The sequence below is a fragment of the Kitasatospora sp. NPDC052896 genome (genome assembly GCF_044547075.1).
Classification (GTDB): domain Bacteria; phylum Actinomycetota; class Actinomycetes; order Streptomycetales; family Streptomycetaceae; genus Kitasatospora.
This window is the reverse complement of sequence record NZ_JBITZU010000010.1, coordinates 169,446-226,553: the sequence shown is the minus strand read 5'-3', so window position 1 is coordinate 226,553 and position 57,108 is coordinate 169,446. Positions and strand designations below refer to the sequence as shown.

49 protein-coding genes and 2 pseudogenes (2 of these 51 running past the window's edge) are annotated in these 57,108 nt (G+C 71.5%); 25 read left to right on the top strand and 26 right to left on the bottom strand.

The features are described from left to right. Positions 1-923 carry the start of a hypothetical protein gene (locus tag ACIGXM_RS22320; protein WP_396563483.1) on the bottom strand. The gene continues 1,285 nt to the left of window position 1, outside the view, so only the first 923 of its 2,208 coding nucleotides appear in the window; the start codon lies at positions 921-923; the stop codon falls past the left edge of the window. A 7-nt stretch (positions 924-930) separates the two neighbouring features. After that, positions 931-1,260 carry a helix-turn-helix domain-containing protein gene (locus ACIGXM_RS22315; protein WP_396563481.1) on the bottom strand — a complete coding sequence of 110 codons (330 nt, stop codon included), beginning with the start codon at positions 1,258-1,260 and terminating at the stop codon, positions 931-933. A gap of 387 nt (positions 1,261-1,647) precedes the next feature. On the opposite strand from ACIGXM_RS22315, the gene ACIGXM_RS22310 reads away from it, so the two are divergent. Beyond that, on the top strand, positions 1,648-2,643 hold the full coding sequence (locus ACIGXM_RS22310; RefSeq protein ID WP_396563479.1) for an SDR family NAD(P)-dependent oxidoreductase: 996 nt from the start codon (positions 1,648-1,650) through the stop codon (positions 2,641-2,643). Positions 2,644-3,160: 517 nt separating this feature from the next. On the opposite strand, the pseudogene ACIGXM_RS22305 reads toward ACIGXM_RS22310, so the two are convergent. Continuing rightward, positions 3,161-3,589: pseudogene (locus ACIGXM_RS22305) on the bottom strand (helix-turn-helix domain-containing protein); the annotation flags it as partial. Between the two features lie 380 nt (positions 3,590-3,969). Between ACIGXM_RS22305 and ACIGXM_RS22300 the strand changes: the two are divergent. Next, complete coding sequence (locus ACIGXM_RS22300) at positions 3,970-4,473, top strand: hypothetical protein (RefSeq protein ID WP_396563477.1); 504 nt, start codon at positions 3,970-3,972, stop codon at positions 4,471-4,473. Next, entirely contained in the window at positions 4,470-4,868 is a 399-nt protein-coding gene (locus tag ACIGXM_RS22295; protein WP_396563475.1) for a transcriptional regulator, read from the top strand. The genes ACIGXM_RS22300 and ACIGXM_RS22295 overlap by 4 nt, the downstream gene beginning before the upstream one ends. A gap of 268 nt (positions 4,869-5,136) precedes the next feature. On the opposite strand, the gene ACIGXM_RS22290 is transcribed toward ACIGXM_RS22295, so the two are convergent. Further along, a complete protein-coding gene (locus ACIGXM_RS22290) occupies positions 5,137-5,802 on the bottom strand; it encodes an SMI1/KNR4 family protein (protein WP_396563473.1) in 666 nt (221 codons plus the stop codon). Positions 5,803-5,903: 101 nt separating this feature from the next. Further along, a complete protein-coding gene (locus ACIGXM_RS22285; RefSeq protein ID WP_396563471.1) occupies positions 5,904-6,437 on the bottom strand; it encodes a MarR family winged helix-turn-helix transcriptional regulator in 534 nt (177 codons plus the stop codon). 220 nt (positions 6,438-6,657) lie between these two features. Here ACIGXM_RS22285 and ACIGXM_RS22280 point away from each other — a divergent pair, with 220 nt between their 5' ends. From ACIGXM_RS22280 to ACIGXM_RS22265, 4 genes are all read left to right on the top strand, one after another. Then, positions 6,658-7,728 (top strand): alkene reductase, encoded by a 1,071-nt coding sequence (locus ACIGXM_RS22280; protein ID WP_396563469.1) that lies wholly within the window; start codon positions 6,658-6,660, stop codon positions 7,726-7,728. Positions 7,729-8,168: 440 nt separating this feature from the next. After that, positions 8,169-9,311, top strand: coding sequence for a beta-propeller fold lactonase family protein (locus ACIGXM_RS22275; RefSeq protein WP_396563467.1), 1,143 nt, complete (start codon positions 8,169-8,171; stop codon positions 9,309-9,311). Positions 9,312-9,697: 386 nt separating this feature from the next. Continuing rightward, positions 9,698-11,191 carry an alpha/beta fold hydrolase gene (locus tag ACIGXM_RS22270; RefSeq protein ID WP_396563465.1) on the top strand — a complete coding sequence of 498 codons (1,494 nt, stop codon included), beginning with the start codon at positions 9,698-9,700 and terminating at the stop codon, positions 11,189-11,191. Positions 11,192-11,589: 398 nt separating this feature from the next. Further along, positions 11,590-12,159, top strand: coding sequence for a nucleoside deaminase (locus ACIGXM_RS22265; RefSeq protein WP_396563463.1), 570 nt, complete (start codon positions 11,590-11,592; stop codon positions 12,157-12,159). A 466-nt stretch (positions 12,160-12,625) separates the two neighbouring features. On the opposite strand, the gene ACIGXM_RS22260 is transcribed toward ACIGXM_RS22265, so the two are convergent. Both ACIGXM_RS22260 and ACIGXM_RS22255 read right to left on the bottom strand, forming a co-directional pair. Further along, positions 12,626-13,261 carry a choice-of-anchor C family protein gene (locus ACIGXM_RS22260; protein ID WP_396563461.1) on the bottom strand — a complete coding sequence of 212 codons (636 nt, stop codon included), beginning with the start codon at positions 13,259-13,261 and terminating at the stop codon, positions 12,626-12,628. Between the two features lie 132 nt (positions 13,262-13,393). Then, entirely contained in the window at positions 13,394-13,780 is a 387-nt protein-coding gene (locus ACIGXM_RS22255; RefSeq protein ID WP_396563459.1) for a hypothetical protein, read from the bottom strand. Between the two features lie 1,089 nt (positions 13,781-14,869). Here ACIGXM_RS22255 and ACIGXM_RS22250 point away from each other — a divergent pair. Continuing rightward, on the top strand, positions 14,870-15,613 hold the full coding sequence (locus ACIGXM_RS22250; RefSeq protein ID WP_396563457.1) for an IPT/TIG domain-containing protein: 744 nt from the start codon (positions 14,870-14,872) through the stop codon (positions 15,611-15,613). Between the two features lie 499 nt (positions 15,614-16,112). Here the strand turns inward: ACIGXM_RS22250 and ACIGXM_RS22245 are convergent. Both ACIGXM_RS22245 and ACIGXM_RS22240 read right to left on the bottom strand, forming a co-directional pair. Then, positions 16,113-16,310 (bottom strand): annotated as a pseudogene (locus ACIGXM_RS22245) (zinc ribbon domain-containing protein); the annotation flags it as partial. Between the two features lie 1,199 nt (positions 16,311-17,509). Beyond that, positions 17,510-18,010 carry an IPT/TIG domain-containing protein gene (locus ACIGXM_RS22240; RefSeq protein WP_396563455.1) on the bottom strand — a complete coding sequence of 167 codons (501 nt, stop codon included), beginning with the start codon at positions 18,008-18,010 and terminating at the stop codon, positions 17,510-17,512. A 797-nt stretch (positions 18,011-18,807) separates the two neighbouring features. Here ACIGXM_RS22240 and ACIGXM_RS22235 point away from each other — a divergent pair. The 4 genes from ACIGXM_RS22235 to ACIGXM_RS22220 all read left to right on the top strand — a co-directional run bounded on the left by ACIGXM_RS22235 (position 18,808) and on the right by ACIGXM_RS22220 (position 27,662). Next, the gene (locus ACIGXM_RS22235; RefSeq protein ID WP_396563453.1) at positions 18,808-19,017 is read left to right on the top strand and encodes a DUF5988 family protein; all 210 of its coding nucleotides are present in this window, start codon (positions 18,808-18,810) and stop codon (positions 19,015-19,017) included. 121 nt (positions 19,018-19,138) lie between these two features. Further along, entirely contained in the window at positions 19,139-20,473 is a 1,335-nt protein-coding gene (locus ACIGXM_RS22230; RefSeq protein WP_396563451.1) for a beta-ketoacyl synthase N-terminal-like domain-containing protein, read from the top strand. 84 nt (positions 20,474-20,557) lie between these two features. Continuing rightward, positions 20,558-27,007: an SDR family NAD(P)-dependent oxidoreductase gene (locus ACIGXM_RS22225; protein WP_396563449.1), complete on the top strand. Its 6,450-nt coding sequence runs from the start codon at positions 20,558-20,560 to the stop codon at positions 27,005-27,007. A gap of 10 nt (positions 27,008-27,017) precedes the next feature. Continuing rightward, entirely contained in the window at positions 27,018-27,662 is a 645-nt protein-coding gene (locus ACIGXM_RS22220; RefSeq protein WP_396563447.1) for an ATP-binding protein, read from the top strand. Between the two features lie 111 nt (positions 27,663-27,773). Here ACIGXM_RS22220 and ACIGXM_RS22215 read toward each other — a convergent pair whose 3' ends face one another. Continuing rightward, positions 27,774-28,547 (bottom strand): hypothetical protein, encoded by a 774-nt coding sequence (locus ACIGXM_RS22215; RefSeq protein WP_396563446.1) that lies wholly within the window; start codon positions 28,545-28,547, stop codon positions 27,774-27,776. Between the two features lie 559 nt (positions 28,548-29,106). On the opposite strand from ACIGXM_RS22215, the gene ACIGXM_RS22210 reads away from it, so the two are divergent. Then, positions 29,107-30,312 carry a Mu transposase domain-containing protein gene (locus ACIGXM_RS22210; protein WP_396563444.1) on the top strand — a complete coding sequence of 402 codons (1,206 nt, stop codon included), beginning with the start codon at positions 29,107-29,109 and terminating at the stop codon, positions 30,310-30,312. 911 nt (positions 30,313-31,223) lie between these two features. On the opposite strand, the gene ACIGXM_RS22205 is transcribed toward ACIGXM_RS22210, so the two are convergent. Both ACIGXM_RS22205 and ACIGXM_RS22200 read right to left on the bottom strand, forming a co-directional pair. Continuing rightward, the gene (locus ACIGXM_RS22205) at positions 31,224-31,799 is read right to left on the bottom strand and encodes an NAD-dependent epimerase/dehydratase family protein (protein WP_396563442.1); all 576 of its coding nucleotides are present in this window, start codon (positions 31,797-31,799) and stop codon (positions 31,224-31,226) included. 68 nt (positions 31,800-31,867) lie between these two features. Further along, positions 31,868-32,353: a hypothetical protein gene (locus ACIGXM_RS22200; protein WP_396563440.1), complete on the bottom strand. Its 486-nt coding sequence runs from the start codon at positions 32,351-32,353 to the stop codon at positions 31,868-31,870. Positions 32,354-33,230: 877 nt separating this feature from the next. Between ACIGXM_RS22200 and ACIGXM_RS22195 the strand changes: the two genes are divergently transcribed. Beyond that, a complete protein-coding gene (locus ACIGXM_RS22195; protein WP_396563438.1) occupies positions 33,231-35,000 on the top strand; it encodes a beta strand repeat-containing protein in 1,770 nt (589 codons plus the stop codon). Between the two features lie 286 nt (positions 35,001-35,286). Here the strand turns inward: ACIGXM_RS22195 and ACIGXM_RS22190 are convergent, their stop codons facing one another. Continuing rightward, positions 35,287-35,745, bottom strand: a complete 459-nt coding sequence (locus ACIGXM_RS22190; protein ID WP_396563436.1) for a MarR family winged helix-turn-helix transcriptional regulator — start codon at positions 35,743-35,745, stop codon at positions 35,287-35,289. 69 nt (positions 35,746-35,814) lie between these two features. On the opposite strand from ACIGXM_RS22190, the gene ACIGXM_RS22185 reads away from it, so the two are divergent. Together ACIGXM_RS22185 and ACIGXM_RS22180 are read left to right on the top strand one after the other, a co-directional pair. After that, positions 35,815-36,381, top strand: a complete 567-nt coding sequence (locus ACIGXM_RS22185) for a YbhB/YbcL family Raf kinase inhibitor-like protein (RefSeq protein WP_396563435.1) — start codon at positions 35,815-35,817, stop codon at positions 36,379-36,381. Positions 36,382-36,599: 218 nt separating this feature from the next. Then, a complete protein-coding gene (locus tag ACIGXM_RS22180) occupies positions 36,600-36,791 on the top strand; it encodes a hypothetical protein (RefSeq protein ID WP_396563433.1) in 192 nt (63 codons plus the stop codon). 89 nt (positions 36,792-36,880) lie between these two features. Here ACIGXM_RS22180 and ACIGXM_RS22175 read toward each other — a convergent pair whose 3' ends face one another. Then, a complete protein-coding gene (locus tag ACIGXM_RS22175; protein ID WP_396563431.1) occupies positions 36,881-38,353 on the bottom strand; it encodes an FAD-dependent monooxygenase in 1,473 nt (490 codons plus the stop codon). Between the two features lie 118 nt (positions 38,354-38,471). On the opposite strand from ACIGXM_RS22175, the gene ACIGXM_RS22170 reads away from it, so the two are divergent. The 3 genes from ACIGXM_RS22170 to ACIGXM_RS22160 all read left to right on the top strand — a co-directional run bounded on the left by ACIGXM_RS22170 (position 38,472) and on the right by ACIGXM_RS22160 (position 41,863). After that, positions 38,472-39,092, top strand: coding sequence for a TetR/AcrR family transcriptional regulator C-terminal domain-containing protein (locus ACIGXM_RS22170; RefSeq protein ID WP_396563429.1), 621 nt, complete (start codon positions 38,472-38,474; stop codon positions 39,090-39,092). A gap of 355 nt (positions 39,093-39,447) precedes the next feature. Next, positions 39,448-40,776, top strand: coding sequence for a DUF4419 domain-containing protein (locus ACIGXM_RS22165; RefSeq protein ID WP_396563427.1), 1,329 nt, complete (start codon positions 39,448-39,450; stop codon positions 40,774-40,776). Between the two features lie 193 nt (positions 40,777-40,969). Then, positions 40,970-41,863 (top strand): polysaccharide lyase family 7 protein, encoded by an 894-nt coding sequence (locus ACIGXM_RS22160; protein WP_396563425.1) that lies wholly within the window; start codon positions 40,970-40,972, stop codon positions 41,861-41,863. A gap of 240 nt (positions 41,864-42,103) precedes the next feature. On the opposite strand, the gene ACIGXM_RS22155 is transcribed toward ACIGXM_RS22160, so the two are convergent. Beyond that, positions 42,104-42,496, bottom strand: a complete 393-nt coding sequence (locus ACIGXM_RS22155) for a nuclear transport factor 2 family protein (RefSeq protein ID WP_396563423.1) — start codon at positions 42,494-42,496, stop codon at positions 42,104-42,106. A 485-nt stretch (positions 42,497-42,981) separates the two neighbouring features. Between ACIGXM_RS22155 and ACIGXM_RS22150 the strand changes: the two genes are divergently transcribed. Continuing rightward, positions 42,982-44,001 (top strand): YHYH protein, encoded by a 1,020-nt coding sequence (locus tag ACIGXM_RS22150; protein ID WP_396563421.1) that lies wholly within the window; start codon positions 42,982-42,984, stop codon positions 43,999-44,001. Between the two features lie 312 nt (positions 44,002-44,313). Here ACIGXM_RS22150 and ACIGXM_RS22145 read toward each other — a convergent pair whose 3' ends face one another. From ACIGXM_RS22145 to ACIGXM_RS22125, 5 genes are all read right to left on the bottom strand, one after another. Further along, complete coding sequence (locus ACIGXM_RS22145) at positions 44,314-44,580, bottom strand: metal-sensitive transcriptional regulator (RefSeq protein WP_396563419.1); 267 nt, start codon at positions 44,578-44,580, stop codon at positions 44,314-44,316. 62 nt (positions 44,581-44,642) lie between these two features. Then, positions 44,643-45,515 carry a sulfite exporter TauE/SafE family protein gene (locus ACIGXM_RS22140; RefSeq protein ID WP_396563417.1) on the bottom strand — a complete coding sequence of 291 codons (873 nt, stop codon included), beginning with the start codon at positions 45,513-45,515 and terminating at the stop codon, positions 44,643-44,645. Beyond that, positions 45,512-46,096, bottom strand: coding sequence for a rhodanese-like domain-containing protein (locus ACIGXM_RS22135; RefSeq protein ID WP_396563415.1), 585 nt, complete (start codon positions 46,094-46,096; stop codon positions 45,512-45,514). The genes ACIGXM_RS22140 and ACIGXM_RS22135 overlap by 4 nt, the downstream gene beginning before the upstream one ends. A 128-nt stretch (positions 46,097-46,224) precedes the next feature. Beyond that, the gene (locus ACIGXM_RS22130; protein WP_396563413.1) at positions 46,225-47,610 is read right to left on the bottom strand and encodes a rhodanese-like domain-containing protein; all 1,386 of its coding nucleotides are present in this window, start codon (positions 47,608-47,610) and stop codon (positions 46,225-46,227) included. Between the two features lie 103 nt (positions 47,611-47,713). Further along, positions 47,714-47,890: a hypothetical protein gene (locus ACIGXM_RS22125; protein WP_396563411.1), complete on the bottom strand. Its 177-nt coding sequence runs from the start codon at positions 47,888-47,890 to the stop codon at positions 47,714-47,716. Between the two features lie 478 nt (positions 47,891-48,368). Here ACIGXM_RS22125 and ACIGXM_RS22120 point away from each other — a divergent pair, with 478 nt between their 5' ends. Further along, positions 48,369-49,118: a polysaccharide deacetylase family protein gene (locus tag ACIGXM_RS22120; protein WP_396563409.1), complete on the top strand. Its 750-nt coding sequence runs from the start codon at positions 48,369-48,371 to the stop codon at positions 49,116-49,118. 240 nt (positions 49,119-49,358) lie between these two features. Here ACIGXM_RS22120 and ACIGXM_RS22115 read toward each other — a convergent pair whose 3' ends face one another. After that, positions 49,359-49,829 (bottom strand): MarR family winged helix-turn-helix transcriptional regulator, encoded by a 471-nt coding sequence (locus tag ACIGXM_RS22115; RefSeq protein WP_396563407.1) that lies wholly within the window; start codon positions 49,827-49,829, stop codon positions 49,359-49,361. An 82-nt stretch (positions 49,830-49,911) separates the two neighbouring features. Here ACIGXM_RS22115 and ACIGXM_RS22110 point away from each other — a divergent pair, with 82 nt between their 5' ends. Together ACIGXM_RS22110 and ACIGXM_RS22105 are read left to right on the top strand one after the other, a co-directional pair. Then, a complete protein-coding gene (locus tag ACIGXM_RS22110; protein ID WP_396563405.1) occupies positions 49,912-50,475 on the top strand; it encodes a hypothetical protein in 564 nt (187 codons plus the stop codon). Between the two features lie 439 nt (positions 50,476-50,914). Next, the gene (locus ACIGXM_RS22105; RefSeq protein WP_396563403.1) at positions 50,915-51,757 is read left to right on the top strand and encodes an MBL fold metallo-hydrolase; all 843 of its coding nucleotides are present in this window, start codon (positions 50,915-50,917) and stop codon (positions 51,755-51,757) included. A 137-nt stretch (positions 51,758-51,894) separates the two neighbouring features. On the opposite strand, the gene ACIGXM_RS22100 is transcribed toward ACIGXM_RS22105, so the two are convergent. The 5 genes from ACIGXM_RS22100 to ACIGXM_RS22080 all read right to left on the bottom strand — a co-directional run bounded on the left by ACIGXM_RS22100 (position 51,895) and on the right by ACIGXM_RS22080 (position 55,734). After that, on the bottom strand, positions 51,895-53,361 hold the full coding sequence (locus tag ACIGXM_RS22100; RefSeq protein WP_396563401.1) for an MFS transporter: 1,467 nt from the start codon (positions 53,359-53,361) through the stop codon (positions 51,895-51,897). A gap of 122 nt (positions 53,362-53,483) precedes the next feature. Continuing rightward, a complete protein-coding gene (locus ACIGXM_RS22095) occupies positions 53,484-53,891 on the bottom strand; it encodes an NUDIX domain-containing protein (RefSeq protein ID WP_396563399.1) in 408 nt (135 codons plus the stop codon). Between the two features lie 7 nt (positions 53,892-53,898). After that, positions 53,899-54,396 (bottom strand): nucleoside deaminase, encoded by a 498-nt coding sequence (locus tag ACIGXM_RS22090; protein ID WP_396563397.1) that lies wholly within the window; start codon positions 54,394-54,396, stop codon positions 53,899-53,901. Positions 54,397-54,538: 142 nt separating this feature from the next. Continuing rightward, complete coding sequence (gene cynS, locus ACIGXM_RS22085; RefSeq protein WP_396563395.1) at positions 54,539-55,009, bottom strand: cyanase; 471 nt, start codon at positions 55,007-55,009, stop codon at positions 54,539-54,541. 137 nt (positions 55,010-55,146) lie between these two features. Beyond that, complete coding sequence (locus tag ACIGXM_RS22080) at positions 55,147-55,734, bottom strand: carbonic anhydrase (protein WP_396563393.1); 588 nt, start codon at positions 55,732-55,734, stop codon at positions 55,147-55,149. A 125-nt stretch (positions 55,735-55,859) separates the two neighbouring features. On the opposite strand from ACIGXM_RS22080, the gene cynR reads away from it, so the two are divergent. Beyond that, complete coding sequence (gene cynR, locus ACIGXM_RS22075; RefSeq protein WP_396563391.1) at positions 55,860-56,783, top strand: transcriptional regulator CynR; 924 nt, start codon at positions 55,860-55,862, stop codon at positions 56,781-56,783. 246 nt (positions 56,784-57,029) lie between these two features. Beyond that, positions 57,030-57,108, top strand: the 5' end (the start) of a protein-coding gene (locus ACIGXM_RS22070; protein WP_396563389.1) for a zinc-binding dehydrogenase. 1,028 nt of this gene lie beyond the right edge of the window; 79 of the gene's 1,107 nt are visible here — the first part of the coding sequence; it begins with the start codon at positions 57,030-57,032; its stop codon lies off the right edge, out of view.

Here is a 57,108-nt window from a genome sequence, read left to right as displayed (position 1 = left end):
CGACCGACGGGCTGGCGCTGGTGGACGAAGTGCCCGGCCAGCCGGTCCCGGCCCGAGCCGACAGCGGTGGTCCACCGCTCGGACGGGGTGTTCAGCCAGGCCGCCACGGCGTCCTTCAGCGTGGAGTACCGTTCGGCGCCGTCGTGCCACGGGGCACCGGCGGTGATGTAGACCCGCTCCGTGCCCGGCGCGGTCGCCAGGACCGTGTCCAGGATCTCCCCCGGGGTCCGCGCGCCGAGGTCGACCCGGACCACCTGGTCGCGCACCGCCAGGACACCGGCCGCCGCGTCCAGGAACACCGTGCTGCGGGCCTGCTGGACGAAGTTCGGCCGCTTGGACACCAGGCCCGTGGTGACCGTCTCGAACCGGGCACCGGCCGGGCCCTCGAGGAGGGTGGGCAACTCGCGCGGCCCGGCCTCGACCGCCGGACGCTGCGGCGCGGCGACCGAAGAAGCGGAAGCGGCGGCGGGCTGCTCGACGACGGCGGCCTGGTCCTCGACGACCACCGGGGGCTCCTGCGGTGCCGGGGGGACCGGGGCCGGCCGCTCGGCCACGACAGCGGGGCGGGTCAGCGCCGGGGCGACCGGGGGTTCCGGCTGCGGTGCGGGCTCGGCCACGGGAGCCGACACCGGGGCGGGCACGGTGGCCTGCCTCTCCGTCGTGCCGGCGCGGACGGCGGCCGGGGTCGGGTCCAGCAGCGGGGCGATCCGCACGACGTCGCCGACCGACAGGCCCGAGGCCTTCGCGATCGGGGCGGCCTGCGCGCCCTCGTACCCCGCGAGCCCGGCCACCTTGCGCGAGCGCTGGGCGGTGAGCTTGTCCAGTTCCCTCTGCGCGGCCGCGACCGTCTTCTCGGCGGCGGTGATCGCCGAGCGCAGCTCACGCAGCGAGGCGAGCTCCGCGGTGTACGTCTTGCGGTCCATCAGGGAGTCACTCCCCTTCCGTGGCATCAGTGCTGATGTCGAGGGGGCGGGCCCGACGGGCAAGAGTGAGCCAGCCGTCCGGGCCTCGGGTGCCGTGGATGTCGGCCAGACCCGCGAGCAGGTGGGCGTAGGCACCACGCTTGGGGGCCCTCGGCTGGGCAGCGCCGGACTCCCACTTGGCGAACGTCTCCCGCCGGGTGTCCAGGGCCGCAGCGACCTCGACCTGGGTCAGGCCGGCGGCCTTGCGCAGCCGCTCCCGCTCGGCCGGTTCCGGCAGGTCCCCACCATCCCGGGCCTTGGCCAGCAACGCGTCCACCGCCGCGAAGATCTCAGACATCACATACCTCCCACCTAAAAAGGTAGCACAGAACGCCTCTCAATACGCACATATTTCGTCGCACATGAGTCTCATAATGGCCGCACTCGTGGCGGCCCACAGGTCGCCGGCCCCCGCAGCACCCGGCCCCTGACCTCCGCCATGAGATCCTGACCGTTTGCCAAATGACCTTGACGACAGTGGATTTCTGCCACTTGATCTTGATTGGTGAGGGAAACTGCGGCCGTTGCCGCGCTGGGCCCGCGCAATGTCGGTCGGCTGTCAGTGGGAACAGCGGCCTGTCGGTGGGATGTGAGTGGCTCCGGGGACCGTGGGATCCGGGCGTGCCCGACTGTGAAGGTGCGGCCCCGCCCGCCTCCAGATCACACCGAACTCCGGGAGCCCGCCATGCCCTCCGTACCCCAGGCCCCACAGTGGGACGTTCACCGACTGCCTCACGCCGAGGGAAAGAGCTTCCTGGTCACCGGCGGCAACGCGGGCATCGGGTACTTCGTCGCCGAGCAGCTCGCCGGCACCGGGGCCACGGTCGTTCTCGGCAGCCGCGACAGAGCGAAGGCCGAAGCCGCGATCGCTTCCATCAGCTCGTGCGTTCCCGATGCCAAGGTGGAGCACCTTCCCCTGGACCTGGCCGATCTCGCTTCACTCGAGGCATCCGTGGACGCGCTCGGGCTGGACCGCCTCGACGCGGTCGTCTACAACGCCGGCGTGGCACTCGACAATCCACCGCGCCGCGAAACCAAGGACGGCCACGAGCTGATGTTCGCAACCAACCACCTGGGGCACTTCGCGCTGACCCACTGCCTGGCCCCCCTGCTCATGGCAACCCCGGGGAGCCGGATCGTCACCACCGGCAGCTTCGCCGCCAAGTCCGAACGCCTGGACCTCGACGATCTCCAGAGCACGAACGACTACCAGCCCAAACGCGCCTACGCGCGGTCCAAGTTGGCCCAGATGCTCTTCGCCCTCGAACTCGACCGCCGCCTGCGTGCCGCCGGCAGCACGACGCTGAGCGTGGTCGTCCATCCCGGCGGCGCGCTCGACTCCCTCACCCCTTCGCGCCCGCCAGTCCATGTCCGGACCACGGGCGAGCGGCTGCGCCACCTACCGCTCGGCCTTTTCGTCCAGGGCAAGGACGCTGCCGCATGGCCCGCTGTCCGGGCCGTGCTCGACCCGAGCGTCCGCGGCGGCCAGATGTGGAGCCCCCGAGCGTTCGGACTGCGCGGTACGCCCAGGATCGAACCCATCTGGAACAATCTGGCCGACACCACGACCGCGGCGCGTCTATGGGCGGCCAGCTGCGACTTGACCAGCACCGACCTGACGTTCACCCCACCGACCAGGTTCAGCAGGACAGAAGGCCAGGCGACCGAGTTCGGCGAGTAGACGCCTCGGCTGGATGAGACCGGACGAGCGGGCAGAACCGTTTGCCAAACGCTCTCGTGGCACAGGACAGTCCCGGCCACCACGAAGGCGACCGGAGCCGGTGTCACGTCCCGGTCGCCCTGGTCCACGTCTCAAATGATCTGGTCCGATTCACTCGTCGCCCCGGATGATCCGGTCCGTTGGCGAAGTACAGGGTCAGTCTCGTCGTTGTCGGCGAAGTCCCACACGCCCGGCCGATCGGACCTTGATCTCACCGACTCGGGCAGCCTGTGGAGCGACTTCAGTCGAAGTGGACGAGGGCGGGCCAGAGTTGAGCCCAGGTGCCGTACGGCTGGCGGCAGACGTAGATCGCGGCGTGGTGGTTCGTCTCCTCGTCGTGCACCCCGTTCATCCGGATCGGGGCGACTTCGGTGACCCCGGCCCACGCCCGGTGCAGCTGGTCTGGGCCGAACTCGCCCACGCACAGCGCGACGTCCGGGCGTCCGGGTGGCGGACCCCAGAGTGCGTACGTGTTCTGGCCGACGCCCTGGAAGCGCACGCGGGTCACCGGGTCGTGCGGAGTGGAGTCCCAACGGCAGCCGTCACCATCCTTGGGGAAGTCCACCGTGTCGAACCAGTTCACACCCCGAAACCGCGGATAGCCAGGCTTCTCACCGGACTTGACCCGGCGGAAGAACGCCACGAACGCCTTGTCCAGACGGCGCAACGTGGCCTGCTGCGAGGAGAACGACCAGCGGCCCTGACGCTCCGGGTCGAACGCCCGGATCCCCTTGAGCTGCGCCGACTGATCGCCGTAGCGGACGTTGGTCCTGGAGACGTGCCGGTAGGCGTCGCGACGCCCCTGCAACGCCCCGTTGTAGAGCGAGCAGTGATCACGCAACATCTCGGTGAGCGCCTGCTGCTGACCCACAGTGGGCCGGATCAGGAACTTGTACGCCCGGATCACCCGACCCACCCCCCTTCTCGGTTCAGTGACCAACATGCCACACCCCACCGACAACAGGCACGACCGAACCTGATCCCCACCCCGCAACGGAGAGACCACCGCCGCTCCACGGCTCCGAGCCAAAAATGCACTCCCTCCCCGGCTGAAGCTGGGGACACCCTGCAAGACCCGAGATGGACGAACGCCGCTCCCCGAAGTGAACGGAGCCAGCCCACTGAAACCGACCTGCCACGGTGACCGAGGCCGCGCCATGGAGCACTACGCGTGGGGGAAGTAGCACCTTCAGGGCCGGGGGCGTGGTCCTTCGCCACCTACTTGCCTGGCGGGAAAGTAGGCACTACTTTCTCTACAGGAAAGTAATCACCCGAGGGGAGAAGAGCATGAGTACGCCCAGCCCTGCCGAGGCCCGGGATGCGCTGACCCGTGTCCGCGAGGCCCGCCTGAACGCCGCCGAGTCGCTGCGCACGCCCTGGTGGCTGTGGGCGGCGGCCGGCGCTGTCGTTGCCCTGCCCCTCGCTGCCAACGACTTCGGCTCCGCCGTCGAGGCGGTCACCAATCTCGGCTTCGGCGCCCTGGCCGTCGCCTGGGTCGTCGCCGGGCGGCGCAGCCCGCGCGTGGCCGCCGCCTCCGGCGCCCTGCACCGCAGCGCCCTTCCCGGGTACGCCTGGCTGCCCGTGCTGCTGATCGGCATCATCGCCGTCGTCGTCGAGCACTTCGCCCACCCCGCCGTGTACCGCGTGTTGACCGGCTCCGACATGCCCGCCTGGATCCGCGAGCACCCGTACACCACCGCGGCGCTCCCGTACGCCGTCCTCAGCATCGCCGTGGGCCTGCTGTTCAGCGCGGTGCTGCGGCGGATGGCCCGCCGTGCGGCGATCCGATGAGCGCGACCGGACCGGCTGCCGGCGTCGTCCCCGGATTGGAGCAACTCCTCCTGGATCCGACCAGGTTGACCATCGTCTCCCTGGTGTCCGCGACCACCTGGTGCGAGTTCGCCTTCGTCCGCGACCATGCCGGGCTGAGCGACTCGGCGCTGTCCAAGCAGCTCACCACGCTCGGCGGCGCCGATCTCGTCGAGATCCGCAAGGGCCATGTCGGGAAGCGGCGTTGCACCTGGGTGCGGGCCACCGACGTCGGCCGGGAACGGCTGCGCGCACACGTGGCCGGGCTCCAGCAGATAGCCGACCGCGCCGGGCGGGCCGCCGCGAACCGCCCCGACGATGCCGCCGACACGGGCGTCGACCCCGGTGCCGATCCGCAGCGGCCTCACACCGGCTGACCCGCGCCCCGTCCAGCCCAGGGTCGTTCCCGTGATACTCGAAAGGCGGACGATCCTCGCGGCTCGATTGAAGGTCAGAGCCGCCTCGCCCGCTCCGCCACCCGACTGCGCTCCGCCGCCTCGGCGGCCTGGGCAGGGTGCGGTTGAAGCGTTCGACTTTGCCGTTGGTCCGGGGCCGGTAGGCGCGGGTGAGCTTGCTGAGCGCTTCGGTCGGCGGGCCCGAGCGTCGTTGTTGGCGGGGCAGCGATGTGGCGGGAGACCGAGAGGATCAGATCTCCGAGCGTGAGTCCTGGGCGCCTGGGGCGATCGTGGTCGTTGGGGCCGGCGTCAGCGGATCGCCGTTGAGCTCCGATTCTCCCTCGAACGACCACCACAGCTCCCGGTCAACCGTGAGGTACGGCGCCCAGAAGCCAACCTTGCCGCCGAACTCGAGCACGTCCGCGACCTCGCTCAGATAGGCGGCCAGGCTCGGCCAACCACCCTCGAAGGAACCCGTGTTGTCGTGTGCCGTGCTACCGAGTCGCCCTTGCTGGGGTCCATCGCGCATGTCGATGACCTGTGCGTCACCGTCGCTCTGTGCCCAGGGGATCCACTGGCGATGCCACCAGGGTTCGCCTCCCTCTTCGTGCGGCTCGCAGAGATCGGGGTCGTCGCCGGCGATCTCCACGCACATCCGCCAGTGGGCCACGATCTCCGCGACGGGTAGCGGGGGCTGCTCGGGAAAGATGTTGGCCCAGGCCGTGATCCCGTTGTGGCAGCGGAGCGACTCCAACAGATCCGGCGGGAACCGCAAGCCCATCTCGGACTGGGCCGACTCGATCGCGGCCGGGTCGGCAGGCGGGGCCAGGAGCGCATGGGACGCTGGCGCATGGGTGCGTAGCCAGGCGTCTATGCGGGCCCACGATGCCTGAACTCCTGGTTCCGTGATGGACATGGCGTCGATTCTGACGCACGCCGCCGACAGAAGATCGACGAGCCTCAGGGCCGCAGCCCGATTGAGCGCAGTAGCCCCGGCGGCTCGTACCCGGACAGGCCCTAACGCTCCGGGGTTGCACACACGGGGTCGGCGGCGGCCTGGACGAGGTTCTGTTCCAGGCGTTCCAGGGTGTGCAGGGCCGCGGTGCGTTCGTCGGTGGTCAGGCCCGCGGTCACGAGGTCCTCGAGCTGGCTCCAGCTCTGCTCGACCTCGCGGCGCAGGGCGTGGCTGGCCGCGGTGGGTTCGACGAGGGATGCGCGCTTGTCGGTGAGGGAGGGGCGGCGGCGAACGAAGCCGGCTTGCTCCAGGCGCTGGATGGTACGGGTCATGGTGGCGGCGTCGGAGTCCATCAGGCGCACCAGGTCGGTCTGGCGCTGGGGGCCGAGTTCCCACAGGTGCATCATGACCAGTTCCTGGCCCGGGTGGAGGCCGATGCGGCGCAGCAGTTGTCCGGCGAACATGCGGTGCAGGCGGGCGAGGCGGAAGATCGCGTGGCTGATGGGCCCGCCGCCGGCGGCGGCCGGCACCGGAACGCTCGCCTCCTGTGCCGTTCCCGCGGGAGTCTTCCCGGTCTCCGGCGTGGACTGTGTCATCTCTTCCTCGCTTCACTGGCTGAGCAGCTAACTCTACCGCCTGGCCGCAACCCCCCATGGCACCTCTGCCCCCAGCGTCCGATTTTCCCTGCTGAAGGCATGTGTCATGCATCACATGGCGCCGGGGAATGGCTTTCCAATATTTACTTGTTCGAACAGGTACCTGTTACGGTGGACACGCCGAGGCCACCACCCGTCACTCCTTGCGAGGGAAGAGATCATGACCACTGCTTTCGATCCGATCGTCCTGGGCGGCCGCCGCCTGGCCAGCCGTATCGCGATGGCGCCGATGACCCGCAGCCGTGCGTTCGGGCCCGGTGCGGAGCCGACCGAGCTGATGGCGACGTACTACGCGCAGCGCGCCGGCGCCGGGCTGATCGTCACCGAGGGCATCCAGCCCTCGCCGGTCGGGCAGGGCTACCCCGACACTCCCGGTCTGCACACGTCCGGGCAGGTGGCGGCGTGGCGGACGGTGACCGACGCCGTACACCGGGAGGGCGGGGTGATCTTCGCGCAGCTGATGCACACCGGCCGGATCGGCCACCCCAGCCTGCTGCCCGAGGGCCTGGTGCCGGTGGGTCCGTCGGCGGTGCCCGCCAAGGGCCAGGTGTTCACCCACGAGGGCCCGAAGGACTTCGTGACGCCGAAGGAGCTGGGCGAGGCGGAGATCCGGCAGACGATCGACGACTTCGTCGACGCGGCGAAGGGCGCCGTCGAGGCCGGGTTCGACGGTGTGGAGATCCACGGCGCCAACGGCTACCTGATCCACCAGTTCCTCGCGCCGAACACCAACCAGCGCGCCGACGCCTGGGGCGGCGACGTCGAAGGCCGGATCCGCTTCGCCGTCGAGGTCACCACCGCCGTGGCCGAGGCGATCGGCGGCCACCGGGTGGGCCTGCGGATCTCGCCCGGCAACCCGTACAACGACATCGCCGAGGACAACCCCGGCGAGACCTACGGGGCGCTCCTGGAACGGCTCGTCGGCCTGGACCTGGCCTACCTGCACCTGCTGGAGGGCCCGGACCGCGACCTGACCACGCGGCTGCGCAGGGCCTGGCCCGGCACGTTCGTCCTCAACCCCTTCACCCACCCCGAGGCCACCGGCCCCGACGCCCTGGCCCTGATCGAGGACGGAGCCGCCGACATGATCGCCTACGGAGCGCTGTTCCTGGCCAACCCCGACCTGCCGGCCCGCCTGGCCACCGGCGGCCCGTTCAACACCCCTGACCCGGCCACCTTCTACGGCGGCGACCACCGCGGCTACACCGACTACCCCACCCTCACCGCCTGAGCGGCGAGCCCACCCGCGCGGCTTCATGCCGATACACCACCGGCGGCCGCACCTGCTCGCCCGCAGGCGGGGCCACTCGGACGAAATGGTGTCGAACCGCCATATTTCATACTGCGGCGCTTACGCTGACGCGCGGTGGCCTGTGCTCTTTGAGGGCCTGTCAGCACGGCCGGCGCAGCCACCTCGGGCCGGTGAGGCGTCAGGGCACGCGGCTGTGGGCCCAGGTGGTGGCCGCGGTGGCTGCGCCGGCCGTGGCGGTCGCGTGTGCCGTCATCGCACGGCCCGTTCCGACCCGGGTGCCTGCGTCGCCACCCTTTTGGGTTCTTCGAGCGAGAGGTACGGCGATGATCAGTGGTGGGAATCGACGACTGCCCGGCCCGGCCCGGCAGGATACGGACCTGGGCCGGGCCCCGCGGTGGGCGGCGCGGGCACGCGCCCTGATGGCGGGGCTGGTTCTGCTGGGGGCTGGGGCCCTGCCGGTGACCGCGGCCACCCCGGCCCGGGCCGCGACGTCGGGGACCTTCGCGTACGTCGCCAACCAGGCCGGCAACAGCGTGACGGTGATCAACGCGGCCACCAACACCGTCACCACCACCGTCCCCGTCAACGACCCCCAAGCGGTGGCGGTCACCCCGGACGGCACCCGCGCCTACACCGCCAACGGGCCCTTCAACACCGCGTCCGTGATCGACACGACCACGAACACCGTCACCACCACCATCCCCGTCGGCAGTTCCCCGATCGGAGTGGCGATCAGCCCCGACGGCACCACCGCCTACATCACCAACCTCGACGGGAACAGCGTGTCGGTGATCAACACCGCCACCAACACCGTCACCACCACCATCCCCGTCGGCAGCTTTCCGATCGGGGTGACGTTCAGCCCGGACGGCACCACCGCCTACGTCGCCAACAGCAACTCGGGCACCGTGTCGGTGATCAACACCGCCACCAACACCGTCACCGCCACCATCCCCGTCGGCAGCAGCCCCCGGGAACTGGCGGTCAGCCCCGACGGCACCACCGTCTACGTCGCCGACGGCGGCTCGAACAGCGTGTCGGTGATCAACACGGCCACCAACACCGTCACCACCACCATCCCCGTCGGCATCTTCCCCATCGGGGTGGCGGTCAGCCCCGACGGCACCACCGCCTACGTCGGCAACTTCACCTCGAACAGCGTGTCGGTGATCAACACCGCCACCAACACCGTCACCACCACCATCCCCGTCGGCACCAACCCCAACGGGGTGGCGTTCAGCCCGGGCGGCACCCGCGCCTACACCGCCAACGGCGGCTCGAACAACGTGTCGGTGATCGACACCGCCACCGCCACCGTCGTCGCCACCGTCCCCGCCGGCACCAACCCCTTCGGGGTGACCACCGCCAGGGTCCCGGTCGTGGCCGCCGCCAGCTGCCCCACCGGCAGCGTGATCACCGGCGGCGGGTACCAGCAGAGCGGCGGCGCCGCCCCACCCGTCCAGGTCACCAACCGACCCGCCGGCAACACCTGGCAGGTCCTCGCCGACAACCAGAGCAGCAACTACACCAACGTCACCCCCTACGCCCTCTGCGCACCCTGACACCCCCGAGCCCCCCGCAACCAGCGCCTCGACAGCCGGAGCGCGGCCGCGGGGGTTGCGGCGTCTTCGCGCATCCGGCGGCGCGGCTCCTGGCAGGCGCGGTGGTCGGCAGGCGGGGTGGTCGGCAGGCGGGGGCCGGGCTGGCTGCGCGGCGGGTGGAGGGGATCGACTGCGGGGTGCTCGGCCAGGAGCGCCATGATCACTGACACCTGTGGCCGCCTTGTTGTCGAGGCCCCACACCGCCCATGCGTGCGAGCCTTTAACCCGAATGTCTGATTCGGGACCTCCCGAGGGCTGACATGCCCTCAGGTGTTCGCGCCAGAAAATAGATTGGGTACGACCTGTCTGGCTTGTTCGATGATCGAGCGAACACTCGAGGAGTGACCATGACGGAAGACCCGAGCGTACTGCCGCCCGGCGTGACCATGACCCTGGCCGCGATCGCGGCGACCGGGGCGACCCCGCGCCCGTCCGGGGAGACCCTGGCGGTGCAGAGGCAGCGCATCTTCGACGGCATCGTCCAGCAGCTCTCCGACACCACCCTGGCCACGCAGGGCACATGGCAGCTGGCCTGGCTCGGGCTGAGCCCGGACAACGCCAACATGGCGTACATCGCGAAGGGTCCCTCCGGCTCGAGCCAGTTCGCCGTGGTCGTCCGCGGAACGGTCGGCAACGCGATCGACATGCTCGAGGACCTCGACGTCGGCACGGTGGTCCCGTTCACGGTCGGCGGGCCGTCGCCGGTCTCCGTCTCGAAGGGCGCCATGACGGCGTTCACCCAGGTCGTCAACATGACCGACGAGTCCTCGGAGGCCGGCGCCGGCCTCGTGCAGGCGCTCACCTCCCTGCTCAAGCCCGCCCCGGGAGCGACGGTCTACGTGGTCGGTCACAGTCTGGGCGGCTGCATCGCGACCATGCTCGCGCTGTACCTGGAGGCCCAGACCTGGAACGACTCGCCGCAGTTCGCGGTGAGCACCTTCGCCGCCCCCACCGCCGGCCTGAAGGACTTCGCCAACCGCTTCAACTCCGTGAAGTGGGCCGTGTACCAGGGCTACGTCAACAAGTACGACATCGTGCCGCTGGCCTGGGCCAGTCTCGACGCCGCCAAGCAGTGGTACCCCGCCCCCGGTCCGGTCGCGCCCCCGGCCGTCAAGGACATCCTCATCCCGGGGATCAAGGGCCTCAGCGGGCCCAACGAGTACGTCCAGCCGGCCACCACCCTCTCGCCGCTGAACTCGGACTACAAGACCTACGACCCCAAGGTGCTCAGGAGCTCGACCCAGGACTTCCTGGCCCAGGTCGCCTTCCAGCATGCCAACCCCACCTACCTGAAGCTGCTGAATTCCCCCGCGCCGGCCCCCGCGCCGGTGGTGGACAAGATCAGCCCCCGCGTCGGTGTCCCGGGCACGCAGATCACCATCACCGGCAGCGGCTTCGACTGGCAGAGCACGGTCGACTTCGGTACCGTCCCGTCCGTGCCGCCCAACGTCGTCAGTGACACCCAGATCACCGCGATCGCGCCCGACGGCGGGGTCGGTGTCGTCGATGTCCGGGTCACCAACAACCTGGGCACCTCCCCGGCCGTGCCGTTCGGGCAGTTCGCCTACGGCGGCCCGGAACCCGTGGTGGTCACCGGCATCGTCCCGGACAGCGGGAAGCTCGGAACCAGCGTCACCATCAACGGCGTGGGCTTCGCCGGTTCGCCCACCGTGTACTTCGGTGACCGCACCGCGACTGCCACGGTCGTCTCGCCGACCCAGATCAAGGCGACGGTGCCGCTGCCGGATCCCAAGCAGCCCAAGACCGTCGACGTCAGAGTGCGGGTGAACGGCTACCTGTCTCCCGCCGTTCCGGTCGACGAGTTCACCCACACCGGCTGACCCGGAGCCCGATCGGCTGTCCTGCGGACCGGTGCCGCACCGGACCGCGGACGCGGGGACGACGACGGTGGTGGTGCCCGGCTTCGGCGCCACCGCCTTCGTCTCCCCCTCGGCGGGCGAGGCAACAGGCGATGGCCGAACGTGCAAGGCGGAGCCGTCCGAAACCTGGTGGACCCGGGAAGCGAGGCGGGCAGCGACAGGCCGTGCCCGGTAGCGGTCGACGGGACCCGCGACGTCCTCGGCCTGTGGGCCGGAGACGGCTGCGAGGGCACCAGGTACCGGCTTCAGCTGTCGCCCCGCGGCTTGCGGAAGCAGTCAACCGGGCTACGCTGACAAAGGGGATCAATGGGCTGAAGCATGACACTCGCCCACATGGCGGGCCGTTTGGAGGTCGTGTCATGGACAACCACAAGGCTTTCCTGGAGGAAGCCGTCCGGCTGGCCATCGAATCCGCCGAGAACGGCTGGGGCGGCCCCTTCGGCGCCGTCCTCACCCGGGACGGGCAGATCATCGCGCGCGGCCAGAACCGGGTCCTGCTCACCGGCGACCCCACCGCGCACGCCGAGGTGGAGACCATCCACAAGGCCATCCAGATCCTCAATCCGGAGTCGCCCTCCATTCCCGAAGACCACCAGGACGAGTCGACCCTCGAGTACATCCCCCGGCCGGAAGGATCCAGCGACCCGGTGCCGGAACGCGCCCGGATGCTCAAGGGGTGCTCCATCTACATCAGCGGCGCCCCGTGCCCCATGTGCATGAGCGCCATCTACTGGGCACGGATCGACCGCGTCTACTTCTGCCGCGACCTGGAGGACACCCGGAAGATCGGGTTCGACGACGCCTTCCAGTACGAGGACTTCCAGAAGCCCTACGACCAGCGGCGGATCCACATCGAGCAGCTCTACCCCGAGCTCGGCCTGCCCGCCTACCAGGCGTGGACGGACAAGCCGAACCAGCATCCGTACTAGTCGCGGCCGAGTGGCACGGGCGGAGACCGGCGTTGTGCCGGTCTCCGCCCGCCCTTCACGGACGTGTGGGTGGTCTACGGGTGGTAGGCCTGGGTGATCGGGGTGATCACGTTCTGGCTGTTGGCCGTGATGAGGTACTGGTTGCCGAAGCAGGCGCCGGGTGCGGCCACGGCGCTCGGGTTGTGCAGGCAGTCGTCCTGCTGCTTCCGGACAACCCCGCATCGTTGTCGCAGCCGTACCCCTCGATGAACCTGCCGCGAACGCTCCGGCGGATGGCATCCCGATCATCCAGTGCGACTGTGACGGTGCGTCCAACCGGCGGTCCTCGGATGAACGCCTCGCGGCCACCGTCCCGTTCACGGCGGTGATCGTCCCCACCCTCGGAGAGCGGCCCGGACCACCTCCCTCCGCCCCAGCACCAACGCTGGGGCGCTGGCGGCGGGGCGGCGGCGGGTGCCGGCCGCTGTCAGCCGCAGGAGGAGCAGGAGCAGCAGGGTTGGATGCGGACGTCGTCGATGACGGGCCCCGCGTCGCTGTTGGGGGTGGTGCTGGCGAAGGTGACGGTGGTGGAGGCGTTGGTGGCGATGAAGGTGAACTGCCGGTACACGTAGCCCATGTTGGCGAACGTCTTGCCGGTGACGTCGAAGGAGAAGTCCTGGAAGTCCTGTCCGTCGATGAGGGCCTCACCGGTCTTGACGGTCGGTGAGGCGGCGGGGTTCCCGGCGAGTGCGTAGGTGACCGTGTAGCACTTGCCGGAATCGGTGCTGAAGGTCTGGGCGACGGCTCCGGTGTTGGTGCCGTTGAGGTCGACGGACTGGTCGCCCTCGGCGGCCTGCCAGTAGCCGGCGCCGATCAGGTCGACCGTGCCGCTGGTGACCTGCCAGGGGCCGATGGACTGGCCGGTCGTGAAGTCCTGGAAGGTGTTCGCTGCCACCCGGGGCGTTTCGAAGCTGCCGTCGTCGAAGTGACTGGGCGTCACAACGGGTGCGGCGGGCTGGGCCGTGCGGGTGTCGTGGAGCGGTGCGGCAACGGCCGTGGTGCCGGCACCGGCCAGCACGACGGCCGCGGCAACGGTGGCCGTACATTGACGGATGGTGAGCATGGTTCCTCCCGGCAGAGGGCGGTGGGATATGCCTCTGACACGGTAGGTACCGCCCACCCGCAGCCATATCACTCGAACGAGTGAGGACAGCTCGTACACCAAGCACATGCGCGGCAGGCGTACGCCCCGCGCTCAGAGGGCGGGCTGCCAGCCGGGAAGGCTCGACCGCCAGGGTGGCGGCCGACGTCTTCCAGGTCGGTGACGTTGTTGCCGATGTTGGCGACGATCGTGTTGCCCTTGGTTCTCGATGTCGGTCCGCATGTCGGTCTTGAAGTCCTGGACGGGTTCAAACAGATCGCCCAGGTCACGGCCGTAGAGTCCGTCCACCGGGTAGCCCGCCTTGAGCAGGGTGAACAGGGGGATCGTGACAGAGGCGGACAAGTGTGCCCGCAAGGTGGCGGTCACCGGGGTGTCCGGCGCGATGCCGGTCGGTGCGAGGCCGTCCTGGGTGACGGTGGCCGCGGCGCCGGCGCGACCGGGGAACGCGAGAATGAGCGGAACAGCCGCGAAGAGAATCACGATCCGTTTCTTGGCGGGTATCAGCCACACTCTCTTCCGAGCGTGGTTCATGACGGCCGGGAATGCTCTGCCCAGTGAGTTCCCGCCGCGACGATCAAGACGTCACCCGATTCGGACCAGCACCATGCTCGCACGCAACGCGGCCTCCGGTCCCGGGATGCCGCATTTCGAGGTATCTCATATATCCGGGACATTGGCCTTGCTCCGTGGAATTCCTCGGCTATACCGCCACCGTCATTCCCGCGCGACTCTCGCCCCGCGACCGCCACACCGCGCCCGGGCCCATCACGGTCTTCTCCGGGCCGACCTCCCTTGACCAGCTCGTTCCTGCAGGTGTTGGTGATCCGTTCCTCTTCCCGCTCCGGGACCACGCCGCGGTCGGGGCGGGCCGGGGTCCGCAGGCGTTCACGGCGTCGGCGGTCGGCATCGGCTTCGTAATTGACTGGGCGTCGGTCACAATGTGCCTCGAGGGTGACGGCTTGCGGCCGTCGTACGCGGGGCGCGTACGGTTTTCCTGCATTTCTTTCACGCTCGTCCATTCGGGTGACTGGCCGTCAAGGCTATTGCCGGCGTTATCACTCGATGGGTTACTGGTTCTCGTTCGAACCGGTGGGCCGCCCATCCCTCTCGGGGAATTGCGCAAGGCCTGCCTGGTGATCCGTCCCGGAGCGTGGGGACGGCACAGCCCGGTGCCGCAATGGGCGGTCCCCGCGGAGGACATGAAGCACCGCCCCGTGCCCTTGGTGGGCACGGTCCGGGGCAGCGGCTCACGCCACTCCGTCTGGGGGCCGCTGTGCGAACTGTCCGCATCTCGTGCGTGATCCGCGTCCGCGTCCCCCTCCTTCGCCCGGGAAGTGGCCCCGCGAGCCTGTTCCGTGCGGTGACACGGACTGCCCGCGGGGCCGCCGGAATCGCATCGGGCGACCACACCCCGCCTGGCGGTACGGCCTGGTGCGGCAGCTGACGCCACCACCGTCCATCGGGGCGGGGACCCCGGCGGTGACCGCTGCGGACCATCGGTGGCCAGCACGGCTGGTCGGTCCCGGCGGGTCACCCGCCAATCGCAGGAGTCAACGAAGGAGTCCATCCATGCCTATCTCCCCCGACCAGGGATCCACCGGTGGCGGGACGACGGTCACCATCACCGGAACCAACCTCAGCGGCGCCACGGCCGTGCACTTCGGCTCCAACCTGGCCACCATCACCGCCAACACGGCCACCTCCGTCACCGTCACCTCCCCGTCCGGGAGCGGCACGGTCAACGTCACCGTCACCACCCCCGGCGGGACCAGCAACCCGCTGCCGTTCTACTACGTCGGCGCGCCGTTCAAGTCCAGCCTGTCCCCCGTCTCCGGTGTCACCGCGGGCGGCAACACGGTCACCATCACCGGCACCGGCCTGTCCACCGCCACCGCGGTGGACTTCGGCACGGTCTCCGCGACCCCGACCGTGGTCAGCGACAGCCAGCTGACCGTCACGGTGCCGGCCGGGACGGCGGCCGGGCCGGTGGGTGTCACCGTCACCACCGCGGGCGGCACCAACAACGGCCTGTCCTACACCTACGTCAACGCGCCCACCCTCGGCACCCCGGTCCCCGCGAGCGGGCCGACGTCCGGCGGCACGGCCGTGACCCTGCCCGGCACCAACCTCACCACCACCCAGTCGGTGACCTTCGGTGGCGCCACGGCGCCGTTCAGCGTCATCTCCGACACGGAGATCTCCGCCGTCACCCCGCCCGGGACCGCCGGAGCGGCGGACGTCGTGGTCACCACCACCGGAGGCTCCGTCACGCTGACCGGTGGGTTCACCTACACCGCCGGCCCCGGTATCTGACCCGCGATCCGGGTCACCGGCGGCCCGGTCCCCGAAACCGGGCACACCGACCGCCTGTCCGGGCAGGGCGCCCCCCTTCTCCTGCCCGGGCAGGCCCCACCCCCCTTTGACGAGCCCCGGTCCGCCTCCCCTTCCAGGCCGGCCGGGGCTCCCCTCCGAGCAGACACAGCGCGGGCCATCCCGCGAAGGCGCCGATCGCCTCCACCGCGAGGCTGCTGACCGTTCGCCCCTGCGGGGAAGGCCGGGCCTCGGCATGCCCGCGGACGCCCCGTGGGACGAGCCGGCCGGTCACCCCGGCGGGGCACGGAGTCGTCGACGTGACAGCGTCCTCCTGGGGATGTTCGGGTAGCACCCGGAAGCCGGGTTGGACCGCGCAAGTGATTCTCGAATGACGCGCCAGATGCCTTGGGGCGGCTGCACGGACGCTCGCCGATTCGGGTGCTGAAGGTGACTCCTCCCCCCGCGTGGACGCGGGGGCTTCTCGCTGACCCTTCCGGGCGTCGCGGCGGACCAGCCCGGCCCGTAGCACGTTGACGGCTCCCACCGTGTCAGCGTGCGCCTCGTGGCCACGGCCAACGCAGCGGAAGGTGTCCCGTGTGGGCCGGTTCTCCGCCGCGACGTGCCCGCAGGGCGGGCAGGTGCGCGAGGTGTTGCGGGGGTCCACGGCGATCACTTCCCGTCCGGCGCTTTCGGTCTGGGCCTGCGGGCCTGGCGGTACACAGACCCTGACGAACCTCGACGTCGCGGTCACCGACAACGGACCCGGCTCGCCGACGGTCACCTGCCCCACCGGTCCGCTGACGCCGGGCTCCTCCGAGACCTGCACCGCCACCTACGCCACCACCTGCGCCGACGTGGCCGCGGGGAAGGTCACCGACACCGCGACGGCCGGATCCGCACCTCGGAGGGCAGCGGGAACGAAGCGTCGGACGCTCCGCCATATGGGTGACTTGGCGGCCCGAGTCCTTGTCAGCGGTTTCACTCCTCTGGGTTACTGTCTGTGTCCAAACCGGCGGGCCGCCCATCCCTCTCCGGGGGAACGTGGCAGCCAGCTTGCCTGCCGCCCTTCCTCTCTTGGGGAAAGACGGCGGGCGAGCCCTGGTCGCGATGGGCGCCCTCGTAGAGGACTTGGATCCACCAGCCGGTGTCGGTTCCCGACATCGGCTGGTGCGGCGGCTCACATAGGCCCGAGGAGGCGCTATGCGAGCGATCTTTGCGCTGCGGAGCCTGCTGGTTGGCATCGCGACTCGGTGGGTTGCCCCGATTCGATGCCCACGGGCGCCGAGCCGGCCCTGCCCCGCGACGGGCTGGTACTGGTCGCCGGCCCTGACATGGCTCATGCCGCCGCAGGCCGCCGTGTGCGGCCACCGGATCGACCCGGGGTGCTCGGAGGGGACGTCAGCGACGGTGAGCGTGGCAGCGCCACGGCTGTCGGCGGCCCGCGGTCCGGAAGTGACGGCGTACCGCCGAGGGCCCGCGGCTCATGGGCGACGCCGGCGGGCCGGCGGACACCAGGCGGCTCCGGTGGAGGCGGGAGCCGCCGCTCCTGGCGCGGCGCGGGGCGATCGTCCTCATGCTGAAACGCGCCGATCCGCGCCGGCGGGACGAAGTGCCAGGCGTTGTTCGGCGTCATCCGCTCCGAGGAGCGGCACGGCGTCGCGGCGAGGCCGCCTCCCCCGCCACCAGTCCCACGCGGGACCGGCTACGTCCACGCATCATCACGACCCGATGCCCTGAGGGCGTGGGCCGTGATCGGCCCACGCGGGTGGGCTCCGACAGTTCCGTGTCCTGTCGGAGCCCACTCGTCGCCCGAAGGGCGGTCCCGGCGCGTCGTCCGTCGAGGGTCCTTCCTCTCCGGAGAACGCGTCCCCCGGCCCGGGCCTATGCCCCTGCGTCCTACAGGTAGGTGTAGGAGGCGCCGTTACTGGTGCCGGCGCCCGTGGTCACCGTGACCTGGACGGTACCGGTTCCGGGCGGGGAGACGGCCAGGACGGCTCCGTCACCGAGGACGGTGAAGTTGGTGGCCGGGGTGGCCCCGAAGTTCACCGCCGTGGTGCCGGTCAGGCTGGTCCCGGCGATGAGGACCGGGATGCCGCCCTGCGCCAGGCCGATCGGCGGCACCAGCGCGAGGATCACCGGCGCCGACGCCACCTGGTAGGTGTAGGTGGCGGGGTTGCTGGTGCCCGCGGGGGTGGTCACCGTGACCTGGGCCGTGCCCGTTCCGGCCGGGGCGACGGCCGTGATGGCGCCGTCGAACAGGACGGTGAAGCTGGTCGCCGGCGTGGTGCCGAACATCACCGCCGTGGCTCCCGTCAGGCCGGTGCCGACGATGATCACGGAGTTGCCCCCGGTCGTCGGGCCCTGCGGGGGAACGAGCGTGAGGAGAATCGGTGCCATTGCTTTCCTCTTTCCGGTGGAGGACGAGGGACGAGTCGCTCTGGTCGACTTGCCCTGGCGTTTTATTCGACGCTAGGTTCACGGACTTTCAGAAAGCAATGGTCGAACCAGCTCCTGACGGATCGTCAGCTAGTTGGAGGAGGGCGCCTGCCATATTTCGAACACGCCGGGGCGCACTGACTCCAGCTGCATTCCTGGCGACACCTGCCAGCCTTTCGATGCAGTTTGTCGAATTCCGCCCGGCCAGGGATCTGTCGCATGCCCGGCAAGGGAGACCGGACTGCCCGGAAAACATTGATCAGGATAAGATCTTCACGATCCGCATCCGGACGGACGGACTCGCCGGGAGAGCGTCACGCGCAGCGGGATCCGGCACCCGGCACTCGGGGCGCGCAGGCCGATATCGTGGCCGGTCACCCGCCGAGGCCCTCGGCGAACAGGCCGGACACCGGGCCGGCTGATACCAGGAAACCGGCCTTGACCAGGTGATGTGCTGCCGAGAACGGCGGAGATCGACGCGACCGGCAAGTTCGCCCGGCCAGGTCGCGCCAGTGGCCATTTCCCCGGCCGAGCTGCATAGTATGTCTATTTTGAAAGCTCGCCAGGATTCCTTGAGTGAATCCTCTGACCGAGCCGTAGCTCGCATCGGATACGCGCCCCCGATTCACCCCTCCTGCTACCGGGCAAGTTTGGTTGACATCGACTTGTGGCGGGTACGAGCAAACCACGTAAATTCGTACAGGATTTGAATTCTCGACAAGGCCGACATTGCGCCGGCCTGCGCGTTAGGCGGCATCATGTCTCGTTCGTTTCTCGTGCTGCTCAAAGGCGGTCCGAGTGACCTTCCGGCAATCTGGGAGATCCCGGACGGCGAGGTCGAGGATCGACTGAAGATAGCGCACGGGAACGGCTACGAGCATTTCGAGTTCTGCCAGGAGTACGACGACGTCGGGGGCGAGCCGATGCCCGTCTACCGCTGGTCGTATCGAACGGCCATCGCGGAGTAGCTCCGCTCCCGCACGACGGCCCACCGCACCGCTACTGACACAGAGGTGAGCATTGATGAGCGGCTTCTCCCTCGCAGGGACCGGGGCGATGATCAGGCGTCTTGGCCGTACGCGCGGTGTCATGAGCGGGCGGCGGCCCGCCGCGGGCGGCACCAGCGCTCGTGACACCATGGTCACGGGCATGGGGTTCTGCCTGCCCGGTGAGAGTTCGCCCGTGTTCACCGCGGGCGACGTGTGGGACGTGGCGTCCCACGGACGGTCCTGCCTCAAGCACCACGGTGTCTACTACGGCTCGGTCGACCTGCCGGCCACCGCGTTCGAGGAACGTCTGCCCGATCTGCCGGGGATCTTCTCCCAGCACTACACCGACGCGCACCGCTTCGGGCTGGTGTCGCTGGTGGAAGCCTGCGCGGACGCGGGACTGGACATCCGCGCCGGTGACCTGGCCGACGCCGCGGTGCTGGCCGGACGCGGGGGCATCGACGCCAACGTCCCCAGCTACCTCGCCGTCCTGGAGGCCGACGCCCGGACGACGACCCCGCAACAGGCGATGGAGCTGTTCGTCAGGGCCCAGCAGGGGCTCACCCCGTCCGATGTCGCCCTGGTCCAGGGGGCGTTGGCGCGTACCACCGGCCCCTGCTTCACCGTGTCGTGCGGCTGCGCGTCCTCCGCCGTACAGATCGGCAACGCCCGCCGGATGATCGCCGACGGCGACATCGACCTCGCCGTCGTCACCGGTGTCGACGTCTTCGGCGTCAACGTGATCAACAACGTCCAACGGCTGCTGCACGGCGCCCAACGCAGCTACGAGTCGATCCGGGTGGACGGGATGCCCGAGCTGCTCCCGTCGTTCGACCGGGTCATGCGGCCCTACGACCGACGCGCCGACTGCGTGAACCACGGAGAGGGCGCGGTGACGCTGGTGCTGGAGAGCCGCGAGCGCGCCCACCGGCGCGGAGCCCACGCCTACGGCCAGGTCCTCTCGCACGCCATGACCCGGGACGGCCTCGCCAACCCGCTGGCGAGCGACGAGAGCGGCGCCTCACTCGTGGCCGCCGTCCGCGCGTGCCTCGGGGACCGCTGGACGGTCGACCAGGTGCCCTACATCCACGGCGGCAGCGACGGCGACGTGGTGGTGACCGCCTTCGAGTCGAACGCCGCCGCACAGCTCTACGGCCCTGGCGCGGCGGACCTGCTGATGACCTCCCAGGAAGCCTGTTTCGGCCACAACGGCGCCCCGGCGGGCGCCCTCGGCGTCGCGCTGACGCTTCTCATGCTGGAAAACGGAGAGGTGTGCCCCACGGCGAACTGCGAGGAGCCGGCCGACAACCTCAGCTTCGACCCGGTGCCCGGCGTGACCACCCGTCCGCTCGCCTTCGACTACGCGCTGAGCTGCAACTACCAGATCGGAGGCGTCAAGAGCGCGCTCCTGCTCGGCAGCCCGGACGCCGCCTAGGCCCACCGTCGGACGCCCCGCCGACGCGGGGTGCCCTCACCCCTCCCCGTTCGCGTCCGCTCAAGCGAGATGGAGCACCCCGTGATGGACCACACACACGAGCCGGGACCCGCCGGCCCGCACATCGCCGTCATCGGCATGGGATGCCGACTGCCGGGCGACGTCGACTCGCCCGCCGCGCTGTGGCGACTGCTCGTGGACGCGCGCGACGCGATCGGGGACCCCCCGCCGGGCCGTGCCCAGCAACAGGCCCCGGGCGGACCGCTCGACCCGGCCTCGGCAGTGCCCCGGTGGGGCGGCTACCTCCGGGACGTCTCCGGCTTCGACGCGGACTTCTTCGGAGTGTCCGGCAAGGAGGCGGACGTCCTGGACCCCCAGCACCGGCTGCTGCTGGAGGTGGCCTGGGAGGCGCTCGAACACGCCGGACTGCCTCCGGACCAGCTGGCCGGAACCCCGACCGGACTGTTCGCGGGCCTCAGCTACACCGACTACATGGAGTCCCTCGCCGGCCGGCCCAGCGAGTTGGAGGGCTCCATCCTGACCAACGGGCACTGCGTGGCCGCGGGCCGCATCTCCTACCTGTTGGGCCTGCACGGGCCGTGCGTCGCCCTGGACACCGCCTGTTCCTCCTCACTGGTGGCGCTCCACCTGGCCTGTCAGGCCCTGCGCAACGAGGAGTGCGACCTCGCGCTGGCGGGCGGTGTCACGTTGGTGCTCGGTGCCCGCACGACGATGTCCTTCGCCCGGATGGGCATGCTCTCGCCGACCGGGCGCTGTCGCACCTTCGACGCCGCGGCCGACGGATTCGTCCGCGGCGAGGGCTGCGGCGTCGTCGTCCTCAAGCGCCTTCGCGACGCGCTGCGCGACAACGACCGCGTCCTGGCCGTGGTCCGCGGCTCGGCGGTCAACCAGGACGGCCGCTCCGACGGTCTGGCCGCCCCCTCGGGCCTCGCCCAGCAGGCCGTGTTCCGGCAGGCCCTGACACGGGCCCGGACCGACCCGCGCGAAGTGGGGATGGTCGAGACCCACGGCACGGGCACACCGGTCGGGGACCCCGTCGAGTTCGCCAGCCTGGCCGAGGTCTACGGCGTGGGCCAGGGCCGCTGCGCACTCGGATCGGTCAAGACGAACCTGGGGCACCTGGAGCCGGCCGCCGGAGTCGTCGGCCTGATCAAGGCGGTGCTCTGCCTGCGGAACGGGCTCATCCCGCCCAACCTGCACTTCACCCGCTGGAATCCGGCCATCGCCGCCGACGGCACCCGCCTGTTCGTCCCCACCGAGCTGACCGCCTGGCCCACCCGGACGTCCTCACGACTGGCGGCGGTCTCCTCCTTCGGCTTCTCCGGTACCAACGCCCACGTGGTCCTGGAACAGGCACCCGTCACCGTCGCCCGCGCCCTGCCCGCGACCACGTGGTCACTGCCGCGGCAGGTGACCACCGTCAACGGCACGCGCCTGCCGGCCCAGCGCACCGCACCGCCGGAGGTCTTCCTCCTCCCGGCCGGTTCCCGGGACGCGCTGCCCACCGCCGCCGAGCGGTTCGCCCACTGGCTGGAGGACGACGGGGCCGCCGTCCCGCTGCGCGATGTCGCCCACACCCTCGCCCTGCGCCGCTGCCTGGGGCGCGGCCGCCTCGCCGTGGTGGCCGCCTCGCACCGCGAACTGATCCGCGCCCTGAGTTCGTTCGGGGCCGGGAACGCCCACCCGGGCGTGGTCTGGGGCTCGGTCGGGGTGGGGGTCAGTCGGCGTCCGGTGTGGGTGTTCTCCGGCCAGGGTTCGCAGTGGCAGGGCATGGGACACGACCTGCTGCAGCACGAACCCGCCTTCGCCGACGCCCTGGCCGAGGCCGACGCGCTGATCACCGCCGAGGCCGGCTTCTCCGTCCTCGACGCGGTCCGCGACCGCGAACGGATCACCGGCTGCGGGCGGGTGCAGCCGACGTTGTTCGCCCTGCAGGTCGCGCTGGCCGCCACCTGGCGCGCCCACGGAGTCGAGCCGGCCGCCGTCGTCGGCCACTCCATGGGCGAGGTGGCGGCGGCCGTCACGGCCGGAGCGCTCACGCTGGCCGACGGTGTCCGCGTCATCTGCCGGCGATCCGCCCTCCTCACCCGGATCGCCGGGGTCGGCGCCATGGCCACCGTCGCCCTGGACAGCGCCGCCGTCGAGAAGGAACTCACCGCCCACCACGCCGGGGGTTCGGTGTGCGTGGCCGTCCTGGCCGCGCCCGGTTCGACCGTCGTGGCCGGCAGCACCGGTGCGGTGCGGCGGCTGACCGCCGACTGGCAGGCCCGCGGCATCGCCGCGCACCTGATCGACGTCGACATCGCCTCGCACTGCTCCCAGGTCGACCCGCTGCTCGCCGACCTCGCCAGCGCCCTGGCGGATCTGACCCCGTGCCAGCCCACGGTCCCCTTCTACTCCACCGTCCTGGACGATCCCCGCGACGCCCCGCTCTTCGACGCCGCCTACTGGTGCGCCAACCTGCGCCGTCCGGTCCGGTTCGCCGCCGCCATCGCCGCCGCGGCCGGTGACCGCCACCAGGTCTACCTCGAGGTCTCCCCCCAGCCCGTGGTCACCCACACCGTGAAGCAGGGCCTGGACGGCCTGCTCCACGACCCCGTCGTCCTGCCCACGCTGCGCCGCGCGGAGCACGAGCCGACCACCTTCCGCGCCCAGCTCGCCGCCCTGCACTGCGCCGGCGTCACCGTCGACTGGTCCCGCCTGTACGCCGGAGGCAGCCTCGCCGACGTCCCGCCGCTCACCTTCGACCGCCGGCCCCACTGGACGGACACCACCTCACCGCTGAACACCCCCCACAGCCCCGGCGGCTCGCCGACCACCCTCCCGGGGACGCACACCGAGGTACCGGGCACCCAGCTGCGCCATTCCTGGCGGGCCGACACGGGGACCGACGCGCTGCCCTGGTTGGCCGACCACCGCGTCCACGGCACTCCCGTGCTCCCCGGCGCCGCCTACTGCGCCCTGGCCCTGACCGCCGCCTGCGAGGTCTTCCACGCCGAGCCGTACGAAGTCGAAGCGGTCGACATCCACTTCCGCGAACTGATGCACCTGGCCGACCACACCGACGCGACGACGACCGCCACCCGCCTGGGCCCCGACCGCGCCGACTGCGACGTCTTCGGCCGCGACCAGGACCGCGCCTGGATACGACAGGCCAACGCCGTGCTGCGCCGCATCGAACCGCCCCCGCGGGAGCCGGCCGTCTCCGTGCCCGAGCTGGCCGCGCGGCATCCCGTCGCGCTCGACCCGGAGGCCCTCTACGCGAGCCTGCGGGCCCGTGGCCTGGAACACGGACCGGCCTTCCGCGGGTTCACCGAGCTGCGCACCTCGCCCGAGGGCGACAGCTTCTGGGCCCGCGTCACCGTTCCCACCGCCGCGGAAACGGCCCCACACGCGCTGCGGATCCACCCGGTCCTCCTCGACCTGTGCGCGCAACTCGTGGTGGCCGGCCTGGTCCGGGAACCCGGCCAGGGCCTGGTCCTGCCCGTGCACGTGAAGAGCGTGCGGATCCTCGGCGACCCCGGGACCGCCGTGTACGCCCACGCCCGGATCATCCCCGCTCCGGCGGGCAGCACCATCGGCCGCGTCCTGCTCCTGGACGAGGGTGGCCACCCCGTCGTCGACATCGACGCCCTGCGCTTCGTCCACCACGGCGCGAGCCAGGACACCGGCCCGGACCGGTGGTTCCTGGAGACCGGCTGGCACCCCCAACCGCTCGGCGCGACAGCGGGGCCACCGGCGCTGGACAGCTGGCTCGTCGTGGGCGAGGCGGACGGCTCCGCCCAGCTGCTGACCGACGCCCTGCGCGCCACCGGGGCGACGGCCGAGAGCCTGGACGCCGCGGTGGGCGTCGACACGCTCGAACGGCTCAGGAACCTCATCGCCGAGCGGTGGGCACCCCCGCTCAGCCCGCCGAGGGCCGTGGTCCTGCTGTGCGCACCGCCCCCACCGGTGCGGGACGACCCCGCTCCGGTCGCCCTGCGCCGGACCCGGCACCTGCTGGCCATCGCCCAGGCCGCCGCCGCCTGTGCCGAGCCCCCGCGCCTGTACACGGTCACCCGCGCCGCCCACCACCTCGAGCCCGACCGGGCGGCCGATCCGGCCCAGAGCGCGCTGCGCGGCCTGGTACGCGTCCTGACGCATGAGCACCCGGAACTGCGGGCAACCCTCGTCGACGCCGACCCCGCCGACACCGACCTGCTCGGCGTCGCGCGGGAACTGGCCGCCGACGCCCCCGAGGACGAGGTCGCCCTGCGCGGCACCGACCGCCACATCGCCCGCCTGGCCTACGCCCCGCTGTCCGAGGGCGAACGGGCGAGCGCCAGCACGCGCACCGTCCGCTACGGCGTGGACCGCTTCCGCCTGCGGGCCGGCCGGCTCGGCGACCTCGACAGCCTGGAGTTCGCCGTGACCACGCGCCGCGCACCGGGCCCCGGGGAGGTCGAGCTGCGGGTGCGGGCCGCCGGCGTGAACTTCCGCGACGTGCTCACCGCCATGGGCCTGCTGGCCACCGACGAGGACGCCGGCTCCCGCGTCGGATTCGAATGCACCGGCGTGGTCACCGCGGTCGGCCCCGGCGTCGACCACGTGCGTGCCGGTGACACCGTGCTCGCCGCCGACCTGCGCGGTGGGGCCTTCGCCTCCTTCACCACGGTCCCCGCCTTCACCGTGGCGGCCATCCCCGCGGGGATCGACCCCGACGAAGCGGCGGGGCTGCCCACCGCGTTCCTCACGGCCTGGTACGCCCTGCACGACGTGGCCCGGCTCACGCGGGGCGAGCGGGTCCTGATCCACAGCGCCACCGGCGGAACCGGTCTGGCCGCGCTCGCGGTCGCGGGCCGGCTGGGGGCCGAGGTGTTCGCCACCGCCGGCAGCGAGGAGAAGCGCCGGTACCTGCGCGACCTGGGCGTCCGGCACGTGTGGGACTCCCGATCGCTGGACTTCGCCGAGCAGGCCCGCGCCGCCACCGCGGGCGAGGGCGTCGACGTCGTCCTCAACTCACTGTCCGGGCAGGCCATCCGGGCCGGACTGGAGACGCTGGCGCCCTTCGGCCGGTTCGTCGAGCTGGGGGTGCGCGACATCCTCGCCGACACACCGCTCGGTCTGGCTCCCCTGCGGCACAACGTCACCATGAGCGCGGTCGACCTCATCGAACTCCAGCGCTCTCGTCCGGAGGTCTTCGCCCGGGTGATGCGGGAGGTGCTGGCCGAGTTCGAACGGGGCGCCCTGACCGCCCTGCCCTGTCGGACCTATCCGCTCGCCAGGGCCCGCGACGCGTTCCGCCTGATGGCCGGCGCGGGACACATCGGCAAACTCGTCCTGACCGTTCCCACCGAGGGCAGTGGCACCGCCGTCCTGCGGGAGCCGCCCTCCCCGGTCCGGCCGGACAGCGCCTACCTCATCACCGGCGGCCTGCGCGGCGTCGGCCTCGCCACCGCCGGCTGGCTGGCCCACCAGGGCGCCTCCCACCTCGTCCTGAACGGACGCACGCCCCCCTCCCCGGAGACCGAACGGATCCTCGCCGGGCTGCGCGACAGCGGCACCCGGATCAGCGTCGTCCTCGGCGACATCGCCGAGCCCGGCACCGCCAGACGCCTGGTGACCACCGCCACCGCCGACGGCCTGCCACTGCGCGGTCTGGTCCACGCCGCCATGGTCCTCGACGACGCCGCGGTCACCAACATCACCGACGACCAACTGGACCGGGTGTGGCACCCCAAGGCCACCGGCGCGTGGCGCCTGCACGAGGCGACCGCCGGGCTGGCACTCGACTGGTTCGTCCTGTACTCCTCCATGGCCTCCCTGCTCGGCAACCCCGGCCAGGGCGCCTACGCCGCCGCCAACGCCTGGCTCGACGCGTTCGCCATCTGGCGCTCCGCCCACGGCCTGCGCACGCTCGCCGTCAACTGGGGCCCCTGGGGCGAGACCGGGGTCGCCACCGACTTCGCCGCCCGCGGCTACCAGACCATCCCGACCGAGGACGGACTCCGGGCCCTCGCCACACTCCTGACGCACCAGCGGGTACGCACCGGCGTCATCCCCGGGACGCCGGACACCTGGATCCCGGCGGCCGGCCGCCGTTCCTCGCTCTTCGGCCTCCTCACGCACGACGCGGCGGGAACGGGAGGCACCAAAGACCCGAGCCGCGACATCCGGGCCGAGCTGCGCTCCGCCGAGCCCGGCCTCGCCCGCCGCACGGCCCTCGAGGACTACCTGGCCGAGCACATCCGCACCGTGCTCCGGCTCGGGAGCGCCACCCTCGACCCCCAGACCCCGCTGAAGGCACTCGGCTTCGACTCCCTGCTGAGGATCGAACTGCGCACCCGCCTCGAATCCGGTCTCGGCACCAGACTCGCCGGCGACTTCGTCTGGCAGCACCCCACCCTGGCGGCCCTGGCCACCGGCCTGGCCGAGCACATGGGCCTGGACCTGAACGGTGACGACGGCCCGCAGCCCCGGCCCCGTTCCCAGGGCGGCACCAGCGACACCCGACCGACCACGACGGGAACCTGAGGCAAGGACCATGGAGACACCTCAGCCGTCCGCCACCGCCACCGCCACCGCCACCGCCACCGGCGGCCACCTTCCCACCGATCCGCCGCCCACGACCGTCCCCGTACAGGCCCGGAGGACACCGGTGATCCCCCCGGAGCGCCCGGGCACGGCGACAGGCGCCGGTGAGGGGCACCGCGTCATGGCCTTCATGCCGCCCCAGCCCGAGCGGGTTTGCCACACCCGCCACCTGGTCGCCTCGATGCTCCGCCTCTGGCGGTTGGAGCACCTCAGGGACGCCGCCGAGCTCGTGACGAGCGAGCTGGTGACCAACGCGATCCAGCACTCGCCCGACCAGCACCCCATCACGGTGACGATCGAGCACGACGAGCAGTGGCTGTCCATCGCGGTCAGGGACCGCTCCGCCGGCGTGCCCCGGCTCGCCGGCGCGGGCGTCTCCGACGAGCACGGGCGCGGCCTGTTGCTGGTCGGACACGTCGCCGGCGCCTGGCTCTGCGAGGCGCATGCCGATGGGACCAAGACCGTCTCCTGCCGGCTGGCCCTGTGGCCCCCGCAGCCGGCGGACCTCGCGATCCCGGCGCGGCCCACTCACCGACCCCTCCTCACCGACGGCCGTGACACCCACCTCCCGCCGCCCCGCCCGAGCGTCGTGTGAGTGGGCGGGCGCCGCGCGTGGGGCCCACACCCCGCGCGCAGCGCCACCCGTGTCCCTCCCTCCGCACGCGGCCCCACGACGTCCGGGCCGACCGGGCCCTACCCCCGCCGGTCAGTGCCGGAGCCGGTCAGTGCCGGAACCGGACCGCGGATGGCGCAGGCGCGCGAGCGTCCGGCGGTGCGCCGCGCAGCGGGGGCCGCCAGCGCGGCCGACGGTGTCGAGCTGGCGGACGAGCTGGTGCAAGGAGATCATGGCCGTGATCGGGGGCAGGCCCACGACCACGATGTTGAGCACGGTCCAGGGCACGGTGGCCACGCACAGCCCGGCCACCGCACTCGTCGACAGGATCAGGACGGTCCAGGAGTCCCTCGGCCGGCGTCCCTCCACGGCCGCGCGCAGCGCTGACAGGCAGCCGGCGAGCCACGGCCCGTACACGGCGATCGGCCACAGGCGCGACAGCCCGTGCGGCACCCGGGAGAACGCGAGGTCCTGCAACGGACCGTAGGAGAGCACGCAGTCCAGCAGACAGACGATGCCGACCGTCACGGCGGTGAGCCCGCCGACCGCCGGGCCGAGGAACTGGGACCACGGGGTCACCGGCCGACCGGGTCGTCGGCGGCGGGGAAGGGGCGGCGGGGCGGCATCGAGCTCGACCGCGGCGGGTTCGGCGGTGGGCGCCCAAGGAGGCGGCAGGACGAAGGCCCCCTCCTGCTCCCAGCTGCCCAGTGTCTCGACGGTCGGGTACGGCGGCCACGGTGTGCCGGCGACGGGGGGATCGTCGCCCCGGTCCGGCCGGTCGTACGGCGGGTCCTGCGGGTAACCGTCCGAAGTGCCGTAGACGGTGACCCCGTACTGGGGGAAGAGGTCGCCCATCGGGTCATACACGGCGGTCTCCCCGAGCACGCCGGCACGCGGTCGGCAGGGGTATCGACGTCCGGCATCGCGCCACGACCGGATCCCGGGTCCAGGGCGACGCGCCCGCGGATTGGTGCGTTGAACTCATACCCCGTCAACGAGATACCCACGACCCCGCATGTACGGCATACGGGTGTCGTCCAATAGTCAATTACCGGCCGCTAACCGGGATTACTCACGTGCTCCGACGACCCCGAGCCATCTCCTCCGAAAAATGCACTGCGGCCGAGTTCTTATACAATCCACATCGCTCCCCGGAATTACCCAGCGCACAAACCCATGGAGAAACCTTTTCCCTCCCGTGACCTCCGTCACTCCGTGCTATATTTCCGGACCGCCAGGGGGCTTCCCGAATTCGAGACCCCGCGCCGAGATGAGTACGCCGCCAAAAGGGGTTCGGATGCTGAGGAAAGAGGAATACCAGGACGCCTGTGCCTTGCGTCGCCAGGGGTGGTCCCTCTCAGCGGTCGCCCGACATCTGGGGCGGGACCGGAAAACGGTGCGGGCTTACCTGAACGGGGAGCGGACGGTGGGAGTCCGAGTCCCGTCCCAGGACCATTTCCTGCGGTTTCTGCCCTACTGCCGCCAGCGCTTCAGCGATGATCCGCACCTGCGAGCGTCCGTGCTCTTCGGCGAGGTGGTCGAACTGGGGTATCCAGGCGCCTACTCGACCTTCACCCGCGCACTGCGCAAGCGGGTGCCCCGGCCGAACTGCGGACTGTGCCAGCGCGCACCCCAGGGGCTCGGTGCGGCGGCGGACAGCACGCCGGGCGAGGACGTCCAGTTCGACTGGGTGGAACTGTACGACCCGCCGGCCGAGTGGGGCTGCGGGAGCCGGGCACACCTGCTGATGGGTTCACTCACACTCTCCAGTCGCTGGCGCGCGGCACTGACGCAGGGGAGGGAGTTCGCGCACTGCGTCGAGGCCATGGACCAGGTGATGAGACGTCTGGGAGGAACGGGCGAGCGCTGGCTGTTCGACCGCACGGCTCCCATGTGCTCGGCGACCGGCAGGGTGACGGCCGCCTTCACGAGCGTGGCCCGGTACTACGGGGCCTCCGTCGCGATCCGCACCCGGGACGGCCAGCAGGCCCCGGTGGACCGCTCCCGTCACTCCATCACCCAACGCTGGTGGCACTCCATGCCCAAAGGCATCGGCATGCCGGCCGCACAGGCGAGTCTCGACCGGCTCGCCGAGCTTTCGGCCGGCCCCCGCCGACCGGCCTGTGACACCAGGACGCTGCTGCCCCTGCCGGCCAAACCCTTCCCGGCCCGCTTCCGCGCTCGGCGCACCGTCGGCGCCAAGGGCCTCGTGTGCTTCGAGGGAAACTTCTACGCGCTGCCCCCGGACCTGGCCGGCGCCGTGGTGAACGTCCACCGGCGCCTGGACGAGCCGTACGTGTCGATCACCACGGAGCACGGAGCGATCATCGCGCGCTTCGTGCTGGCCCCGCTGGGAGCGGGCCAGACGGTGCTCGGCCGGCGCGATCTCATCACCCTGGAACGTCCCGTGCGCGCGTCACGCTCCGCGGTCGGTCCCTGCCCGGGCAGCAGGGGCAACCGGCCGCCTTCCCCGGAAGCGCTGGCCGAGGCCGAAGCCCTCCTCAGGGGCGCCGGCGGGCCGGACCGGGGCACCGGCTCGGCGGCCTCCCGCTCGCACGTGCCATCGGCGAACCGGCCCGCCCACGGCTGCCAGGCACGGGCGAGGTACCTGTCGGCACGACCGAGGCGGTGAAGCCTCGAAACACGAGCCGCGCGGCACCGGAACCGGTCGATCCTCCTTCACACCCCGTCAGCGCGGCCTCCGGACTTTGCTTACGGCATATTCACTCAGCAGGGTGGTTTAGTCACATTTAGCACCTTTGCCTCCCGAAAGTCCCTGATAGTTGTTCCATGGGCGAGATGCGTGTTCTGCTCGGACGGCGCGGTGTCGCGGACGGTGGATCCACCGGTCGGCACGGTGGCGGTACGAGCGGTGCCCGCCAACGCCGAGGACGACACCGACGGCCGGATTGAGCCGGGACCACCCGGGTCACGCCCACCGGCCGGCGCCGCAGCGTGACCCGCCCGCTCTCTTCCGCCTTCGTCACGGAGAAAACGGAGCCAGCATGCCGCTACCCGCCATCGGAAAGCCTCGAGCCCTGACGCCCGAACAGGCGGCCGCCATGACACCAGGGATGTGGCTGGCTGGTGTCCTCGGCCGGTACCGGCGCGATCAGGCCGTCATCCGATGGGCCGCCCAGCCGCACCACCTGCTGGCGGTTCCCTCCGGTGTGCGGTGGGACACCGTCAGCGTCCCGGCGCACCTGGGCATGCCACTGCTGGAGCGCCTCCTGGGCGGACCGGGAACCGAGCGCGTCGGTCCGGTCCTCTGCGACGGCCGGGACGACCGCACCTACTGGCTGATCCCCGTGGGGTCCTTCGTCGGATGCAAGGCACTCCATCCTGACGTGCACCTCATGCCCTCCGGTCACCTCGTCGAAGTGCCCTCCCCCGGCGTCGAGCACGCGTCAGACCTCGTGGCGGACCTCCTGGCAGAACAACCGTCCGACTGTTCGGAGGACACAGCCTCCGAGCCCGTGACGTGGGCGCACTGGCCGACCGTCAACGGCGTTCTCACTCCGCCGGAAGACTTCATCGGATCACTCACCGGTCCCCACCGCACCCATGCGCCGTCGCGCTGCGTGCCCACTTCGCGCGGGCTCCTCCTCCCGCACCCCCGGCGCGCCCTGCTGCCCCCGCGGCAGCACCGGCTGGCACACCAGTGCCGCCACCGCCGCTGACCGGCGGTTCCGATCGCCCTTCCGCTCCGATCTGGTTGATCGGAGCGGACAGGAAACGAGGGCAGCCGTCGCGCACGATGTGCCCGATGAACCGGATTCCCCTGGTCACGCTCTCGGCGTGTTCGCTCACCGGCCGGATCGCGGACGCCCGTGCCGTCATCAGGGCCGTGCAGTCGAATACCGCGAAGATGTCCGGGTGATCGGCGAGGATTCGCTCCACCAGGCGCACATCGGAAATGTCGCCCACGTAGAAGGTGTGGCCCGCGGCGATCTCGCCCCGAGCTGCCGCGATATTTCCCAGAATGACAGGCTCGATCCCGTGGTCGATGCAGACGGAAGCGATCGTGTCACCGACGAAGCTGGCACCGCCGGCGATGAGAACCTTCATACGAAACCTCTCGTGCTTGCGCCCGAAACGAATGTGCGTGACGAGGGACACCTGCGACAGCGGAACGAGGCCTTCGGCTCCGGGTGATCCTACCCGGCACGAACGGCGCGGATATCTCCTTACTGATCGCCAAAGCACCTGATCGGCATTCTGACCCGCTCTGTCGGCCCGGCCACCGGGGCGGCGGAGCAGGCGGAGTTCTCTTCGACGATGGCCAGGGCCTGCCCGATCGCCTCGCACAACATCATCAGGTCTTCGATATCACCGGTCACGGCGGCGGGGGCGATCCGGGCGAGCGCGCCGATGGCCACCAAGGACAGGCCCTCGACCGTGGTGAGGTCAGGACGATCACCGCTGGCCGGTGGGCTGCTGAGCACCACGTACCCGTCCAGTTCCTCCCTGATCTCGGCGCTCACGCCTCCCCAACCCGCCGTCCAGGTCCCGCGCCCGTTCGGCACGTCCTCATCAGCCGGATCGAGTCCGGTCAGCACGACTTCGACGGCGTCCGCGTACGCGCCCAGCACCACCTGGTGGAGCTCGTGGTCCTGCCGTTCCGCCACGCCGCGGATCCATCCTGCGGCGCGAACACCGACCTCGGCCGCCATGCGCAGCGCCCGGTGCCCCGAGGGGACCTCGCCGGTGCGGGGCGACGGCGGACCGGCATGATCATCGGAAATCGAGAGTGTGTATACGGTCATGCCGGAACAACCAGCGGGATGTCACAGCGGTTACGCCAACTACGCTGGCGCTCAGTGGAATTGGCCACTCCCACATGGCACCGCGGCCCCGGGTGTCGAGAGCGCACGCACCGCACCGGGGCACGCCTGGATCGAACAAAAGAACCGGCCCGGATCTTTCCGGCTGCCGGTCTGCCGGTTGGTTCACGGTGGCAGAGCGTGCCTGACGGGCGGAAGCCCGTACCCTTCGCGGGCGTGAAGGTGGTGGGGGGGGAGCGTGCGTGGCTGTGAGCGCCAGCCGTGAGCGCTCTGCCGTTCGGGTGATGTGATGCCGGAGCCATTGCCAGAGGCCCGGCGGAAATGGATTACTTCACGTATCCGAACCGTAGGCCACCAGCCGTCGGAGGGGGCGGCGGTCGGCCTGTCATCGGCTTCAGGGGCGTCCCGGATCCGGCGCTGCGATGGACGCCCACTGAGGCGACTGGATCCACCAGCCGGTATGACCGAGTCGCCCACCGCCAGCAGTCGGTTGCCACCGGTGTCGCTGCCCGAGTGCCCACGACGGCGACTGTCCGACGTCACCGCACGTGGGACAGCCGGCGCGGTCGACGTCGGGTCACCGCCACGGGCGGCTCCACCTACGCCGGTCCTGGCATCCGAGGCGGCACTGCTGTCGCCCGACACGTCCACCGGGCTCAGGCGGCCGGACATCCCGGATAGAGGCGTCTCCTGGCAGCGCCCGGGCGCTCTCCATCACCTCCTCCGGGCGACGGCTGGCAGCCGCCGTTCCAGACAGAGAGGCCCGATGAACACGTCCCAGACCTCGCTCCCCACGGCGGCCCCAGCGGCATCGCCGACGCTCTCCGCGCTCGCACCGGCCCAGGGGCCGGTGTCGGGAGGATCCACGGTGACACTGACCGGCACCAACCTCACCGGGACGACCGCGGTGAGTTTCGGCAGTACGCCGGCCACGTCGTTCACGGTGGTCTCCGCCACCCAGATCACCGCGACCACGCCGGCCGAGGCCGCGGGCCCCGTCCAAGTGACCGTCACCACCTCCGGCGGCACCAGCAACACCCTCACCTACACCTACGTGGCCGCTCCGACCCTCACCACGCTCGCACCGGCCCAGGGGCCGGTGTCGGGAGGATCCACGGTGACACTGACCGGCACCAACCTCACCGGGACGACCGCGGTGAGTTTCGGCAGTACGCCGGCCACGTCGTTCACGGTGGTCTCCGCCACCCAGATCACCGCGACCACGCCGGCCGAGGCCGCGGGCCCCGTCCAAGTGACCGTCACCACGCCCGGCGGCACCAGCGGCGGCCTCACCTACTTCTTCCTCAACCCGCCGACCCTCGCCGCGCTCGCACCGGCCCTGGGACCAGGCGGAACCGTGACCCTGACCGGTGCCAACCTGACCAACGCCACCGCGGTGAGCTTCGGCGGCTCGGCGGCCGTGTCGTTCACCGTGGTCTCCGCCACCCAGATCACCGCCACCGCCCCCACCGGCAGCGGCACCGTCCAGGTCACCGTCACCACCCCGGGCGGCACCAGCAACGCCCTCCCCTTCACCTACGTACCGTCACCGACCCTCACCGGCCTCACGCCCGTCCAGGGGCCGGCCTCGGGCGGAGGCACGGTGACCCTGACCGGCACCAACCTGACCAACACCACCGCCGTCAAATTCGGTACCACGCTCGCGTCGTTCACCGTGGTCTCCGCCACCCAGATCACCGCGACCGCGCCGGCCGAGGCCGCGGGCCCCGTCCAGGTCACCGTCACCACACCCGGCGGCACGAGTGGCGGCCTCTCCTACTACTCCGTCAACGCTCCGACCCTCACCGCGCTCGCACCGACCCAGGGGCCGGTGTCGGGAGGATCCACGGTGACACTGACCGGCACCAACCTCACCGGGACGACCGCGGTGAGTTTCGGCAGTACGCCGGCCACGTCGTTCACGGTGGTCTCCGCCACCCAGATCACCGCCACCGCGCCGGCCGAGGCCGCGGGCCCCGTCCAGGTCACCGTCACCACACCCGGCGGCACCAGCGGCGGCCTCACCTACTTCTTCCTCAACCCACCGACCCTCGCCACGCTCGCACCGGCCCTGGGACCAGGCGGAACCGTGACCCTGACCGGTGCCAACCTGACCAACGCCACCGCCGTCACCTTTGGCACCACGCTCGCGTCGTTCACCGTGGTCTCCGCCACCCAGATCACCGCCACCGCCCCCACCGGCAGCGGCACCGTCCAGGTCACCGTCACCACACCCGGCGGCACCAGCAACGCCCTCCCCTTCACCTACGTACCGTCACCGACCCTCACCGGCCTCACGCCCGTCCAGGGGCCGGCCTCGGGCGGAGCCACGGTGACCCTGACCGGCACCAACCTGACCAACACCACCGCCGTCACCTTTGGCACCACGCTCGCGTCGTTCACCGTGGTCTCCGCCACCCGGATCACCGCGATCACACCCCCCGGGTCCGCGGGCCCCGTCCAGGTCACCGTCACCACACCCGGCGGCACCAGCAACGCCCTCACCTACACCCAGATTCAGCCGCCCGGCATCTGACGGCTCCGGGGATCGCCCAGGACACGAAGCGCGGTCGTCGGGACCGGCCCGAGTGATGTTCCAGCAGATGGTTCCGCTTCGAAGGCACCCTGCGAGTCGTCCGGGCGGTACGCACGGTTTCGAGAGCCCGCGGTGCGCGTGGCAGCTCGACCGCGGCGGCCCCGGTGTCGTGCCTGGACGGACGTACGAATGGTTCCCTGAGGCACTGTCGCGTCGGCCGGCCGGCGCGGGACGGACCGGGGGTCGGTCGGTCCCGTCGGCGACCGCCTCCCGCATCGCGGCCGGTTCAGGTGTCGGCGATGCGGCTGAACAGCGCGGCGGCCCGGGCGATCACCGCGCGGTCCTCGGCGGAGAGGGCCCCGAGCTGTTCGTCGAGCCAGGCGTTCCGTCGCGTCCGGGTGGCGCCTCCCAAACGGTGGCCCTCCTCGGTGGCACTGAAGAGCACCCTGCGGCCGTCGCGCGGGTCCGGTGAGCGTACGACGTAGCCGGCGGAGGTCAGGCGGTTGACGGTCTGGCTCATGGAGGCCGGGGAGACGCGGCCCCGCTCGCTGAGGTCGGTCAGGGTCCGGGGCCCGTTCTTGTGCAGGTGGGTGAGGACCTCCAGTGCCACGTCGCCGAGGCCGCCTTCGGGGCGTTCACTGCGGAAGCGGCGGTACAACTGCCCGACGGCGGAGCGCACCTGCGCGCCGAGGTCGTCGTCCTCGATCTCGGCCGCGGGCCGTCCGGCGGTTGCGTGGTTCTGCACAGTTTCTTAGTATACCTAAGCATTTCTTTCGTGTACCTAAACACAGCGAGCTCCAGGAAGAGTCGAACCATGCCCGCGAACCCCCTCGGCATCGCGCTGCGCAACCGGCGCGCCGGCCAGCACACCCTCGCCTGGGCCGACAACGCCCTGCAGGCCCCGGAGAACTTCGCCCTGACCAGCCCCGCCTTCGGCCACGGCACGCCCATCCCGAGCGCGTACCGCGGCCGGGTGTTCGGCGCGAACGTCTCCCCGGCCCTTGCCTGGACGCAGCCGCCGCGGGGAACCGTCGAGCTCGTGCTCATCGTGCAGGACCCCGACGTCCCCTTCGGCAAGCCGGCCACCCACGCACTCGCGGTGGGCATCGACCCCGCCCTGGGCGGCATCGCGGACAACGCCCTGGCCAACCCCAGCCCGGTCCCCGGCATCCGGCACGGCAAGGGCCCCCTCGGCCGCCTGGGCTACGCCGGACCCATGCCGATCCGGTCGCACGGCCCCCACGCCTACGTCTTCCAGCTGTTCGCCCTCGACCGGGCCACCGAACTGGCGACCGGCTTCACCCTGGACCAGTTGGTCGCCGCCATCACGGGCCATGTCGTCGGACGGGTCCGGCTGGACGGGACCTACGAGAACCGCTGACGCGTTGGCGTTCACGCGCCGGTCCGACGCTGCCGGACCACGCCCCCGGAACGGTGAAGAACTTCGTGGAGCTGGCGAAGGGCGAACGCCCGAGAAGGTCGTCGACGCCATCGCCGAGACGGCAACCAACCCCCGCACCGACCGCCCGGCAGATCACGCACGGCTCCTGCATCCGCTGGACCGGCCCCGCGGACGGCACCGGGCCGAACATGGACGGCGTGCGTGCCTGGACCTTCGCCAAGGTCCCCGGGGGCGTCCTGGTGAGCACCGAGGAGACCCACACCGGTCCCCAGGTGGACACCGACGTCCCCACCGCGACGGGGATCCTCCGGCAGGGCCTGGACGCCTGGCTGGATGCCCTGAAGGCCACCGCCGAGCAGCGGGCCCAGGAGGCGTCAGGGCGCCGCTGATCCGGCACCGGTGACAGGGCGCCGGCTTGGCTGGCGCTGTGCGCCCGGGTCCGCCACCGCTGGGGTGACGGGCCCGGGCGCGAGCGCGTTCAGCGGCACAGGGTGCGCAGGGCGGTGAGGCAGTCCGCGGCCCGGCGCTGCGGGTCGGTGTCGGTGCTGGCCCAGGCGATCCGGGCGTCCGGTCGGATCAGAACGGCCGTGACGTCCCGCCAGATCGGATCCGCCGCTTCGGTGTTGACGGTGACTGCCCGCTGTTCCAGGCCGCCCGCGGAACACGGCGTCCGCGTCCCGCCGAGGTCCAGCAGCAGTGGCCGGCCGTGGTGCATCAACGGGTGGGCGGTGGGTGCCTCGGCCGCGTCCAGGGCGAGGCCGGCCAGTCGCGTGCCGTCCAGCGGGTGCGCGCCGGGCGCGTTGTCGGCGGGGAGCGGGTCGTCGAAACCGGCGATCCTGCGGGCCCACTGGCGGTTGGTCCGCGGTTCGGCCAGCGCGGCGGACCAGACCTCGCGCAGCGCGATCTGCTCCGGGCTCGCCGCGGCGAACAGGGCGAGCTGCGCGCGGGTGTTGTCGATGACGGCACGGGCGGCCGGCCGGCGCTCCGTGTCGTAGCTGTCGAGCAGTCCTTCGGGCGCCCGGCCCTGGAGGGTGGCGGCCAGCTTCCAGCCCAGGTTGGTGGCGTCCTGGATGCCGAGGTTCATGCCCTGCCCACCGGCTGGGAAGAACATGTGCGCCGCGTCCCCGGCCACCAGCACCCGTCCGGCCCGGTAGCGCGCGGCCTGGCGGGTGGCGTTGCCGTAGCGCGAGAGCCACCGGGGGTTGCGGATGCCGAGGTCCCGTCCCAGTAGCGCGCGGGTCTGCTCGCGCACCTCCTCCAGGGTCAGCGGTTCGCCGGTGCCGCGGTGCATGGTGGCCGTGGAGAGGCCCGCCAACCGGTGGACGCCGTCGCCGATCGGGGCCGCCAGGAACGAACCGGCCGGCCCGGTGGCGGCGAGCGGCGCGGTGGGCGGGTCGTCGAGTTCGACGTCGGCGAGCCACCCGGTCAGCGTGGTGTCCTGACCGGGAAAGTCGATGCCGGCCGCCTGGCGCACCGCGCTGCGGGTGCCGTCGCAGCCCACCACCCAGCGCGCCCGCACGGTCCGGTGGGTGCCGCCGGCCCGGACCACCATCTCGACGGCGTCCGGCCCCTGGACGAGCGAGACGACCTCCTGCCCGCGCAGCACCCGGGCGCCCACGGCGACCGCGTGCTCCTCCAGGAGCTGCTCGGTGACGGACTGACCGAGCGCCAGCATGAACGGGTGCACCGCTCCGAGCGTGGAGAAGTCCAGCCTGGTGGTCGCCGCGCCGAAGTGGCCGGTCGGCACCGGGGTGCCCCGTTCGACGAACCGCTCCGCGAGTCCGCGGGTGGCGAAGGTGTCCAGCGTGCCGGCCTGCATGCCGACCGCACGCGACCGTCCGTCCGGTGCCGCCCGGCGTTCCACGACGGCCACCTCCACCCTGTGCAGGCGCAGCTCCGCGGCCAGCCAGAGTCCCACCGGGCCGGCCCCGGCGATGAGCACGTCGAGCATGACAACCACTTCCTCTCACTCTTGTCCGTTGGACAAGGATGAGCATGCCCTAGAATTATCCATTGGACAACCGGAGTTGGGGCAGCAGGCTCGGAAGCCGACCGGAGAGGCGCATCGGATGGGTACGACACGGGGCGAGATCGTCGCCGCCACGCTGGCGGTCCTCGACGAGCACGGGCTGGACGGCGTGACCATGCGCGCCGTCGCGGCCCGGCTCGGCGTGCAGCACAACACCGTCCGCTGGCACGCCTCCAGCAAGGGCCGCCTGCTCGAACTGGCCTCCGACGAACTCCTCGCGCACTGTCTCGACGAGCCGCTGCCCGAGGCGTTCCCCGACCGGCTCAAGGAACTGAGCCGCCGTTGCCGCACGGCACTGCTCTCCCACCGCGACGCCGCCAGGATGGTCGCGGGTGTCTTCGCGGCCGAGCCCCGCACGCTGCGCTACGCCGACACCGTGGTCGCCACCCTGCTGGCGGCCGGCCACTCGCCGCGCACGGCCGCGTGGACCCACTGGACGATCTTCTACCTGACCCTGGGCCTCACCCAGGAACAGCAGGCCGCCCAGGAGACCGCACCGACCCTCCTCCCGGACCAGGCCCCGGCCGACAGCTACCCGGCCCTGGCCGAGGTCCTGCCGTACGTCGGCCCCGACAGCTTCGACCAGCGATTCGAATTCGCCCTCGACCTGATCATCGCCGGCCTTCCCCGGGCCGAGGTGCCAGTCGGCCAGGGCCGCTAGGAGCTGTTCGAGGTTCGGATCCGGGTAAGGCGCGGTGGCGTGCCGGCCGCGGCCGGGGCGAGCTTGCCGAGCAGGGTTGAGGGCGGGAACGCGGCGGCGAGCGGGGGCGGCCGAACGCGATCCGTTCCCGCTTCCGAAGGTGGATACGTCCTGCCGTCCGTGGCGTGGTCACCAGTAGTCTGGCGTGGGCCGGCGTGATCATCCGTTGGTGGCACGGGCTGGCCGGCTCAAGCCCGCTTCCGCACGACGAGGCCGCGCTCCACGGCCCACCGCCGAGCCGAGGGGCGGAACCCACGGGCCGTCGCCGGGGGCCGCGCCCACCCGCGCCGACCAGCCGCACCGCCAAAGGACCGTCATGACCCTGGAGATAGATCTGCCGCTCGGCGCGAACGCCGACAGCGATGCCCACGCCGAGCGCCTGGCCGCCGACCTCACCGAAGTCGGCAACGAACGCTTCCTACGGGCCGTGCTCCGCGACCGGGCACGCTTCCACCACCGCAGCACCACCGCCCTGTTCGGCCCGCCGAGCAGTCGACCCGAGGTCGCCGAGCCGGACGCCAGTCTGCTGCTGCGCGCGATCCACCTGTGCTTCTCCGCCCACCTGCCGCTGAGCCTGTCCCCCGACGTCCTCTGGTACGCGGTGGTCCACGAGGTCGCCGTCCACGTCCAGCTGAACACCGACGCCTATGCGGGACTCTTCACCGCCACCCCCGGTGAGCGGCAGGCCATCGTCGTGCACGACGACTTCGCCCCCCTCGACTGGGAACGGTCCGTCAACCTGGTCCAGCAGCCGTTGCGGGAGCGAATCGGCGAGGAGATCGCCGACCTGTTCCAGCCCACCTTCTCCACAACCACCCCTGCCACCGCCACCGCCACCCTGATCGCGCTGCTGGACGTGGTCAGCCCGTACTACCGCTTCCGCTGGAGCACCCTGTGCGGCATCCCGCGGATCCGGCTGGAGGGAACCGACCGCGACTGGCGTCTTCTGGTCAGCCAGGTACGGGAGTTGGCGGGATGGTTCGAAGGGCTGGCGCCCTGGTTCGCCGCACTGGAACCAGTACTGGTCACGATCGCCGACACCGCCTCGGGATGGGGCGTGGACGAGGAGTTCTGGCGCTCGCTCTACTCCTGGCGCTCCGAATCCGGCGGCGACCGGGTCACCGGCTGGATCACAGCCTTCTTCGCTCACCGATACACCGAGGACGGGCCGATCCCCAAGGACTCGTTCGGAGCCGACGGCACCGACAACGACGACTTCCCCTCGCACGTCAGCCGCGTCCCCTTCCGCTGGCAGACCCCGGCCGGCACCTCCGACATGGCCTTCCTCGGCGGGGTGCTGGGCATCGAACGCGACGGCGAGTGGATCCGGCCGCACCTGGGCCACGCCGTGGTCGAACTGCTCCACACCGAGCCACGCGACGAGCGCCTGCCCGAGCCGTGGACATTGGCGGCCGTCCAGCGGGTGACCGGCTGTCCCACGGCGCACCTGCTCGACACCATGGGCACCGTCCGGCTCAACGGCGAGGAGCTGGAGGCCGCCGTCGCGATCAACGTCAACGGGCTGTGCGTGGTGCGGGGAGCAGACGGCAACTGGCACCTGGGTGATCTGGTCTCCGAGCAGAGTGACATCCACTGTTGGGGCACCCACGGACCGGACCTCGGTACCGCCCTGCGCTCGCTATGAGCCCCGTCTGACACTTGCCCCCCGTGGCCACCCGCACCGGCCAGGCCGGCACCAACACCCTGGCGGACGCAACACCCAGGGCGCGGTCGGAGCCACCTGCCCAGCGGCGGTATCTTGCATGTCGCGTTGGCACACTTCTGAAGGAAATCGGATGTCGCAGCAGGTCACCGGGCGGTCGCCGAGGCGTCTGCGAATGCGTCGCGGCCGTGTGGCGGGAACCGGGTTGGCGGTGCTCACCTGCCTGGTCGCCACGGCCTGCGGCACGTCCACTCATCGCGCTCAGGAGCGGGCGCCCCTCCCCAGCGCCCTGCCCGCCGGCTCGGGTCAGTCCGGTGGCGCCGGGCCGTCCCTCCCCCTGCCCAGTGGCGCCCCGTCGGCCGAGCCCATCGATCTGAGCCGGTGGCAGCTGATCCTGCCGGTGGACAAGAACGGCGAAGCCTCAGGTGACGACGCGGCGGTCGTGCGCCCGGCCCGGCCCACCGCGCCCTGGCTGACCCAGCAGCCCGACGGCAGCCTGCGGTTCTGGGCCCCTGCGGGCGGCGCCACCACGGGCCACTCCCTGCACTCGCGCACCGAGCTCGACTCCCTCACGGACTTCCCCGTGGGCCAGGGCCAGCACGTGCTCAGCGCCACGCTCATCGTCCAGCAGCTGCCGCAGCAGAGCCAGGACATCACCATCGGCCAGGTCCACGGTTACGGATCCACCTACAGCGCGGCTCCCTTCGTGCTGCTCTCCTTCAACGGGTCGCGGCTCGTCCTGGCGGTGGAGAGCAAGCCGAAGCTCCAGGGCTCGGTCGGGCCGTCCGACGGCGCGACGACCTCGTCGCAGACCGTTCTCGACGGGCTCGCCCCGGGTCAGCCGCTCGCCTACACCATGACGGTGGACGGCGCGCGGCTGACCGTCGACGCGACCCTCTACACCACCACCGGAGCGGTCCAGCACTCCGGTTCCGTCTCGGTGGCCCTGCCGCCGGCCTGGAACGGGATCCCGGTCACCTTCGACGCCGGCGACTACGAACAGGACGACGCCGCCTCCTCGCACTCCGGCGGAGGTCAGGTCACCTTCCTCCGCCTGAACACCACCTGACGGGCCGATCCGAGGCGCCCGTGCGCGAGCTCAGCCACTCGCTGGGTAGTGGGGGGAGTCAGGATTCTGACCGCCATTCCGTTCGGCGTGGGCGGAGGGCCTGCCGCCCACGCCGTGGAGCACCCGCAGCCTCGGTCACTCACCTCGGTTCGTGATCCTTCACGGAACTGCGGTCGGAACCTTTCGTGGCTGCGGCCGGATCTGCGTGAATCCCAGGGCAGGGCGTGAACGCAAGAACGTTCAGCGGGCGCTGCCGAGGTCCCGGTCGGCCTCGGAGCCCTGGAGCATCAGCGTGGTCTCCTCGACGCGGCTGAAGCGGCCGTCGGGCGCCAGGTCGGCGAAGACGTAGACCTCCAGGCGCACGGACGAGCCGTCCTTCTTCGTGGCGTGGACCGTGTGGCGGTCGGCGTACTTCGTGCCGTCGCGCAGTTCGTCGTGGACCTCGACGAACCCTTCGGCGACGACGGTGCGCAGGTGGGAGATGTGCTCGATGAAACCGGCGCGGTCGGCCCACTCCCCGTCCGTGCGCTGCCGGTAGTCGGGGGTGAAGTGGAGGTCGGCGGCCTCCTCCACGGTGATGGCGGAGTTGAAGACCAGATCGGTGATGGCGGCGGCGATGCCAGTGCGGTTCACGGGAATCCCTTTCGTGACGAACACTCGGAGCAACTGCGTGCGCTGCGCACGCTTCGCTCTGACTGTAGCACCGGATGCGTGCGCGGCGCACGCTAATTTTTGAGGCGCGGGGAGACGGGACGGACAGGACGCGAGATCGCCGACGCGTTGGCCATCCCGCCCGAACGCACCACCCGCACAGGAGCCTGGACGAGGGGTCAGCGAAGTGACGCACCCGACCCTGAGCGCACCGGTCAGAACCGGCCCTCCCCCAACGCGGCCTTCGTGAGCGGCTCGCACCAGGCCCCGGTCGCCGTCGTCGGGCAAGGCGCGGCAGATGCGGTGGTGGACCAGGTGCCGGCCGCGCGACCGCGCGACCCGGACGCCGGCCCACCCGAACGCACGTACGTGTTGACGGGGCATCGGCGGCCGGACGTGGTGAGGTGATGCGGGCGGCGGGAACTGGGCCGGGATCGCCGGCCCGCCGCCCGAGACGGGGGGCGTTCATGTACGGCGTACTCAGATCCGTTGCCGCGGCGGCCAGTGCCGTCAGCGCACTGCTGGGTCCAGCGATGGCCCCGGCCGGCTCCGGGGCCGTGGCGGCGGTCGCCCCTCAGTCCGCGTGGGCCGCCGAGGACGTACGGGGCGAGGGAGACGGCACGCTCATCACCCGCCTGCACACACCCCCTACCGGCACGTCGATCGCCTCACCCGCGCGCGACACCCTCTTCGCCTGCAAAGGGGGGACCCTCACCCGGCCCGACCGCCCGTGGATCGACGCACACGGTGTGATCGACGTACGCAAGCGCCCGTTCGTATCGGGCACCATGCACTGGCACCGGTACCTGAAGGTGTCGACGACCGCGACCGAGAGGCGTTTCAAGGGCAATGGCCTCCCGGGCCACCCCACCGGGCGCTTCCCCGTCCAGAAGGGCACCCCCGCCTACAAGTACTACGCGGAGACTCCCGCGCACGGGTACCCCAACGCCGCCGCGATCCCCATCAGACCGTGGAACCTCGACGTCACCGTTCCGCGCGATCCGTCTGTCCAGGCGCAGCCCACGTGCATCGACCAGCTGACGACCGGGATGGCTCTGGCGGGCGGCACCTTCCACCTGGAGGTGGCCACCGATGCGGAGGACCGACCGGTCGACCCCAACGCGGCGCTGCCGCTGGACCGCTGCTGGGGCCATCCGTACGACACGCAGTACCACTACCACGGCCCCTCGCAGACCTGCTTCGGCAGCAAGCCTTCGAGGGGATCCGTGGACACCCGTTCCCGGCACTCACCGCTCGTGGGATACGCCATCGACGGCTTCGGGATCTTCGGGCCGCGCGGCGAGGACGGAAAGATCGTCAGGAACAGCGATCTGGATGTCTGCCACGGTCACACGCACGCGATCATGTGGGACGGCAAGAGGGTCGTCATGTACCACTACCACCTCAACGGAGAGTATCCGTACTCCATCGGCTGTTTCCGGGGGAAGCCGGTGACGGTGCCCGGATCCGGGCACGGCTGGCACTAGGCACAGAACTGCCGGACGTTGATGGAACGCCTCGCGCCTCCAGCCGCTTCGAAGCCGGCCTCAAGGCCGCCCAGCGGGACTGGCTGTGGAGCGGCAGCTTCGGACGCGCCCGACGAGGAGGCCCGCCTGTCCGAGGAAGCGCTGAAGGCCACCGCCGCCCCGCGGGGCGGCGGCCTGCCAGGGCGGCGGATGGTCGGCGCGCCGTGCGGCCTGGCGGGGATGTTCCGCGACCGCCGCGTGCTCGGGTGGTGGAGCAACGCGCGAGCGGCCCGTCGGCGGATGGGATGCCGCCGGCGGGCCGCTCGGGTCGGGTCAGGCGAGGGCGAGGAAGAGCTTCTCCAGCTCGGCCTCGGACATCGGTGGCGCGTCGCCGTCCGCGGTGGCCAGGCACTGGCGCATGCCGCTGGCCACGATCTTGAAGCCGGCCCGGTCGAGGGCACGGGAGACGGCGGCGAGTTGGGTGACGACGTCCTTGCAGTCGCGGCCGGCTTCGATCATGGCGATGACGCCGGCGAGCTGCCCCTGGGCGCGGCGCAGGCGGTTGAGGACCGCGCTCACCGCTTCTTCTTCCACCTTCACCGGTTTCCTCCTGGCTCGTGCCGACCGCTTCCCTCAGGATACCCCAGCGGGTATATGCGGGTTCAGCGGCGGACGGCGGGTTCCGGGGTGGGTGCCACCGCCCCTGCCGCGGGTGGGATTTCGGTGCGGTGGGCGCGCCCGTGCTGGAGCAGCGGCCAGGCCACGATCGCGGGGAGGGTGACCAGGACGGCCGGGCCGGTCTGGCGACCGAGGACGAACAGGCCCATGGCGACGACGAACCAGCCGAAGCCGGTGCGCAGGGTGTGCTGGGGGATCCGTCCGGCGTAGCGGCCACCGATGAGGCTGCCGAGGACGGCGGCGGCGGTGACGGCGAGGGCCAGGTTCCAGTCGAGGTGGGCACCGGAGATGTGTCCGGCGAGTCCGGCGAAGGAGTTCATGGCGATGACCAGCAGCGAGGTGCCGACGGCGATGCCCATCGGCAGGCCGGCCAGCAGGGCCAGCGCGGGCACGATGAGGAAGCCGCCGCCGGCGCCGAGGACGCCGGTGACCGCGCCCACGACGAGGCCCTGCAGGAGCAGGCGGTGGAGTGGGAGTTCGCGGTGCGCCCGCGCCTGGGTCCGGCCCGGGCGGCGGAGCATCGCGGCCGCGGTGGCGAGCATCATGAGGGCGAACGCGATCAGCAGGACGATGTCGGGGATGTGCGTGGCCGCTCGTCCGCCGGCGTAGGCGCCGGCCATGCCCGCCAGGCCGAACAGCGTCCCGGTGCGCCAGCGCACCCGGCCGGCGCGGGCGTGGGAGACCAGGCCGGCGATGCTGGTGACGCCGACGACGAACAGGGAGGTGGTGATGGCCTGCTTGGTGTCCTGGCCGGCCAGGTAGACCAGGATCGGGACGGTGAGCATGGATCCGCCACCGCCCAGGATCCCGAGGAGGACTCCGATCAGGAGTGAGGCCGCGACGGCGAGAGTGGTCACGGCCGGCTCCTGAGGGCGGTGATCACCGAGGTGATGTCGGTGCGCGGGCCGCGGTTGTAGGGGAGCTTGGCGAGCAACATGCCCATCGCGCAGGTGTTGGTGAGGGCGGCGATGGTGAGGCCGGCTCCGACGGCGGTGCCGATCAGGTGCAGGCCGGGTATCGCGAGGCCGGCCAGGCCGGAGACGAGCACGATCGAACCGGCGACCAGCCTCACCTGGCGTTCCAGTTCCCAGCGGGCCGCCCCGCGGGTCACCGGGCCCTTGGCTGCCTCCCAGGCGACCATGCCGCCCTCGAGGACGCGCAGGTTGGGCAGTCCGGCGTCGGCGAGCGCCTGCTCGGCCTGGGCGGCGCGGGCGCCGGAGCGGCAGATCAGGACGGTGTCCTCGTCGAGGTGGTGGAGCAGGTCGGCGCGGTGCTCGCGCAGCGTGTCCAGGGGCACGTTGTGGGCGCCGGGGAGGTGGACGGTGTGGAACTCGCCGGGAGTGCGCACGTCCAGCAGGCGCGGGCCGCTGCCGTCCTTGGTGAGTTCCCTCAGGGTGGCGGCGTCGATGCCGGCGGGGGTGCGGGTGGCGGTGGTCATGTGGTCTCCGTTGCCGGTGCTCCGGGTGGACTGAATACCCACCCGGGTATGTGTGGGGGTGTGGTGGGGCACGGGTGTCCGGCGGGGCGATGGGGGTGGTCCGCCGTCGGACACCGGCGGGGGTGGGGTCAGGCGGTGGTGGGTTCGACGAGCGGTGCCCAGGCGCCGTAGCCGCCGAGGAGGTCGGAGACGTCCTCGAAGCCGTGGTGGCGCAGCAGGCTGGCGGCGATGGAGGAGCGGTGTCCGCCGGCGCAGTGCAGGACCAGGGGGCGGTCGGTGGGGATCTCGTCCAGGCGGTGGGGCAGTTCGCCGAGCGCGATGTGGAGTGAGCCGTCGATGTGGCCGCCGGCGCGTTCGGAGCAGGTGCGGACGTCCAGGACCAGCGGGGGCCGGTCGCCGGCCAGCGCGGTGCGCAGTTGGTCGGCGGTCAGGCGGCTGGCCGGGGTGACCTGGTCGGGCATGGCGGCGAGGGCCTCGTCGGGGTCGCGCAGGTAGCCGGCGTGGTGGTCGAAGCCGATGCGGGCGAGGCGGGTGGTGATCTCCTCCTCGCGGTTCTGGGGCGCGATGACCAGGATGCGGCTGTCGGGGGTCAGGACGGTGCCGGCCTGTTCGGCGAAGCGGCCGTCGGCGGGGATGTTGATCGCGCCGCGCAGGTGGCCGGTGCCGAACTCCTGTGGGCCGCGGGCATCCACCACCACCGCTCCGGCGGCGCGCTCGGCGCGGAACTCCTCCGGCGACAGCGGTCGGGGGGCGGCGGTGGGGTCGAACAGGTCGCGTTCCTGGCGGTTGAGGGTGGCGTCGTAGGCGAAGTAGCCGGGTGCGGCGGACTGTCCGGCGGTGACGATGGCGACGAAGTCGTCCTCGCTCATGGGCTGGCAGGCGTAGTTGGTGGCGCGCTGGGCGCCGATGGTGGACTGCTTCTCGGTGGAGAGGTTCTTGCCGCAGGCCGAGCCGGCGCCGTGGGCGGGGAAGACGCGCACCTCGTCGGGCAGGGCCATCAGCCTGTGCTGGACGCTGTGGTGGAGCATCCGGCCGAGTTCCTCGGCCGTGACGCCCGCCGAGGCGAGCAGGTCGGGCCGGCCGACGTCGCCGATGAACAGGGCGTCTCCGGTCAGCACGCCGTAGGGGACCTCGTCGGCGGCGTGCTCGAAGACCAGGACGCTGATCGACTCCGGGGTGTGGCCGGGGGTCTCCATGGTCTGCAGGGTCACCTCGCCGAGGCTGATCCGCTCGCCGTCGGCGAGGTGGCGGATCGGGTACTCGGTCTCGGCCCGCTTCCCGTAGCCGATCCACGCGCCGGTGCGGGCGGCCATCTCCAGGTGACCGGCGACGAAGTCGGCGTGGAAGTGGGTGTTGATGACCGCCTCGACGGTGAAACCGTGCGCCCGGGCGTCGGCCAGGTACTGGGAGACGTCCCGGCGCGGGTCGACGACCACCGCCTTGCCGGTGGACTCGTCGGCGATCATGTACGACGCCTGGGAGAGGCAGTCGAGGTAGTACTGGGCGAAGAACACGGGGAACAACCTCCTGATCGGGGACCCCTGGGGCTCGGCATACCCGTGGGGGTATAAAAACTGGTAGGGCGAGGCCGCGGCCGGTCGGTGACGGACCACGACTTCAGGTGAACTGCGGCACGGAGGCGCGCCGGGTGGCGCGGTAGCGGATCAGCGGATTCGGTCCGGCGGAGGGAGAGGCGTCCCGCGCGGGCCCGGCCTGGTACTCCTCCACCTCGCGCACGCCCGGGACGGAACCGCCATCAGCCCGGGCCGCGACGAAGGCGTCGAGGTCGATCACGGGTCACGCCGCTCCTCCATATACCCCCCTAGGTATCTTGCCCTCGAACGTAACGCCCTGGCGTGGCCCTCGTCAAATACCCACTGGGGTATCTGGGTGAAGCGACAAGCGGTTCGCGTCGGAGGCCGGGCGCACTGGCGACGAGAGCACCGCGGTCGGGGCGAGGACCCGCCGGAGGGCTGACCACCCTCGATCCCGCATCCCCGCCCCGGGCCGGATGGCGGGAAGGGTGTCGGAATGCCGCGCGGGGCGCGGCGGTGGCGCGGGATGCGGGGCCGGATATGACCGTGGGGCGCCGATCGCGGACAGAGAGTGACGACCACATCCGACAACGCGGCGTCCTCGAACCCGCTACCGTCCGTTTTTCTTTGTCTCAAGCACTGGTAAATGTTTTGTCAACTGCCGGCAAGTTGGCACGCTGGAGGACTCCCCCGTCGCACCGGCGGTGGATCCCCAACCCCGAGGAGCCCCAGCCAACATGTCGAACCGCACCACCGGCCGTTCCCTGTCCCGTCGCACGACCGTCGGCCGCGCCGCTCTTGCCACGCTCGCCCTGACCGGGATCGGCATCAGTGCCGCTCCGGGCGCGATGGCACAGACCGCCAGCACACCCGCACCGAAGACGCCGGCGACGTCGACCGTCTACAGCACCGCGACCGGCGGGCACACCGTCGCGCTCACCTTCGACGACGGCCCGGGCCCGTACACCGGACAGGTCCTCGACCTGCTCGCGCAGTACCACGCCAAGGCGACGTTCTGCGAGATAGGCCCGCAGGCCACCGCCAACCCGGCCCTGGTCAAGCGGATCATCGCGGCCGGTCACCGGCTCTGCGACCACACCGTGCACCACCCCCAGCCGATGCGGACCCTCCCGCACGACCAGCAGGTCAGCGAGATCGACGGGGCCAAGGACATGATCGCCAAGGCCGGTGGACCGGGTACCCAGGTCACCTGGTACCGCGCCCCCGGCGGGGACTTCACGACCGGCACCAGCCAGATCGCCGTGCAGGACGGCCTGCGGCCGCTCGGCTGGACCGTCGACCCGCGCGACTGGGCGCGCCCCGGAGTCGACTCGATCGTCGCCACGGTCAAGCAGGAGCTGCGCCCCGGCGGGATCATCCTGATGCACGACGGCGGCGGCGACCGCAGCCAGACCGTCGACGCCCTGCGCCAGCTGTTGCCGTGGCTGGTCCAGCAGGGCTACACCTTCGACTTCCCGGCGAGCTGATCCGGGTCGCCCACCTCCCGCCCAGGGGCGGGAGGTGGGCGACCCCGGGGGGTGCCTCCATGCCGTTCGCCAAGCGAGGCGGGGGGCTGCGCTCGCAGAAGGTGCCGTCGCAGAGCACGGGAGCGAGCCGACGGAGTGCAACACGCGCGTGCGACGCCGGGAGGCACCGCGTAGTGCGCGGTGCCTCCCGGCACATCCGATCGGATCAGGCCTCGAGCAGGCCCCGGCCCCAGCCGGGCCTCACGGCTCCTGCCCGAGTTCGGCCAGGCGGTCCTCGACCTGCCTGCCGAGTTCGGTGAGCAGGTCGAGCTGTTCCGGGGTGAGGTGGTCGATGAACACCCTCCGCACGTCGGCCACGTGCGGCCCGGCCGCGGCCTCCACGGCCCGTCTCCCCTGCTCGGTCAGGATGACGTACGCGCCGCGCTGGTCGGTGGGGCACTGCCCGCGGGTCACCAGACCGCGACTGACCATCCGCGTCAGGTGCTGCGAGAGCCGGCTCTTCTCCCAGCGCAGGATCTTCGCGAGCTCGAAGGCCCTGAGCCGCTCGTCCGGCGCCTCGGAGAGCCTCGCGAGCACCGAGTAGTCGGAGCCCGACATCCCGCTCTGCTTGCGCAACTGGCGCTCCAGGTACTGGAACAGGTCGGCCTGCAGGGTCAGCAGGCCCCGCCAGGCGCTCTGCTCGCGCTCGTTCAGCCACCGGTTCTCGTTCATGCAGATGATCCTATCCGATTTGGTTGACATACGAACCATTCATGCCTACCTTGGTTAACAGGTCAACCACTTGGAGAGCATCATGATGAACCGCGCCGTTGTACGTCGGGCCACCACCGTCACCACCTCCCTGCTGCTGGCAGGCGCAGCCGCCCTCGGCGTCGCCGGCCAGGCCACGGCCGCCACCGTTCCGGCCGCTCCCGTCGCGGCCGTCTCGCGGGCCGGAGCCACCGACGACAGCACCCTGCGGATCGGCTCGCTGCCCCTCCACCGGATCCCCGCCGACCACCGCGCGCACGAGTTCAGCGTCTTCTACGACCGGGGCACCCAGGCCCCCCAGGCCCTGCAGATCCTCGTCCTCTCGCCGGAGCACGGCCCCTACCTCCAGGCCGACGACGTCCGCCTGGACTGGTTCAACCCCGCCACCCGGCACTGGGAGCCCCAGGCCCTGGAGTCGCAGACCGGGACGCTCTACACCCCGATCCCCCCCATCGGCAACGTCCTCACCGACGGCGGCACCACCACCGCCCGCTACCGGCTCACCGTCCAGCACACCCTGCCCGCCGGGCAGCAGCACCTGACCGTGCTGCCCCGCAGCATCCACTACGTCCCCGGGACGCCCGCGGCCGCACCGGCGGCACGCTGACACCACCCCCGGGACGAGTGCCGGCGCGCGGAGCGCGGCACCTTGCCCGGCGGTCGAAGGCGAAGCGACTGATGGCCCGAGGGGCTTGTCGAGCCGACACCGGGCCGGTCGCTCCCCTCCCACAAGAGCGCCCAGGAACCCGCCCGGCCGTCGCCCGGCCGGAAGGAAGGGACGCTGACGGCAGATCAGGCAGGGCCCCGACCGTCGCGGGACAGCAGGAGGCGCACCCGGGTCCGCATCGGCCCCGCGCTCCGGTGTTCGCGGGCCCGTACACGACGGAGGCCACGCGCCCCGAGCCGCCCCCCGCACCCGGCGATGGTAATGTCCGAATTCAACCAGTCTGACACCCCTCGCCAAGGCGCGATCCACGCCTGGATGGCGGACAGTGTGGGTGTCTTCATCCGACCGCATCCGTCCCTCCGACGCGGGAGGTCCCGCGATGAACGCGACACTCACGCTCCCGGTGCGGGAGCAGCCCGACTTCGACGCCGGTGAGGTGTACTTCATCGGCAACGCCACGACGTTGATCCGTTTCGCGGGGTTCACGATCCTGACCGACCCCGCGTTCCTGCACAAGGGAGGGCACGTTCACCTCGGGCACGGGATCTACGCCCGGCGTGAGGTCGATCCGGCCTGCCAGGTCGCCGATCTGCCCCCACTGGACCTGATCGTCCTGTCGCATTATCACGCCGACCACTTCGACGAGGTCGCGGCCCGGGATCTGGACAAGGACGTCCCGGTCGTCAGCACGCACCACGCGATCAAGCAACTGCGCCCGCTGGGTTTCGCCAACGGGCACGCGCTCGACACCTGGGAGAGCCAGACCGTGCGCAGGGGCGACGCCCGGCTCGAAGTGACGGCCATGCCGGCCGAGCACACCAGCGACTTCGAGCTGGCGGACATGCTCATGCCGGTCAACGGCACCCTGCTGGACTTCTACAACGGCGAGCAGCGGCTGTACCGGCTCTACATCAGCGGCGACACCATGCTGCACAACCGGCTGTACGACATCCCCCGCCACTACCCCGGCATCGACCTGGGCATGTTCCACGCCGGCGGGACCACGCTGTTCCTCACCACGGTGACCATGACCGGGGCCCAGGCCGTCCGCTGTGCGGAGATCGTCAGGCCGCGCACCGCGATCCCGATCCACTACAACGACTTCTCGGTGTTCCTGTCCGGGCTCGACGACTTCAAGCAGGCCGCCGCCGCGTCCTCGGCACCCATCGAGTTCCACTACTTGACGCACGGCGATCGTTACCGGTTCGCGCCAACGCGGTAGACCGCGCGGGCGGCCACGACCCAGGGCGGCTTCGGCCGTGCGACGACGGCGGCCGGTGGTGTCAGGCTCGCTCGTACGGCCGGTCGTCTTCCGTTGCCGGTGGCGGGACCCGGTCGACGGCTCGCGCCTCGTCGCCGTCAGGAGACGGTGGTGCTCTGGGACGCGCGGGAAGCAGGGCCCGGTGCGGGGCTCCACCCCGGGAGGCGGCCTTCCTCGGTGCCGTGCCGGGTGGTGGTGCTCTGGCGGGCGTGGCGTCGGGTGAGAGTGGCCAGGGCGGCGATGGTGATGCCGCAGCCGGTGATGATCCACCAGGCGGGACGGCTCGCGTGGTCGAACGTGCTGGCGGCGTGGCTGGTGGCGGGGAGGGTGGCGCCGATGACGGCGACGCCGAGGGCGCTGCCGATCTGACGGCTGGTGGTGGTGATGGCGGAGGCCACGCCGGCTTGGGCGCGGGGCATGCCGGAGACGGCGGTGTGGGTGATGGGGGCGTTGACGAGCCCGAAGCCGACGCCGAAGAGCAGGTAGCAGGCCAGCAGGAGTGGGGCGTGCCGCTGGGCGCCCAGGAGGGCCAGGAGTCCGGCGAGAGTGGTGGCGGCGCCGGAGAGCATCAGGGGCAGGTGGGGGCCGCGGGTGGCGGTGAGGTGTCCGGCCAGGGGCGGGCAGACGATGGTCATGACCGCCATGGGCAGCAGGTGGAGGCCGGCCTGCCAGGCGTCCAAGCCGCGGGCGTCCTGGAGTTCGAGGGCGGTGAGGAAGAGGAAGCCGCTCAGGGCGGCGAAGGCGCACACGGCGCTGAGAGCGGACGCGGTGAACGGGACCTGGCGGAAGAAGCGCAGTTCGATCAGCGGCTCGCGTTGGGCGAGTTCGGCGGCGATCAGTGCGGGCAGTGCCACGGCGGCGGTGATGGCGCAGGCCAGGACCTGGGCGGAGGTCCAGCCCGTGGCCGGGCCTTGGATGACGGCGTAGACGGTGGTGGCGAGCAGCACGATGACCAGCAGCTGGCCGGCCGCGTCCAGGCGGCGGGGGTGCGGGGCACGGGATTCGGGCAGCTTGCCGGTCAGGGCCAGTGCGAGGATGCCGACGGGCAGGTTGATCAGGAAGATCCAGCGCCAGCCGGCGGTGTCGACCAACAGGCCGCCGAGCAGGGGGCCGACGGCCAGGGTGACGCCCTGGACCGCGCTCCAGACGCCGATGGCGCGGGCGCGTTCGCGGCGGTCGGTGAAGACGTTGGTGATGATGGCCATGGCGACGGGGGTGAGCATGCAGCCGCCGACGGCCTGGAGGGCACGGAAGGCGATCAGCCAGCCGAGGGTGGGGGCGAGGGAGCACAGCAGGGAGGCGGTGGTGAACAGGGCGAGCCCGGCGCGGAAGACGCGGCGGCGGCCCATCCGGTCACCGGCCGAACCGGCGAGCAGCAGCAGGGAGGAGAGGACGACGAGGTAGGCGTCGACGGTCCACTGCAGTCCGGCGGTTGAGGTGCCGAAGTCGTGCTGGATGGCCGGCAGTGCGGTGTTCAGGGCGGTGTTGTCGAGGCTGACGAGGAACAGGGCTGAGCAGCACACGGCAAGGACCAGAAGCCGCTGCCTCGGGGACAGCTCGGACACGACACCACCTCGGGGAAGAACGGTTCGGGACGGGTTGTGGGAGTGGACGGGGGCGGTGGCGGCGCACCGGCCCCGGGCCGGAAGGCGTGCGCCGAGGCACCGGGGCGGTGCGCCGCCGGGGTTCACCAGCGCAGGAGCCGGCCGGTCGCGGCCAGGCGGTCGAGCACTTCGCGTGTGGTGGCGCTGGCCCGGGGGCGGTCGCCGTGGGCGAGGTGGGCGATCTCGGCGATCTCCGAGCACGGCAGCGGTGTGCCGGTGGGCACGGCGGTGCGGCACACCGTGCGCACGATCGTCCCGGTGGGTTCGCCGTCGGCCCGGGCCTCCACCACCAGCAGGGGGGTGATGGTGGAGGAGTCCAGGGTGATGCCGAGTTCCTCGCGGACCTCACGGACCAGGGTCTGCTCGATGGTCTCGCCGGGCTCGGGTTTGCCGCCGGGCAGGTAGAAGCGTTCGCGGCCGTGGGTGCGGGCGGTCAGGAGCCGGCCCGCGTCCAGGTGGATCCAGGCCACCTTCTCGATCGCGTCGGGCACGGCGGGCTCAGGCGGTGGGGACGCCGGCCACGCGGCGCTCGCCGCCGTTGCGCTCCTGCCAGAACCGGTAGACCTCGACGGCGTCCTCACGGGGCTCGTGGCGCATGGGCAGCCGGCGGTCCTGCCAGGGCTTGGCGAACTCGTCGTAGAAGGTGTTCAGTTCGAAGTACTTGCGGTCGTCGACGTAGTGGGGCTCGTAGGCGTCGCGGGTGGTGAGGAAGACGACCTCGTCCGGGGAGCAGTAGTACAGCGAGCCCAGGCACATCGGGCAGGGGTGGGCGAGGACGTAGATGGTGGTGCCGGTCAGGTGCTCGGCGCCCAGCTTCGTGCAGGCCTCGCGGATGGCGAGGATCTCCGCGTGAGCGGTGGGGTCGCCGGTCTGGGCGACCCTGTTGGGGCTCTCGGCGAGGATCTCGCCGTCCTTGACGATGACGGTCGCGAACGGTCGGCCGCCCTCGGCGACGTTCTGGCGGGCGATGTCGATGGTGCGCTGGACGAAGTCCATGGAGGTCTCCGGAGGTGGAAGGGGGATGCGGGGCCGCCTCGCGGGGCGGCGTGCGGGCCCGGGCGCCGCGGGGCGGGCCGGCCGGAAGGGTGGCCCGGCCCGCCCCGTTGCTGCCCGCTGTGTGCGGGGCCTTGGTGTCGGGTCAGAAGGGCTTGGTCGGCAGGTACTTGCCGTCCAGGGTGATGACGGCACGCTCGCCGCCCTCGGGGTCGGCGACCTTCTTCACGTCGAGCTTGAAGTTGATCGCGGAGATGATGCCGTCGCCGAACTCCTCGTGGACCAGGGCCTTGAGGGTGGTGCCGTAGACCTGGAGCATCTCGTAGAAGCGGTAGATGGTCGGGTCGGTCGGGATGCCGCCGGGGATCGAACCGCGGGTCGGGATGGTCTGCAGCAGCATCGCCGCGTCCTCGTCCAGGCCCAGCAGCTCGGCGACCGCCTTGGCGGACTTCTCCGGCAGCGGGTGCTGGCCGAGTACCGCGGCGGTGGTGAAGGCCACCGACAGGCCGGAGACGTCGGCGATCTGCTGCCAGGAGAGGTTCTTGCGGGTCTTGGCCTCGACCGCGGCAACGGCCAGGGCCTCGCGGGCGGTGGAGTCGAACTGAGCGTGCACCATGATCGGTACGTCCTCTTTCTCTTGGTGTCTCTTGGGTGGACCACTTCACGAGGAGGAGGGGGTGAAGTGGCAAGCGGGTGGGTGGACGGGGTTCCCGGCACGCTGTAGCGGACGGGGAACCGGATCCGGCAGGTGGGTCAGGCCGCGAGCGCGGGGCCGGCGGTGGGCAGTTCCTCGACGCCGCCGGTGGCGATGTCGAAGACCCAGCCGTGCAGGGTGACCTTCCGCCGCGCCAGGGCGCGGGCGACCGAGGGGTGCGTGGCCAGGTTCGTCAGCTGCGCGTACACGTTCTGCCGCACCAGGGCGGGAACGTCACCGGCGGCGGTGGTGCGGGCCCGGGAGGCGTCCGCGTGCCGCAGCCAGGCGGCGACGGCCGGGGCACCGCCGAGGTCGTGGTCCTGGGCGAGGGCGGTCATCGCGCCGCACGCGGAGTGGCCGCAGACGATGATGTCCCGCACGCCCAGTGCGGCGACGGCGTACTCGATGCTCGCCGCCACCCCGTCGGCTTCGGGGCGGTAGGCGGGCACCAGGTTGCCCGCGGTGCGGATGACGAACAGGTCGCCCGGCTCGGCACCGGTGATCAGCTCGGGCACGACGCGGGCGTCGGAGCAGCCGATGAACAGCGTGTGCGGCGTGTGGTTCGTGGCCAGGTGGGCGAAGAGCTCCGCCTTGGCCGGGAAGACGTCCCGCTGGAAACGGGCGACGCCCTCGGTGAGGTCCTGCATGGGTCACTTCCTTCGGTGGCGACCGGCCCCTCCGGGCTGGTGAGATCCACCATGCATGACCTGTACGTATAGTGTCCAAGAGCTGCTAACCATGGAACCCATTGGTCACATCTATAGTCTCTTCCATGGCCGCTCTCGAACTGCGTCACCTGCGCTACCTGCTCGCCGTCGCCGAACACGGCAACTTCACCCGCGCCGCCGATGACCTGCACATCTCCCAGCCCACGCTCTCCCAGCAGATCAAGCAGTTGGAGCGAACCCTGGGTGTGCAACTGCTGGACCGCACCGGCCGCACGGTACGGCTCACCGACGCCGGCGCCGTCTACACCGACCACGCCCGGCGCGCACTGCGCGACCTGGCCGCCGCCGAACGCGCCGTCCACGACGTCCAGGACCTCTCCCGCGGCCACCTGCGCCTGGGCGTCACCCCCACCTTCACCGCCTACCTCATCGGCCCGCTCACCGCCGAACTCCACACCCGCCACCCCGGCATCAGCCTCACCCTGGCGGAGACGACCCAGGACCGCATCGAAGCCGCCCTGCTCGCCGACGACCTCGACCTCGGCATCGCCTTCACCGGCCCCCACCCGCCCGGCATCACCGCCACCCCGCTGTTCACCGAGGCCCTCAGCCTCGTCACCAGCACCCCGCACGCCCCCACGACACCGGCCCCGCTACCCGTCCACGCCCTGACGGGCGAACAACTGGCGCTGCTCAGCGGTGACTTCGCCACCCGCAGCCACATCGACGGCTACTTCGCCGACCACCGCATCGCCCCCCGCATCACGGTGGAGGCCAACTCCATCCAGGCCCTCACCGAAATCGTCCGACGCACCCCCCTGGCCACCGTCCTGCCCGACGCCATCACCCACGACCACCCCCACCTCACCCCCGTCCCCCTCGACCCGCCCCTGCCCACCCGCACCGTCACCCTCCTGCACCGGCAGGGCGCCTACCGCAGCGCCGCCACCCGCGCCTTCACCGAGCTCACCCACGACCTCGTCCAAGCCCGCGGCTACACCCCACCGCCATGCCGACCCCCGAAGTAGGCGGGGGTGCGCGCGAGTTGGAGCGGGCCGCGGGCAGGCCCCGGTGCACGGTCCGGCGCGGCCACCGGGACGGGGGTGGGATCGGCGCGCCGGCGGATGGACCTCGCCGCCGGCACCCCGCCCGCCTAGGTGGCCGGCGACGGCGGGTGGGCGCCCGCAGTGTTGCGGGGTCCCCCGCCGTGGGCCAGGCTGGGAGACGCGGCGCGCCGGCGGGCACATTCCCGTTCGGACCGGCCGCCGGGGGCGGTGCGGCCCCGCGCACGCGTGGATTGCCCATGGATTGCCGGTGGGACGATGAGATCCTTCGTGTTCAGAGGACCGGGCG

Coding starts and splice junctions, on each gene's coding strand:
- ACIGXM_RS22310 (WP_396563479.1), top strand. CDS start 1,648: ATGCCCTCCGTACCCCAGGCCCCACAGTGGGACGTTCACCGACTGCCT.
- ACIGXM_RS22160 (WP_396563425.1), top strand. CDS start 40,970: ATGCGTCGCGGCCGTGTGGCGGGAACCGGGTTGGCGGTGCTCACCTGC.
- ACIGXM_RS22105 (WP_396563403.1), top strand. CDS start 50,915: ATGAACGCGACACTCACGCTCCCGGTGCGGGAGCAGCCCGACTTCGAC.
- ACIGXM_RS22265 (WP_396563463.1), top strand. CDS start 11,590: ATGGACAACCACAAGGCTTTCCTGGAGGAAGCCGTCCGGCTGGCCATC.
- ACIGXM_RS22170 (WP_396563429.1), top strand. CDS start 38,472: ATGGGTACGACACGGGGCGAGATCGTCGCCGCCACGCTGGCGGTCCTC.
- ACIGXM_RS22220 (WP_396563447.1), top strand. CDS start 27,018: ATGGAGACACCTCAGCCGTCCGCCACCGCCACCGCCACCGCCACCGCC.
- ACIGXM_RS22300 (WP_396563477.1), top strand. CDS start 3,970: ATGAGTACGCCCAGCCCTGCCGAGGCCCGGGATGCGCTGACCCGTGTC.
- ACIGXM_RS22225 (WP_396563449.1), top strand. CDS start 20,558: ATGGACCACACACACGAGCCGGGACCCGCCGGCCCGCACATCGCCGTC.
- ACIGXM_RS22260 (WP_396563461.1), bottom strand. CDS start 13,261: ATGCTCACCATCCGTCAATGTACGGCCACCGTTGCCGCGGCCGTCGTG.
- ACIGXM_RS22230 (WP_396563451.1), top strand. CDS start 19,139: ATGAGCGGGCGGCGGCCCGCCGCGGGCGGCACCAGCGCTCGTGACACC.
- ACIGXM_RS22290 (WP_396563473.1), bottom strand. CDS start 5,802: ATGTCCATCACGGAACCAGGAGTTCAGGCATCGTGGGCCCGCATAGAC.
- ACIGXM_RS22295 (WP_396563475.1), top strand. CDS start 4,470: ATGAGCGCGACCGGACCGGCTGCCGGCGTCGTCCCCGGATTGGAGCAA.
- ACIGXM_RS22185 (WP_396563435.1), top strand. CDS start 35,815: ATGCCCGCGAACCCCCTCGGCATCGCGCTGCGCAACCGGCGCGCCGGC.
- ACIGXM_RS22275 (WP_396563467.1), top strand. CDS start 8,169: ATGGCGGGGCTGGTTCTGCTGGGGGCTGGGGCCCTGCCGGTGACCGCG.
- ACIGXM_RS22195 (WP_396563438.1), top strand. CDS start 33,231: ATGAACACGTCCCAGACCTCGCTCCCCACGGCGGCCCCAGCGGCATCG.
- ACIGXM_RS22235 (WP_396563453.1), top strand. CDS start 18,808: ATGTCTCGTTCGTTTCTCGTGCTGCTCAAAGGCGGTCCGAGTGACCTT.
- cynS (WP_396563395.1), bottom strand. CDS start 55,009: ATGGTGCACGCTCAGTTCGACTCCACCGCCCGCGAGGCCCTGGCCGTT.
- ACIGXM_RS22200 (WP_396563440.1), bottom strand. CDS start 32,353: ATGGCGGCCGAGGTCGGTGTTCGCGCCGCAGGATGGATCCGCGGCGTG.
- ACIGXM_RS22315 (WP_396563481.1), bottom strand. CDS start 1,260: ATGTCTGAGATCTTCGCGGCGGTGGACGCGTTGCTGGCCAAGGCCCGG.
- cynR (WP_396563391.1), top strand. CDS start 55,860: ATGGCCGCTCTCGAACTGCGTCACCTGCGCTACCTGCTCGCCGTCGCC.
- ACIGXM_RS22090 (WP_396563397.1), bottom strand. CDS start 54,396: ATGGACTTCGTCCAGCGCACCATCGACATCGCCCGCCAGAACGTCGCC.
- ACIGXM_RS22175 (WP_396563431.1), bottom strand. CDS start 38,353: ATGCTCGACGTGCTCATCGCCGGGGCCGGCCCGGTGGGACTCTGGCTG.
- ACIGXM_RS22135 (WP_396563415.1), bottom strand. CDS start 46,096: ATGACCACCGCCACCCGCACCCCCGCCGGCATCGACGCCGCCACCCTG.
- ACIGXM_RS22250 (WP_396563457.1), top strand. CDS start 14,870: ATGCCTATCTCCCCCGACCAGGGATCCACCGGTGGCGGGACGACGGTC.
- ACIGXM_RS22270 (WP_396563465.1), top strand. CDS start 9,698: ATGACGGAAGACCCGAGCGTACTGCCGCCCGGCGTGACCATGACCCTG.
- ACIGXM_RS22165 (WP_396563427.1), top strand. CDS start 39,448: ATGACCCTGGAGATAGATCTGCCGCTCGGCGCGAACGCCGACAGCGAT.
- ACIGXM_RS22080 (WP_396563393.1), bottom strand. CDS start 55,734: ATGCAGGACCTCACCGAGGGCGTCGCCCGTTTCCAGCGGGACGTCTTC.
- ACIGXM_RS22115 (WP_396563407.1), bottom strand. CDS start 49,829: ATGAACGAGAACCGGTGGCTGAACGAGCGCGAGCAGAGCGCCTGGCGG.
- ACIGXM_RS22240 (WP_396563455.1), bottom strand. CDS start 18,010: ATGGCACCGATTCTCCTCACGCTCGTTCCCCCGCAGGGCCCGACGACC.
- ACIGXM_RS22120 (WP_396563409.1), top strand. CDS start 48,369: ATGTCGAACCGCACCACCGGCCGTTCCCTGTCCCGTCGCACGACCGTC.
- ACIGXM_RS22110 (WP_396563405.1), top strand. CDS start 49,912: ATGATGAACCGCGCCGTTGTACGTCGGGCCACCACCGTCACCACCTCC.
- ACIGXM_RS22285 (WP_396563471.1), bottom strand. CDS start 6,437: ATGACACAGTCCACGCCGGAGACCGGGAAGACTCCCGCGGGAACGGCA.
- ACIGXM_RS22280 (WP_396563469.1), top strand. CDS start 6,658: ATGACCACTGCTTTCGATCCGATCGTCCTGGGCGGCCGCCGCCTGGCC.
- ACIGXM_RS22150 (WP_396563421.1), top strand. CDS start 42,982: ATGTACGGCGTACTCAGATCCGTTGCCGCGGCGGCCAGTGCCGTCAGC.